The sequence below is a fragment of the Pseudomonas synxantha genome (genome assembly GCF_900105675.1).
In the GTDB taxonomy this organism is placed as follows: domain Bacteria; phylum Pseudomonadota; class Gammaproteobacteria; order Pseudomonadales; family Pseudomonadaceae; genus Aquipseudomonas; species Aquipseudomonas synxantha.
Genome location: NZ_LT629786.1, coordinates 4,560,997 through 4,617,024 on the forward strand (window position 1 = coordinate 4,560,997; position 56,028 = coordinate 4,617,024).

The 56,028-nt window shown below is 60.2% G+C and carries 54 protein-coding genes, 3 tRNA genes and 1 pseudogene (1 of these 58 only partly in view); 19 read left to right on the top strand and 39 right to left on the bottom strand.

Annotation, left to right across the window (positions count from 1 at the left end; all coding sequences use genetic code 11):
• Both BLU48_RS21130 and BLU48_RS21135 read left to right on the top strand, forming a co-directional pair.
• On the top strand, positions 1-327 hold the end of the coding sequence (locus tag BLU48_RS21130) for a peptide ABC transporter ATP-binding protein (RefSeq protein WP_043048525.1). 645 nt of this gene lie to the left of the window's left edge; only the last 327 of its 972 coding nucleotides appear in the window; its start codon lies off the left edge, out of view; the stop codon is at positions 325-327.
• A 281-nt stretch (positions 328-608) separates the two neighbouring features.
• The gene (locus BLU48_RS21135; RefSeq protein ID WP_057021586.1) at positions 609-2,867 is read left to right on the top strand and encodes a TonB-dependent siderophore receptor; all 2,259 of its coding nucleotides are present in this window, start codon (positions 609-611) and stop codon (positions 2,865-2,867) included.
• A 73-nt stretch (positions 2,868-2,940) separates the two neighbouring features.
• On the opposite strand, the gene BLU48_RS21140 is transcribed toward BLU48_RS21135, so the two are convergent.
• Positions 2,941-3,195: a hypothetical protein gene (locus tag BLU48_RS21140; protein WP_032877817.1), complete on the bottom strand. Its 255-nt coding sequence runs from the start codon at positions 3,193-3,195 to the stop codon at positions 2,941-2,943.
• A 165-nt stretch (positions 3,196-3,360) separates the two neighbouring features.
• Positions 3,361-4,944: a peptide chain release factor 3 gene (locus BLU48_RS21145; RefSeq protein ID WP_056845524.1), complete on the bottom strand. Its 1,584-nt coding sequence runs from the start codon at positions 4,942-4,944 to the stop codon at positions 3,361-3,363.
• Between the two features lie 333 nt (positions 4,945-5,277).
• Between BLU48_RS21145 and BLU48_RS21150 the strand changes: the two genes are divergently transcribed.
• The 5 genes from BLU48_RS21150 (at position 5,278) to BLU48_RS21170 (ending at position 10,362) form a co-directional block, all read left to right on the top strand.
• Complete coding sequence (locus tag BLU48_RS21150) at positions 5,278-5,994, top strand: ABC transporter permease (RefSeq protein ID WP_057021587.1); 717 nt, start codon at positions 5,278-5,280, stop codon at positions 5,992-5,994.
• Positions 5,995-6,014: 20 nt separating this feature from the next.
• A complete protein-coding gene (locus BLU48_RS21155; RefSeq protein ID WP_057021588.1) occupies positions 6,015-6,908 on the top strand; it encodes a glycine betaine ABC transporter substrate-binding protein in 894 nt (297 codons plus the stop codon).
• A 12-nt stretch (positions 6,909-6,920) separates the two neighbouring features.
• The gene (locus BLU48_RS21160; protein WP_034118069.1) at positions 6,921-7,574 is read left to right on the top strand and encodes an ABC transporter permease; all 654 of its coding nucleotides are present in this window, start codon (positions 6,921-6,923) and stop codon (positions 7,572-7,574) included.
• The gene (locus BLU48_RS21165) at positions 7,571-8,728 is read left to right on the top strand and encodes an osmoprotectant ABC transporter ATP-binding protein OsmV (protein ID WP_043048518.1); all 1,158 of its coding nucleotides are present in this window, start codon (positions 7,571-7,573) and stop codon (positions 8,726-8,728) included. Before BLU48_RS21160 ends, BLU48_RS21165 begins: the two co-directional genes overlap by 4 nt.
• A gap of 470 nt (positions 8,729-9,198) precedes the next feature.
• Positions 9,199-10,362, top strand: coding sequence for a type III PLP-dependent enzyme (locus BLU48_RS21170; protein ID WP_003188470.1), 1,164 nt, complete (start codon positions 9,199-9,201; stop codon positions 10,360-10,362).
• A 63-nt stretch (positions 10,363-10,425) separates the two neighbouring features.
• Here the strand turns inward: BLU48_RS21170 and BLU48_RS21175 are convergent, their stop codons facing one another.
• From BLU48_RS21175 to BLU48_RS21190, 4 genes are all read right to left on the bottom strand, one after another.
• Positions 10,426-10,701 carry a type II toxin-antitoxin system RelE/ParE family toxin gene (locus tag BLU48_RS21175; protein ID WP_082636603.1) on the bottom strand — a complete coding sequence of 92 codons (276 nt, stop codon included), beginning with the start codon at positions 10,699-10,701 and terminating at the stop codon, positions 10,426-10,428.
• Positions 10,701-10,967, bottom strand: coding sequence for a CopG family ribbon-helix-helix protein (locus BLU48_RS21180; RefSeq protein ID WP_032893597.1), 267 nt, complete (start codon positions 10,965-10,967; stop codon positions 10,701-10,703). Before BLU48_RS21180 ends, BLU48_RS21175 begins: the two co-directional genes overlap by 1 nt.
• A 143-nt stretch (positions 10,968-11,110) precedes the next feature.
• Positions 11,111-11,869: a tetratricopeptide repeat protein gene (locus BLU48_RS21185; protein ID WP_057021589.1), complete on the bottom strand. Its 759-nt coding sequence runs from the start codon at positions 11,867-11,869 to the stop codon at positions 11,111-11,113.
• Between the two features lies 1 nt (position 11,870).
• Positions 11,871-12,551, bottom strand: coding sequence for a Fe2+-dependent dioxygenase (locus BLU48_RS21190; RefSeq protein WP_057021590.1), 681 nt, complete (start codon positions 12,549-12,551; stop codon positions 11,871-11,873).
• A 205-nt stretch (positions 12,552-12,756) separates the two neighbouring features.
• Here BLU48_RS21190 and BLU48_RS21195 point away from each other — a divergent pair, with 205 nt between their 5' ends.
• Together BLU48_RS21195 and BLU48_RS21200 are read left to right on the top strand one after the other, a co-directional pair.
• Entirely contained in the window at positions 12,757-15,042 is a 2,286-nt protein-coding gene (locus BLU48_RS21195) for a TonB-dependent receptor (RefSeq protein WP_057021591.1), read from the top strand.
• A 137-nt stretch (positions 15,043-15,179) separates the two neighbouring features.
• Entirely contained in the window at positions 15,180-17,705 is a 2,526-nt protein-coding gene (locus tag BLU48_RS21200) for a PepSY domain-containing protein (protein ID WP_057021592.1), read from the top strand.
• A 134-nt stretch (positions 17,706-17,839) separates the two neighbouring features.
• On the opposite strand, the gene BLU48_RS21205 is transcribed toward BLU48_RS21200, so the two are convergent.
• The 4 genes from BLU48_RS21205 to ptsP form a co-directional block, all read right to left on the bottom strand.
• A complete protein-coding gene (locus BLU48_RS21205) occupies positions 17,840-19,381 on the bottom strand; it encodes an alkaline phosphatase D family protein (RefSeq protein ID WP_057021593.1) in 1,542 nt (513 codons plus the stop codon).
• A gap of 130 nt (positions 19,382-19,511) precedes the next feature.
• Positions 19,512-21,230 (bottom strand): PTS fructose-like transporter subunit IIB, encoded by a 1,719-nt coding sequence (locus BLU48_RS21210; protein ID WP_057021594.1) that lies wholly within the window; start codon positions 21,228-21,230, stop codon positions 19,512-19,514.
• An 11-nt stretch (positions 21,231-21,241) separates the two neighbouring features.
• Positions 21,242-22,162 carry a 1-phosphofructokinase gene (pfkB, locus tag BLU48_RS21215; protein ID WP_057021595.1) on the bottom strand — a complete coding sequence of 307 codons (921 nt, stop codon included), beginning with the start codon at positions 22,160-22,162 and terminating at the stop codon, positions 21,242-21,244.
• Positions 22,163-25,021, bottom strand: coding sequence for a phosphoenolpyruvate--protein phosphotransferase (gene ptsP, locus BLU48_RS21220; protein ID WP_057021596.1), 2,859 nt, complete (start codon positions 25,019-25,021; stop codon positions 22,163-22,165).
• Positions 25,022-25,314: 293 nt separating this feature from the next.
• Here ptsP and cra point away from each other — a divergent pair, with 293 nt between their 5' ends.
• Positions 25,315-26,310, top strand: a complete 996-nt coding sequence (cra, locus tag BLU48_RS21225) for a catabolite repressor/activator (protein WP_057021597.1) — start codon at positions 25,315-25,317, stop codon at positions 26,308-26,310.
• Positions 26,311-26,312: 2 nt separating this feature from the next.
• Entirely contained in the window at positions 26,313-27,089 is a 777-nt protein-coding gene (locus tag BLU48_RS21230) for a TatD family hydrolase (RefSeq protein ID WP_057021598.1), read from the top strand.
• Here the strand turns inward: BLU48_RS21230 and BLU48_RS21235 are convergent.
• The 6 genes and pseudogenes from BLU48_RS21235 to BLU48_RS21260 all read right to left on the bottom strand — a co-directional run bounded on the left by BLU48_RS21235 (position 27,036) and on the right by BLU48_RS21260 (position 33,850).
• The gene (locus tag BLU48_RS21235; protein ID WP_057021599.1) at positions 27,036-27,464 is read right to left on the bottom strand and encodes a hypothetical protein; all 429 of its coding nucleotides are present in this window, start codon (positions 27,462-27,464) and stop codon (positions 27,036-27,038) included. The genes BLU48_RS21230 and BLU48_RS21235 overlap by 54 nt on opposite strands.
• A gap of 125 nt (positions 27,465-27,589) precedes the next feature.
• Positions 27,590-28,519, bottom strand: a complete 930-nt coding sequence (locus tag BLU48_RS32720) for a methyl-accepting chemotaxis protein (RefSeq protein WP_371851101.1) — start codon at positions 28,517-28,519, stop codon at positions 27,590-27,592.
• Positions 28,496-29,587, bottom strand: a pseudogene (locus tag BLU48_RS32725) (methyl-accepting chemotaxis protein); the annotation flags it as partial. The pseudogene BLU48_RS32725 and the gene BLU48_RS32720, both read right to left, overlap by 24 nt.
• 651 nt (positions 29,588-30,238) lie before the next feature.
• Positions 30,239-31,075, bottom strand: coding sequence for a regulatory signaling modulator protein AmpE (ampE, locus tag BLU48_RS21250; RefSeq protein WP_057021601.1), 837 nt, complete (start codon positions 31,073-31,075; stop codon positions 30,239-30,241).
• The gene (gene ampD, locus BLU48_RS21255) at positions 31,075-31,635 is read right to left on the bottom strand and encodes a 1,6-anhydro-N-acetylmuramyl-L-alanine amidase AmpD (protein WP_057021602.1); all 561 of its coding nucleotides are present in this window, start codon (positions 31,633-31,635) and stop codon (positions 31,075-31,077) included. Before ampD ends, ampE begins: the two co-directional genes overlap by 1 nt.
• Positions 31,636-31,696: 61 nt before the next feature.
• Positions 31,697-33,850, bottom strand: a complete 2,154-nt coding sequence (locus BLU48_RS21260; protein ID WP_057021603.1) for a DUF1631 domain-containing protein — start codon at positions 33,848-33,850, stop codon at positions 31,697-31,699.
• Between the two features lie 245 nt (positions 33,851-34,095).
• Between BLU48_RS21260 and nadC the strand changes: the two genes are divergently transcribed.
• A complete protein-coding gene (nadC, locus tag BLU48_RS21265) occupies positions 34,096-34,944 on the top strand; it encodes a carboxylating nicotinate-nucleotide diphosphorylase (RefSeq protein WP_057021604.1) in 849 nt (282 codons plus the stop codon).
• A gap of 46 nt (positions 34,945-34,990) precedes the next feature.
• Here the strand turns inward: nadC and BLU48_RS21270 are convergent, their stop codons facing one another.
• From BLU48_RS21270 to BLU48_RS21280, 3 genes are all read right to left on the bottom strand, one after another.
• Positions 34,991-35,296 (bottom strand): DUF6388 family protein, encoded by a 306-nt coding sequence (locus tag BLU48_RS21270; RefSeq protein WP_057021605.1) that lies wholly within the window; start codon positions 35,294-35,296, stop codon positions 34,991-34,993.
• A 147-nt stretch (positions 35,297-35,443) separates the two neighbouring features.
• A tRNA-Thr gene (locus tag BLU48_RS21275) sits at positions 35,444-35,519 on the bottom strand.
• 64 nt (positions 35,520-35,583) lie between these two features.
• A complete protein-coding gene (locus tag BLU48_RS21280; protein ID WP_057013848.1) occupies positions 35,584-35,997 on the bottom strand; it encodes a pilin in 414 nt (137 codons plus the stop codon).
• 201 nt (positions 35,998-36,198) lie between these two features.
• Here BLU48_RS21280 and BLU48_RS21285 point away from each other — a divergent pair, with 201 nt between their 5' ends.
• The 4 genes from BLU48_RS21285 to yacG are packed head-to-tail and all read left to right on the top strand — an operon-like array spanning position 36,199 to position 39,087.
• Entirely contained in the window at positions 36,199-37,407 is a 1,209-nt protein-coding gene (locus tag BLU48_RS21285; protein WP_057021606.1) for a type II secretion system F family protein, read from the top strand.
• Positions 37,404-38,270: a prepilin peptidase gene (locus BLU48_RS21290; protein WP_057021607.1), complete on the top strand. Its 867-nt coding sequence runs from the start codon at positions 37,404-37,406 to the stop codon at positions 38,268-38,270. The genes BLU48_RS21285 and BLU48_RS21290 overlap by 4 nt, the downstream gene beginning before the upstream one ends.
• Positions 38,267-38,890, top strand: coding sequence for a dephospho-CoA kinase (gene coaE / locus BLU48_RS21295; RefSeq protein ID WP_057021608.1), 624 nt, complete (start codon positions 38,267-38,269; stop codon positions 38,888-38,890). Before BLU48_RS21290 ends, coaE begins: the two co-directional genes overlap by 4 nt.
• Positions 38,887-39,087: a DNA gyrase inhibitor YacG gene (gene yacG / locus BLU48_RS21300; RefSeq protein WP_057021609.1), complete on the top strand. Its 201-nt coding sequence runs from the start codon at positions 38,887-38,889 to the stop codon at positions 39,085-39,087. The genes coaE and yacG overlap by 4 nt, the downstream gene beginning before the upstream one ends.
• Here the strand turns inward: yacG and BLU48_RS21305 are convergent.
• Complete coding sequence (locus BLU48_RS21305; RefSeq protein WP_003171680.1) at positions 39,084-39,299, bottom strand: hypothetical protein; 216 nt, start codon at positions 39,297-39,299, stop codon at positions 39,084-39,086. The two genes, yacG and BLU48_RS21305, sit on opposite strands and share 4 nt — an antisense overlap.
• Positions 39,300-39,363: 64 nt before the next feature.
• Complete coding sequence (locus tag BLU48_RS21310) at positions 39,364-40,053, bottom strand: energy-coupling factor ABC transporter permease (RefSeq protein WP_057021610.1); 690 nt, start codon at positions 40,051-40,053, stop codon at positions 39,364-39,366.
• A 171-nt stretch (positions 40,054-40,224) separates the two neighbouring features.
• Here BLU48_RS21310 and BLU48_RS21315 point away from each other — a divergent pair, with 171 nt between their 5' ends.
• The 3 genes from BLU48_RS21315 (at position 40,225) to BLU48_RS21325 (ending at position 42,475) form a co-directional block, all read left to right on the top strand.
• The gene (locus BLU48_RS21315) at positions 40,225-40,854 is read left to right on the top strand and encodes a DUF1780 domain-containing protein (protein ID WP_057021611.1); all 630 of its coding nucleotides are present in this window, start codon (positions 40,225-40,227) and stop codon (positions 40,852-40,854) included.
• 88 nt (positions 40,855-40,942) lie between these two features.
• Positions 40,943-41,116: a DUF3094 family protein gene (locus tag BLU48_RS21320; protein WP_046070858.1), complete on the top strand. Its 174-nt coding sequence runs from the start codon at positions 40,943-40,945 to the stop codon at positions 41,114-41,116.
• Between the two features lie 60 nt (positions 41,117-41,176).
• Positions 41,177-42,475 carry an NAD(P)/FAD-dependent oxidoreductase gene (locus BLU48_RS21325; RefSeq protein ID WP_057021612.1) on the top strand — a complete coding sequence of 433 codons (1,299 nt, stop codon included), beginning with the start codon at positions 41,177-41,179 and terminating at the stop codon, positions 42,473-42,475.
• A gap of 178 nt (positions 42,476-42,653) precedes the next feature.
• Here BLU48_RS21325 and BLU48_RS21330 read toward each other — a convergent pair.
• The 18 genes from BLU48_RS21330 to BLU48_RS21415 all read right to left on the bottom strand — a co-directional run bounded on the left by BLU48_RS21330 (position 42,654) and on the right by BLU48_RS21415 (position 55,953).
• Positions 42,654-42,730, bottom strand: a tRNA-Pro gene (locus BLU48_RS21330).
• Between the two features lie 94 nt (positions 42,731-42,824).
• A tRNA-Lys gene (locus tag BLU48_RS21335) sits at positions 42,825-42,900 on the bottom strand.
• A gap of 123 nt (positions 42,901-43,023) precedes the next feature.
• Positions 43,024-43,671, bottom strand: a complete 648-nt coding sequence (queE, locus tag BLU48_RS21340; protein WP_046069313.1) for a 7-carboxy-7-deazaguanine synthase QueE — start codon at positions 43,669-43,671, stop codon at positions 43,024-43,026.
• A gap of 165 nt (positions 43,672-43,836) precedes the next feature.
• The gene (ybgF, locus tag BLU48_RS21345) at positions 43,837-44,667 is read right to left on the bottom strand and encodes a tol-pal system protein YbgF (protein WP_046069314.1); all 831 of its coding nucleotides are present in this window, start codon (positions 44,665-44,667) and stop codon (positions 43,837-43,839) included.
• Positions 44,668-44,673: 6 nt separating this feature from the next.
• Positions 44,674-45,174, bottom strand: coding sequence for a peptidoglycan-associated lipoprotein Pal (gene pal, locus BLU48_RS21350; RefSeq protein WP_003193861.1), 501 nt, complete (start codon positions 45,172-45,174; stop codon positions 44,674-44,676).
• A 55-nt stretch (positions 45,175-45,229) separates the two neighbouring features.
• Positions 45,230-46,510 (bottom strand): Tol-Pal system beta propeller repeat protein TolB, encoded by a 1,281-nt coding sequence (gene tolB / locus BLU48_RS21355; protein ID WP_034115766.1) that lies wholly within the window; start codon positions 46,508-46,510, stop codon positions 45,230-45,232.
• 17 nt (positions 46,511-46,527) lie between these two features.
• Positions 46,528-47,601 (bottom strand): cell envelope integrity protein TolA, encoded by a 1,074-nt coding sequence (gene tolA / locus BLU48_RS21360; RefSeq protein WP_003193863.1) that lies wholly within the window; start codon positions 47,599-47,601, stop codon positions 46,528-46,530.
• On the bottom strand, positions 47,601-48,053 hold the full coding sequence (tolR, locus tag BLU48_RS21365) for a protein TolR (RefSeq protein WP_161793227.1): 453 nt from the start codon (positions 48,051-48,053) through the stop codon (positions 47,601-47,603). The genes tolA and tolR overlap by 1 nt, the downstream gene beginning before the upstream one ends.
• Positions 48,054-48,076: 23 nt before the next feature.
• On the bottom strand, positions 48,077-48,772 hold the full coding sequence (tolQ, locus tag BLU48_RS21370; protein WP_043049112.1) for a protein TolQ: 696 nt from the start codon (positions 48,770-48,772) through the stop codon (positions 48,077-48,079).
• A gap of 1 nt (position 48,773) precedes the next feature.
• Entirely contained in the window at positions 48,774-49,229 is a 456-nt protein-coding gene (ybgC, locus tag BLU48_RS21375; RefSeq protein WP_057021613.1) for a tol-pal system-associated acyl-CoA thioesterase, read from the bottom strand.
• 139 nt (positions 49,230-49,368) lie between these two features.
• Positions 49,369-50,427: a Holliday junction branch migration DNA helicase RuvB gene (ruvB, locus tag BLU48_RS21380; protein ID WP_057021614.1), complete on the bottom strand. Its 1,059-nt coding sequence runs from the start codon at positions 50,425-50,427 to the stop codon at positions 49,369-49,371.
• Complete coding sequence (ruvA, locus tag BLU48_RS21385) at positions 50,428-51,039, bottom strand: Holliday junction branch migration protein RuvA (RefSeq protein WP_003175802.1); 612 nt, start codon at positions 51,037-51,039, stop codon at positions 50,428-50,430.
• 68 nt (positions 51,040-51,107) lie between these two features.
• The gene (ruvC, locus tag BLU48_RS21390; RefSeq protein WP_032862494.1) at positions 51,108-51,632 is read right to left on the bottom strand and encodes a crossover junction endodeoxyribonuclease RuvC; all 525 of its coding nucleotides are present in this window, start codon (positions 51,630-51,632) and stop codon (positions 51,108-51,110) included.
• Between the two features lie 154 nt (positions 51,633-51,786).
• On the bottom strand, positions 51,787-52,533 hold the full coding sequence (locus BLU48_RS21395) for a YebC/PmpR family DNA-binding transcriptional regulator (RefSeq protein ID WP_043051417.1): 747 nt from the start codon (positions 52,531-52,533) through the stop codon (positions 51,787-51,789).
• Positions 52,534-52,668: 135 nt separating this feature from the next.
• Positions 52,669-54,444, bottom strand: coding sequence for an aspartate--tRNA ligase (gene aspS, locus BLU48_RS21400; protein WP_057021615.1), 1,776 nt, complete (start codon positions 54,442-54,444; stop codon positions 52,669-52,671).
• 108 nt (positions 54,445-54,552) lie between these two features.
• Positions 54,553-54,774, bottom strand: coding sequence for an FmdB family zinc ribbon protein (locus tag BLU48_RS21405; RefSeq protein ID WP_003193872.1), 222 nt, complete (start codon positions 54,772-54,774; stop codon positions 54,553-54,555).
• Positions 54,775-54,944: 170 nt separating this feature from the next.
• Positions 54,945-55,298 carry a ribbon-helix-helix domain-containing protein gene (locus BLU48_RS21410; protein WP_057021616.1) on the bottom strand — a complete coding sequence of 118 codons (354 nt, stop codon included), beginning with the start codon at positions 55,296-55,298 and terminating at the stop codon, positions 54,945-54,947.
• A 181-nt stretch (positions 55,299-55,479) separates the two neighbouring features.
• On the bottom strand, positions 55,480-55,953 hold the full coding sequence (locus tag BLU48_RS21415) for a Dps family protein (protein WP_003193874.1): 474 nt from the start codon (positions 55,951-55,953) through the stop codon (positions 55,480-55,482).
• Between the last annotated feature and the right edge of the window lie 75 nt (positions 55,954-56,028).

The following is a 56,028-nucleotide window of genomic DNA, read 5'->3' on the forward strand; positions in this document are numbered from 1 at the left end:
GTGGTGCAGCACGTTGCTGACGATGTGATGGTGATGTACCTCGGCCGCCCCGTGGAAGTGGGCCCCAAGGAAGACATTTACGCACGCCCCCTGCACCCCTACACCCAGGCGCTGCTGTCGGCCACCCCGACGATTCATCCTGACCCGGACAAGCCGAAGATCAAGATCGTCGGCGAGCTGCCCAACCCGCTGAATCCGCCGCCTGGCTGCGCGTTCCACAAGCGTTGCCCGTATGCGACCGAACGCTGCAGCAGCGAGGAGCCGTTGTTGCGGCCGTTGGATAATCGGCAGGTGGCGTGCCATTACGCGGAGCAGTTTGTGGCCTGAGGCAACACAGCCTCCTAGAGGGGCTGCGGTTTCAATGAGTTCCATCGCTCTTCCCGCCAGATTGCGCATCAGTCTGGCCGGAGGGGCTTTTTTTTGCGTAAAACACTGAGCCAGAGCCTTTTGCAAAATGTATAGATTGTAAATGAAATTTACTTTTGTTTGAGAATCAATACCATTACGGCGCAATGAGAGCGCTGAACATCGTCCGGTAAACCAGGGTTTCTGCACAAGGCGATTCAGGCGCATCTCGCTCAATCGCCCCTCCAAAGGACCTTATGGACATGTCGTCTCAATTCAGGCTCAGCCATCTATCGCTGGCGTTTATCGCTACCCTTTCGTCCCCCGCGCTGTTGGCGGAGAGTGTGGAAAAACAGCGCGATAAAGTGCCGATCGAAGCGACAGACCTGCCTGTAGACGGCCAACCTCAAGCCTTGGTGCTGGAAGAAACGCGAGTACTAGGCAACGCTGCCGAAGAACTCAAGCAAGCCCCTGGCGTATCGATCATCACCGCCGAGGACATCAAGAAGCGCCCACCCACCAACGACCTGTCGGAGATCATCCGCCGCGAGCCAGGCGTCAACCTGACTGGCAACAGCTCCAGCGGCAGCCGCGGTAATAACCGTCAGATCGACCTGCGCGGCATGGGCCCGGAAAACACCCTGATCCTGATCGATGGCAAACCCTCCACCTCACGCAACGCCGTGCGTTATGGCTGGAGCGGTGACCGTGATACCCGTGGCGAAACCAACTGGGTGCCGGCCGAAGAAGTCGAGCGCATTGAAATCCTGCGCGGCCCGGCCGCCGCTCGTTATGGCTCCGGGGCCATGGGCGGGGTGATCAACATCATCACCAAACGCCCGACCGACCAATTGCACGGTTCGCTGACCGCCTACACCGCCTTCCCCGAAAACGATGCCGAAGGCGCGAGCAAACGTACCAACTTCAATCTCAGCGGCCCGCTGACCGACAGTCTCGCGTTCCGCGTCTATGGCGGGCTGAACAAGACCGACGCCGATGACGCCGACATCAACCGCGCAGCCCAAGCGACGCCTGATTCTTTGGTCGCTGGCCGCGAAGGCGTACGCAATAAAGACGTCAATGGCTTGCTGAGCTGGCAATTCACCCCAGAGCAAACCCTCGACCTGGAAGCCAGCTATAGCCGCCAGGGTAATATTTTTGCCGGCGACACCATGCTCAACGGCGGTGGCGCATTCGTTGAAAGCCTGGTGGGCAAGGAAACCAGTGTGATTCAACGCAGCAGCTTCTCTGCAACCCACCGCGGTGAATTTGACTGGGGCTCGACCCTGGCCTCGCTGACCCACGACCTGACCCGCAACGAGCGTCTCAACGAAGGCCTGGCCGGTGCCGGCGAGGGTGCGCCTTCGGCCAGCGCCGGTCGTTTCGAATCACGCTTGCGCAATACCCGGGCCACCGCCGAGGTCAACCTGCCACTGAGCCTGGGCACCGAACAGGTGCTGACCCTGGGCAGCGAATACCTCTACGAATCGATGAACGATCCCGGCTCGTTGCGCCCGCAAAGCTATGACCCAGGCACCGGCGGCGTCCCCGCCATTCCTGGTGTCAGCCGCAACAGCACCAAGACCACCGCATCGAGCTACGCATTGTTTGCCGAGGACAACATCGAACTGGGCAGCAAGACCATCATCACCCCGGGCCTGCGCTACGACGATCATGAAGAATACGGCGGCAACTGGAGCCCCAGCCTCAACGCCTCCCATCAGTTGACCGATGAGCTGAGCCTCAAGGGCGGTATCGCCCGGGCCTACAAGACCCCGAACCTGTACCAGTCCAACCCCAATTATTTGCTATACAGCCGTGGCAACGGTTGCAACGCCAGCGAAGCCAACATGGGCGGTTGCTACCTGGTGGGTAATCGGGACTTGAAACCGGAAATCAGCGTCAATAAAGAAATCGGCCTGGCCTACGACAAGGGCAACTGGCGCACCAGCGCGACGTACTTCCGCAATGACTACAAGAACAAGATCAATGCCAGCAACGAGGCGGCGTTCCGCCTGGGCAATGGTCGCCGTGTACTTGAATGGGAGAACAGCGGACCGGCGTTGGTGCAAGGGGTTGAAGGCAACCTTTTCGTAAGCCTGCGCAGCGATCTGGACTGGAACACCAACCTGACCTACATGATCGACTCCAAGGACAAAGACACCGGCGAGCCGTTGAGCATCATCCCCAAGTACACCATCAACACCACACTGGACTGGCAAGCCACCGACAAGCTGTCCTTCCAGGTCAGCGGCACCTACTACGGCAAGCAGGAATCGCCGACACTCAACTCACGCAGCGCCAACAGCTATGACCGCAGCGCCCAGCAGGATGTCGACCCGTACGGGTTGATGGGCCTGAGCAGTGGTTACGAGTTCAGCAAAAACTTGAGCGTGCGTGTCGGTATCAACAACCTGCTGGACAAGCGCCTGTCACGCAAAGGCAATGCCGAGGATGCCGGTGCCCAGACCTATAACGAGCCGGGCCGGGCTTACTTCGCGTCGGTGACCACCTCGTTCTAAGTCACCGCCGGATGTCTGAAAAGCGCCTTCCGCCAGCTATAGCCTGACGGAAGGCGCGTTCTTTTCAGCAAGACTACGTCTGGCTGTCGCCTTCGTCTGCGTCGTCGCTGTCAGGCTCGTCGGTAGTCGAGTCATCATCACCCTCGCTGCCGCCCTGGCCTTGATCGCCTGGTTCGGCTTCGGACTTGGCCAACTGCAAGTCCGATGCCTGGCCACTCGTCACGACCCCTACGCTCTGCACCGGGTTATGCGCCCAGGCCGTCGACATCCCCAACGACAACAGCACCAGCACCTTCATCAACAGCACTACGCGTTGAAAAATACTCATGGTTGATTCCGTCCAGTCAGTGAATGGGACCCGCACGGCAGTCATTAACTGCCACCAGCGTTTACGCTAGTCGCGATGCCGAATTACCGCCAATCTCCAACCTTTTGGAGATCAAAATGTGGGAGGGGGCTTGCCCCCTCCCACATTCTCTCAACCGCCCAGACCTTAGTGGTGCTCGCGGGTCGCACGGAATTTCACATCCGGCCAACGCTCTTCCATCAGCGCCAGGTTCACCCGCGTCGGTGCCAGGTAGGTCAGGTGACCACCGCCGTCGATCGCCAGGTTTTCCACGGCCTTGTTGGAGAACTCTTCCAACTTCTTCTTATCGCTGCAATCAATCCAGCGCGCCGAATACACGGTGATCGGCTCGTAGGAGCATTCGACCTTGTATTCCTCTTTCAAGCGGCTGGCGACCACATCGAACTGCAGCACACCGACGGCGCCGAGGATGATGTCGTTGCTGCGCTCGGGGAAGAACACCTGGGTGGCGCCTTCTTCGGCCAACTGCTGCAAGCCTTGGCGCAGTTGCTTGGACTTGAGCGGGTCGCGCAGGCGCACGCGGCGGAACAATTCCGGGGCGAAGTGCGGGATGCCGGTAAAGCCCAGGGCTTCGCCTTCGGTGAAGGTGTCGCCGATCTGGATGGTGCCGTGGTTGTGCAGGCCGATGATGTCGCCGGCGTAGGCTTCTTCGAGCTGTTCACGCTCGGAGGAGAAGAACGTCAGGGCGTCGCCGATGCGCACGTCCTTGCCGGTGCGCACGTGACGCATCTTCATGCCTTTTTCGTAGCGGCCGGAGCAGATACGCATGAAGGCGATACGGTCGCGGTGCTTGGGGTCCATGTTCGCCTGGATCTTGAACACGAAGCCGGTGAATTTCTCTTCCACTGGCTCCACGGTGCGCTCGTTGGCGACCCGGGCCAGGGGTTTCGGCGCCCAGTTCACGACAGCGTCAAGCACATGGTCGACGCCGAAGTTGCCCAAGGCAGTTCCGAAGAACACCGGGGTCAGCTGGCCGTCGAGGAACTCCTGCTGGTTGAACTCATGGCAGGCGCCCTGCACCAGCTCCAACTGGTCGACGAAACGGTCGTACTCGTCGCCCAGGTGAGCGCGGGCTTCGTCCGAATCGAGCTTTTCGATGATCTTGGTTTCGGTGCGCTCATGACCGTGGCCGGCGGTGTAGACAATGATGTAGTCATCGGCCAGGTGGTACACGCCCTTGAAGTCGCGGTAGCAACCGATCGGCCAAGTGATCGGCGCGGCCTTGATCTTCAGGACGGCTTCGATCTCATCGAGCAACTCGATCGGGTCGCGGATATCGCGGTCGAGTTTGTTGATAAAGCTCACGATCGGGGTGTCACGCAGGCGGCAGACGTCCATCAGCGCGATGGTGCGCGGCTCAACACCTTTACCGCCGTCGAGAACCATCAGCGCCGAGTCAACTGCCGTGAGGGTGCGGTAGGTATCTTCGGAGAAGTCTTCGTGACCCGGGGTGTCGAGCAGGTTGACCATGTGGTCGCGATACGGGAACTGCATGACCGACGTGGTAATGGAAATACCCCGTTGCTTTTCCATTTCCATCCAGTCGGAGGTCGCATGGCGGTCGGATTTGCGGGATTTCACCGTGCCGGCCACCGCGATTGCCTTGCCCATCAGCAGGAGCTTTTCGGTGATGGTGGTTTTACCGGCATCGGGGTGGGAAATAATGGCGAAAGTGCGGCGTTTCGCGACTTCGGCGGCCTGGTGGGTCATGGGAAATCGCCTGGCAGGTGAGTCAAAAAAGGGCGGCGAGTATAGCGCAAACCCGAGGGTACAGACCACCGTTGAGCCTATTGGGGGTGGCTAAATGCGCCCAAGTGTGGAACCTTTTAAAAGGTAGAGACGTCCACTCCCCTGCTACCGCACTCGGAACAGGGGCTGAAAAATCAGCTAGTTAGCCTGACGAGGCTGCGCTTATGGCTCGAACTCATGCCGCTTTTGACGGCATTGGCGAGCTGCATTTCGCGATCACATTTCGCTGACAGCCAGCAATGGCATGCCACGCGGGAATGTGTTCGTCGACAGAAGAAAAAAAGGAGTCCGCCTGTGGCTATTCGCTATGGCAAAGGGCTTATAGGAGCAGCGGTTGTCGTCGCGCTCCTGGCCCTGCTGGTCCACTGGATCGGCATCAACACGATCGAACTGTACCGCGACGATTTGTTGTTTTACCTGCAAGCTCATCTGATTCTCGTCCTAGTCTCCATGCTGGCAGCCCTGATTGTGGGCATCCCCGCTGGTATCCTGCTCAGCCGACCCAACATGGTCGGGCGTGCAGAACGTTTCATGCAAATCTTCAACATCGGCAACACCGTCCCTCCCCTGGCCGTACTGGCCATCGCCCTCGGCGTCCTCGGCATCGGCAGCGGCCCGGCCATCTTCGCGTTGTTCCTCGCCTCCTTGCTGCCCATCGTGCGCAACACCTACGAAGGCCTGAAGAATGTTCAGGGTTCCCTGAAGGAAGCCGCCACCGGCATCGGCATGACCCCGCGCCAGGTGCTGTTTCGCGTGGAACTGCCCAACGCCGTGCCGATCATCATTGGCGGTGTACGTGTGGCCCTGGCGATCAACGTCGGCACCGCACCACTGGCGTTCCTGATTGGCGCCAACAGCCTGGGCAGCCTGATCTTCCCCGGCATTGCCCTGAACAACCAGCCGCAACTGCTGCTCGGCACTGCATGCACCGCGCTGCTCGCCTTGCTGCTTGATGGCCTGGTGACCATGGCCAGCCGTCTCTGGCTGGAACGCGGGTTACGTCCGTCTTAAGGCTTGGCAAAGGAATTCACATGAAAAAACTAAGCTTGATATTAGGCTGCGTCCTGCTGTTCGCAGGTATTGCGCAAGCCGCAGAAAAACCGCTAATCCGCATAGGCGCACGGGTCTTCACCGAGCAGACCCTGCTGGCCGAAATCACCTCCCAGTACCTGCGCACCAAGGGCTATGACGCCCGCGTCACTGGCGGCCTGGGCAGCAACCTGGCGCGCAGTGCCCAGGAAAGTGGGCAACTGGACCTGATCTGGGAATACACCGGCGTCTCCCTGGTGGCCTACAACCACGTGGACGAGAAACTCGACAGCGAACAGTCCTACGCCCGGGTGAAAGAACTCGACGCGAAAAAAGGCTTGGTCTGGCTCTCGCCGTCGAAATTCAGCAACACCTACGCGCTGGCACTGCCGGAAAACGTGGCCAAGGAATTTCCGCAGATCAACAGCATCAGCGACCTGACCAGGGCCCTGGCCGAGGACACCAAGGAGAACCGCCTGGTGGCCCTCGACACCGAGTTCGCCAACCGCTCCGACGGCATGGGCGGCATGGTCAAGTTGTATGACATGAACCTCACGCGCAAAAACACTCGGCAGATGGACGCTGGCCTGGTCTACACCGCCCTGCGTAATGGCCAGGTGTTTGCCGGTCTGGTCTACACCACCGACGGCCGCCTGAACGCGTTCAAATTGAAGCTGCTGGCCGACGACAAACATTACTTCCCGGACTACACCGCAGCCCCGGTGATCCGTCAGCAATATCTCGACCAGCATCCTCAGTTGGCCGCAGAGCTCAAGCCCTTGGCCGAGCTGTTCGACGACGCAACCATGCGCGCGCTGAATGCGCGGGTCGACGTCGACCACGAAAGCCCGTCCGCTGTCGCCGCCGATTTCCTGCGCCAACATCCGATCAACTAAGAAGGAGAAGACATGGAATTCCTGAACGCCTTTTCCCATCTTGATTGGGCCCAAGTCCTGCACCTGACCTGGCAGCACATCACCCTGGTCGGCATCGCAGTGATCCTGGCTATCGTCGTCGGCGTGCCCCTGGGCGTGCTGATGACCCGCTTCCCGACCCTGGCCGGTCCGTTGCAGGCTAGCGCTACGGTGCTGCTGACCGTGCCGTCCATCGCCCTGTTCGGCCTGCTGTTGCCCTTCTACTCCAAGTTCGGCCAGGGCCTCGGGCCGATGCCAGCGATCACCGCCGTATTCCTCTACTCCCTGCTGCCGATCATGCGTAATACCTACCTGGCCCTCACCGGGGTGGAACCGGGTATTCGCGAAGCCGCACGCGGCATCGGCATGACCTTCGGCCAGCGCCTGCGCATGGTCGAACTGCCGATTGCCGTGCCGGTGATCCTCGCTGGTGTGCGTACCGCCGTCGTGATGAACATCGGTGTGATGACCATCGCCGCCACCATCGGTGCCGGTGGCCTGGGTGTACTTATTCTGGCTTCCATCAGCCGCAGCGATATGTCGATGCTGATTGTCGGCGCCGTGCTGGTCAGTCTCCTGGCCATCTTCGCCGACCTGCTTCTGCAATGGCTGCAACGCTCGCTGACTCCAAAAGGATTGCTCAAATGATCGAACTTCAAAACCTGTCCAAGACTTTTCAAAGCAACGGCAAGACCATTACCGCCGTCAACGATGTAAGCCTGACCGTCAACGAAGGCGAGATTTGTGTATTCCTCGGCCCGTCGGGCTGCGGCAAGAGCACCACGCTGAAGATGATCAACCGCCTGATCAAGCCCTCCTCGGGCAAGATCCTGATCAACGGTGAAGACACCACCGACCTGGACGAAGTGACCCTGCGCCGCAACATCGGCTATGTGATCCAGCAGATCGGCCTGTTCCCCAACATGACCATCGAAGAGAACATTGTGGTGGTGCCCAAGCTGCTCGGCTGGGACAAGCAGAAGTGCCACGACCGCGCCCGCGAATTGATGAGCATGATCAAGCTGGAACCCAAGCAGTACCTGCATCGCTACCCGCGTGAACTGTCCGGCGGCCAGCAGCAGCGCATCGGTGTGATCCGTGCCCTGGCGGCCGATGCGCCGCTGTTGCTGATGGATGAGCCGTTCGGCGCGGTCGACCCGATCAACCGCGAAATGATCCAGAACGAGTTCTTCGAGATGCAGCGCGCGCTGAACAAGACCGTGATCATGGTCAGCCACGACATCGACGAAGCGATCAAGCTGGGTGACAAGATCGCCATCTTCCGCGCCGGCAAGCTGTTGCAGATCGACCATCCGGACACGCTGCTGGCGCACCCGGCCGACGAGTTTGTCAGCAACTTCGTGGGCCAGGACAGCACCCTCAAGCGCCTGCTGTTGGTGAAGGCCGAAGACGCGGCGGACAACGCCCCGTCGGTCAGCCCGGAAACCCCGGTGGCCGATGCCCTGGAACTGATGGACGAGCATGACCGTCGCTACGTGGTGGTCACCTGTGCCGAGAACAAGGCGCTGGGTTATGTACGCCGTCGCGACTTGCACCGTCAGACCGGTACATGTGGCCAGTACCTGCGCGAGTTCAACGCCACCGCCGTGTACGACGAGCATTTGCGCATCCTGCTGTCGCGCATGTATGAGTTCAACCGCTCGTGGTTGCCGGTGATGGATGCGGAGCGGGTGTTCCTGGGTGAAGTGACCCAGGAGTCGATTGCCGAGTACCTGAGCTCTGGCAAGTCCCGTGGCGGCAAGACCAGTATTGTCTCGCCTGCCGAGACTGCATTGGCTTGACCTGACACAACAGGGATAAATGTGGGAGGGGGCTTGCTCCCGATAGCGGTGTATCAGTGACTGAGAAGTGACTGACACACCGCTATCGGGGGCAAGCCCCTCCCACATTTGCACTCTAGCGTGTCAGGGAAATCCCATCGTTTTGCCCAATCCGGGGAACATCAATCCGTCACACCGGTCGGTTACATAAGTAGCTGCACGCGGCCGTACGACGAACGCGTGCAAAAACGCGACATTTTTAGTTGATCCCACGCCCATCAAGCCCTAAAGTTCGCGCCGAACGTCCATGCTGGAAACGATCCATCCGGCTCAAGTACTGACGACGAGACAGCAAGGCCAAGGGAAGCTTATCCCATGGCCTTTTTGCTTTCGGCGACATGCCTTGGGAAGTAGGCGAACCAAAGTGGGGATACGGAGGACGTTCAGTTGTACCCATTGATTAATACAGTTTGCCCCTAGGAGTCCCCAGCATGTCGATCAACGTCGAAGACTATTTCGCGCGCGCCACCTTTGACAAAATGAAGGCGTTCGCCGACAAGCAAGAAACCCCGTTCGTGGTGATCGACACCGCGATGATCAGCCAGGCCTACGATGACCTGCGCGCCGGTTTCGAATTCGCCAAGGTGTATTACGCCGTCAAGGCCAACCCGGCCGTCGAGATCATCGACCTGTTGAAAGACAAGGGTTCGAGCTTCGACATCGCCTCGATCTACGAGCTGGACAAGGTCATGGACCGCGGCGTCAGCGCCGACCGTATCAGCTACGGCAACACCATCAAGAAATCCAAGGACATCCGCTACTTCTATGAGAAGGGCGTGCGCCTGTTCTCCACCGACTCCGAAGCCGACCTGCGCAACATCGCCAAAGCCGCGCCGGGCTCGAAAGTGTATGTGCGCATCCTCACCGAAGGCTCGACCACGGCCGACTGGCCTTTGTCGCGCAAATTCGGCTGCCAGACCGACATGGCCATGGACCTGCTGATCCTCGCCCGCGACCTGGGCCTGGTGCCGTACGGCATCTCGTTCCACGTCGGCTCGCAACAGCGCGACATCAGCGTGTGGGACGCGGCGATCGCCAAGGTCAAGGTGATCTTCGAACGTTTGAAAGAAGAAGATGGCATTGAGCTGAAGCTGATCAACATGGGCGGCGGCTTCCCGGCCAACTACATCACCCGCACCAACAGCCTGGAAACCTACGCCGAAGAAATCATCCGTTTCCTCAAGGAAGATTTCGGCGACGACCTGCCGGAAATCATCCTGGAGCCAGGCCGCTCGTTGATCGCCAACGCCGGCATCCTGGTCAGTGAAGTGGTGCTGGTTGCACGTAAATCGCGCACCGCCGTCGAGCGTTGGGTGTATACCGATGTGGGCAAGTTCTCCGGCCTGATCGAAACAATGGACGAAGCCATCAAGTTCCCGATCTGGACCGAGAAGAAAGGCGAGATGGAAGAAGTGGTGATCGCCGGCCCCACCTGCGACAGCGCCGATATCATGTACGAGAACTACAAGTACGGTTTGCCGTTGAACCTGGCGATTGGTGATCGTTTGTACTGGTTGTCGACCGGTGCCTACACCACCAGCTACAGCGCAGTTGAGTTCAACGGGTTTCCGCCGTTGAAATCGTTTTACGTGTAAGACGGTTATAACTAAAAAGCCCATGACGTTTCATGGGCTTTTTTCTGTCTGTGGTACGCGCCCTCAACGATCTTCGCGAACGTGCCATAACCGTAGAATATAAAGTGTCGACTGTTGAATTTCGTAGCGCATTTCGTAATGGCCGACTAAAAGTCTTCTTACGTCGCGCGGTGAAAACTCTTCAATTCTCTCACCGATGCGCGGATTACCGAGCAGCGCGTCAGGCGCTTGAGACAGTGACTGCACGATGCGGGCGGCAGCTTCGCGGTTTACAACAGAGAGGAAGTCATATAATCGAGCCAGGTCGGATAACGCTTTACTTGTCCACCTCAGCTCCATCAGCGCGGTACCGGTAGCGGCGAATCGGTGCTCAGGCTATCTGCCCAGGCCTGCACTGCCTGGTGATCGATCACGCGCCCCGCATCTACATCTGCCATAGCCTCAAGCGTCAGCCGGCTGCGCTCCTCTTCTTGATCGACCCAATCAGCGAGGGCCTGTTTCACCACCCATCCCCGTGAGCGATCCATTCGCGCGGCCATCTGGTCAACTTTCTGAGCAAGGGCAGTGGGAATATGAGCTGTCATTACTTTGGTTTCGGCACCCATGAAAACTCTCTTTGCGGATAAATGACAAGCAAGCGATTAAAAATGATTCAAGCTTAATCATAGTGACTTAAGCCAGAGCTTCAACCTTTGGTCCTTGCCGTTCATCGACAAACCGGAACACGTGAATGTGTAGAAACGGGGTCCTACAGCGTTTTCTCCAATTGGTCCGCGTGCCCTTGATAAGCCTCGGCCATGGCGCGAATCTGCGGGTCATTGGCCAGCGCCAGCGCCTTGTGTGCCGTTCGCAGGAATTTGAGATTCCCGCCTTCCAGCGCCTTGTGCAGCCACTCCAGCGCAGCGTCGATCTGGCCTCTGTCCGCCAGCACCGCCGCATAGCTGAACTGCCCCCGAAAATCCCCGGCTTCGGCGGAGCGCCGGTACCATTCAAAGGCTGCCTCAAGATCCCTGGGGCAATACTGGCCGCCTTCCAGATAACGCCCCACCAGGTTCATCGACTTGGCGTGGCCCTGCCCTGCGGCCTGGCGATAAAACGTCAGCGCCTGGGCCTGGTCTTGCATAACGCCGCGGCCGGTAGCCAACAGGTTGGCGTAGTTGTACTGGCCCCAATCCAACCCGCCTTCGGCTGCCAGCCGATATTCCCGCGCTGCCGCCGCTTCATCGACGGCGCAGCCCCAACCATGCTCCAGGCAGCGCCCGGCCATATTGCGCGCCATCAATTGCCCGCCCTGCGCCGCAATCTGGAACCAGCGTAGCGCCAGCGCTTCATCGCGTGCGATACCGCGCCCTTCCAGCAGGATCTGCCCCAGCAACGCCTGGGCATCGACCACGCCTGCCTTGGCCGCGATCAGGATCGCCTGGGCGGCGCGCACCGGGGAATCATCGAGCATGGACTGCAATTGCTCGACGTTGAGCACTTCCTGGCGACGCAATAAAAAGCCCATCTCAGACCTCGACCCAGCGGCGCAGCAGGTTGTGGTAGGTGCCGGTGAGCTGGATCAGTGCCGGGTGGTCAGGAACGTCGCGGGTCAGTTGCTGGATCGCGCCGTCCATTTCGAACAGCAGGGTGCGCTGGCTGTCCTCGCGCACCAGGCTTTGGGTCCAGAAGAACGAGGCATAGCGGACGCCACGGGTCACGGCGTTGACCTTGTGCAGGCTGGAGCCGGGGTACAGCACCATGTCGCCGGCGGGCAGCTTGACCCGCTGCAGGCCGAAGGTGTCCTGGATTTCCAGTTCGCCGCCGTCATATTCGTCCGGGTCGCTGAAGAACAGCGTGGACGACAGATCGGTACGCACACGTTCAGGGCTGCCTTTGGGTTGGCGTACGGCGTTGTCGATATGAAAGTCGAAACTGCCGCCAGCGGTGTAGCAGTTGAGCAGCGGCGGGAAGACTTTGTGCGGCAGCGCCGCCGACATGAACAATGGGTTGCCCCACAACCGTTCCAACATGGCCGCGCCGATTTCCTTGGCCAGGGGGTGGCCTTCGGGCAATTGCAGGTTGTGCTTGGCCTTGGCGGACTGATGCCCGGCAGTGATTTTGCCGTCGGCCCATTCGGTCTCCTCCAGGGCCTGGCGAATGCGCAACACCTCCTCACGAGAGAACAGGCCGGGAATGTGCAGCAACATGAGGCAATACCTGCGATCAGAGAGGCGCCAATGGTATTGATTCTTATCTTCGCTGTAAAACCCGGGGACGAACGAGATTGCAAAAACCGTAAGAAAAAAGTGTAAAGAATGTAAATTCGATGCGAATAGCAATATCTCGCAATTGATACAAAGTCTTGTTGGCCCTATATTCCGCGGCCTCACATCCTTGGGGAAGGGACACGTCATGTCGCGCATTCTTATAAAAACACCAGCCAGTTCACCACGCATGCTGGCCTCGGCCATCGGTGTAGCCTTGAGTGCCAGCTCTGCCGCCCACCTGGCGCAGGCGGCGGAAAACACCGAGCAGAAAGGCGAGCGCAACCCTATCTCCCTCGGCGCCACCAACATTACCGGCCAGGATCAGGACAACACCTCCTACCAGGTAGAAAAAGCCTCGTCGCAAAAATACACCGCGCCGCTGGTGGACACGCCGCGTTCGGTCACCGTGGTGCCGCAACAAGTTCTCAAGGACACCGCCGCTACCTCGTTGCAGGATGCCTTGCGCACCGTACCGGGCATTACCTTTGGTGCCGGTGAAGGTGGCAACCCCCAGGGCGACCGTCCGTTTATCCGTGGTTTTGATGCCCAGGGCGACACTTACCTGGATGGCGTGCGCGACACCGGCGGCCAGAGCCGCGAGATCTTCGACATCGAGTCGATCGAAGTCAGCAAAGGCCCGAACTCCTCGTTCGGCGGCCGTGGCTCGGCCGGTGGCAGCCTCAACCTGGTAAGCAAGACCCCACAAGCGCGGGACTTCACCAACGGCGGCTTCACCTACGGTTCCGACCAGACCCGCCGCTACGTGCTCGACGTCAACCGCCAGTTCCTCGATGACAGCGCCGCCTTCCGCCTGAACCTGATGAGCCACGAACAAAACGTTGCCGGCCGCGATGCGGTGAACTACGACCGTTGGGGCGTGGCCCCGTCGCTGACGTTTGGCCTGGGTACGCCGACCCGCGTCAACCTCAGCTACTACCACATGGAAAGCGATGACTTGCCGGATTCGGGCATTCCCTACGGCTATGGTTCGTCGACTGCCACTGCCCACGTGCACGACAAACCCACCGATGGCGGCGACAGCAACAATTTCTACGGTTTGAAAAGCCGCGACTTCCGTAAAACTCGCGCTGATATCAGTACGTTCTCCATCGAGCACGACCTGAACGACAACATGACCTTGAAAAACACCCTGCGTCACGGCAGCACCGGTCAGGACTATGTGCTGACCCAACCGGATGACAGCAAACTCAACGTCAACAAGTTCGGCACCGTATGGCGTCGCGCTAACAGCCGCGTGTCCACGACCACCACGACCACCAACCAGACCGACCTGTTCGGCAGCTTCCAGGCCCTGGGCTTCAAGCACAGTTACTCCACCGGCCTGGAATTCACCGGCGAAGAAACCCGCGTCAGCGGCTATACCGTCAGCCCTAATGCCAACCCGGTGTGCAACCCGGCCAAGGGCGGCGTGGGCGGCCAGTGCACCTCGCTCGGCAACCCGAACCCGGACGACGCCTGGAACGGCAGTGTCGCGCGCAACTACAACGGCACCAACACCAAGGCCACCAGCCGCGCCGCCTATGTGTTCGACACCATCGAGCTGGATCCGAAATGGCTGCTGAATGTCGGCCTGCGTTACGACACGTTCGATACCGAAGCCAACACCAACGCCACTACCGGACGCACCAAGATCAAGGATGACAGCCAGTTCTTCAACTGGCAGGCCGGCCTGGTGTGGAAGCCTTTGGAGAACGGCAGCATCTACGCCTCCTATGCCACCTCGGCCTCACCAGCTGGTGGCCTAGTAGGTGAAGGCGCCGACGGCAACCCACTGTCTGCCGGTGCCGCCACCAGCGACTTGCAGCCTGAAGAAACCGTCAACTATGAACTGGGCACCAAGTGGGACCTGTTCCATGATCGTCTGTCCCTGACCGCAGCCGTGTTCCGCACCGAGAAGAAAAACACCCGCATCCTGGTCGATACCCTCACCTACGAGAACGGCGGCGAGTCCCAGGTCGACGGTGTGGAATTGTCGGCCAGCGGCAAGCTTACCGATCACTGGCAAGTGTTCGCCGGCTACACCTACCTGGACAGCGAGCTGGTCAAATCCGGCCTCAACGGGCGTAACGGGCTAGTGAGTGCCGGCTCCAACAAAGGCAACCAGATGCCCAACACGCCGAAGAACTCCTTCAGCCTGTGGACCACCTACGACATCACGCCCAAGCTGACCGTCGGCGGCGGCGCGTTCTACGTCGATGAGGTTTACGGCGATGCCGGCAACACCGTGTACGTGCCGTCCTACACCCGCTATGACGCCATGGCCAGCTACAAGCTGACCAAGAACGTCGACCTGCAACTGAACGTGCAGAACCTGACCGACAAGACCTACTACGACAAGGCCTACTCGGCGCACTTCGCCAACCAGGCGGCGGGGCGCACCGCGCTGTTGACCACCAGCTTCCACTTCTAAAAGCGGTCAATGCTCCGACCCAAGGCCCCACGCATCGGATGCGTGGGGCTTTTGTGTGTAAAACAGAATTTTTCTCGTTAACCCACGGCATAATGCGCGCCGTGAAATAGATATCCAGATGAGCGAGGCGGCCCGACGTGTTGAAGAAAACCCTGTTCCAGTTGCACTGGTTTTTCGGCATCACTGCCGGGCTGGTGCTGGCCTTGATGGGGGTCACCGGGGCGGCGTACTCGTTCCAGGATGAAATCCTGCGGGCACTCAACCCCACCGTATTGAGCGTACAGAAGCGCGAGGCCGGTGTGCTGCCGCCTGCCGAACTGGTACGCAAGCTGGAGGCCACCGAAGGCAAGAGCGTGGCGATGCTATGGGTGGAAAGCGACAGCGGCAACGCTGCCCGAGTGTCCTTCACCCCGCAGCCGGGGGAGCGTCGTGGCCAGATGCGTTACTTCGACCCCTATACCGGCGACTACATGGGCGACGCCGTCGGCCAGGATGTGTTTGGTTTTATTTTGCAACTGCACCGCTTCCTCGCCGTCGGCGAAACCGGGCGCAACATCACCGGCGCCTGCACTCTGATCCTGGTGTTTTTCTGCCTCTCCGGTTTATATCTGCGCTGGCCGCGCCAGGTAAAAAACTGGCGGGTATGGTTGACCCTGGACTGGCGCAAGAAGGGCCGCAGTTTCAACTGGGACCTGCATTCGGTATTCGGCACCTGGTGTCTGCTGTTTTATCTGTTGGCGGCACTGACCGGACTGTATTGGTCCTACGACTGGTACAACCAGGGCATGACCAAACTGCTCTCCGACGCGCCGCAAAACGAGCGCATGCGCAAGCGCGGCCCGCCACCTGCCGGCCCTGCTCCGGTAGCCAACTATGACGCGATCTGGAGCAGCATCTACAGCAGCGCCGGCCCCGACCTGAGTGCCTACAACATCCGCATGCCAGCCATCGCCGGGCAATCGGCCACCGTGTATTACCTGCTCAAAGACTCGCCCCATGACCGTGCGCTGAACCAGATCAACCTGGACCCGGCCACCGGCGAGGTCACATTCCACGAGCGCTACGCCAGCAAGAGCCTCAAATCGCAATTACTCACCAGCGTCTATGCGCTGCACACCGGCAGCTACTTCGGCCTGGTCGGGCGAATCGTGCTCACCGCCAGCTCATTGCTCATGCCCCTGTTTTTCATCACCGGCTGGCTGCTGTACCTCGACCGCCGCCGCAAGAAGCGCCAGGTACGTAACGCCCGCAATGGCCTGACGACCAATCACAGCAATGCGCCGGCCTGGCTGATCGGTTTTGCCAGCCAGAGCGGCTTTGCCGAACAGCTTGCATGGCAAACGGCTGGCCAGTTGCAAGCCGCGGGCCTGCCGGTGAAGGTGCAGCCCTTGGGCAGCCTCAGCCAAGACGACCTGAGCCAGTCGGAACATGCGTTATTCGTGGTCAGCACTTTCGGCGACGGCGAAGCGCCCGACAACGCGCGGGGTTTTGAGCGCAGCGTGCTCGGTCAGGATTTACCGCTCAAAGGCTTGAACTACTCGGTACTGGCCCTGGGTGATCGCCAATATGAGCACTTCTGCGGCTTTGCCCGGCGCCTGCATTTCTGGCTGACCAACCAGGGTGGCAATGCACTGTTCGCCCCGGTGGAAGTTGACAGCGGCGACACTGAGGCCTTGCTGACCTGGCAACAGCAACTCGGCCAACTCACCGGTCACGCGCCAGCGGCGGCTTGGCAACCCGCCCAATATGAAACCTGGACACTGAGCCAACGCACCCTGCTCAACCCTGGCAGCGTCGGCGCCGACGTCTATCTGCTGGGCCTCACACCGCCCTCGGCGCAAAGCTGGCAGGCCGGTGACCTGGTGGAAATCCTGCCGCGCAACTGCCCCTGGGCCATTGATCACTTCCTCCATGGCCTGGGCCTGGCCGGCAGCGATGGCGTACTGATCGAAGGCCTGGCGCACACTCTCGACCAAGCCTTGGCCACCCGCCAATTGCCGGATAACCGCACGCACTTGGTCGGCCTGCATGCCCAAGCCCTGGTGAACGCACTGGTGCCCCTGGGCATGCGCGAATACTCCATCGCCTCGATCGCCAGCGATGGTGTGCTGGAGCTGATCGTGCGCCAGGAACGCCACGCCGATGGAAGCCTGGGCCTCGGCTCAGGCTGGCTGACGGAACACGCGGCCATCGGTTCGGGCATCAGTCTGCGCCTGCGCCGCAACAGCGGCTTCCACCTGCCGGATGCGCCGGTGCCGCTGATCCTGCTGGGCAACGGCACCGGCCTGGCGGGGTTGCGCAGCTTGCTCAAGGCACGCATCGCCGCTGGCCAGCAGCGCAACTGGCTGCTGTTTGGCGAGCGCCAGATCGCCCATGACTACCTGTGCCAGGACGAACTGCAAGGCTGGCTCGCCAGTGGCGACCTGGCCTTGCTCGACCTGGCGTTTTCCCGGGATCAGGAAGAAAAGATCTACGTACAGGACCGCCTGCGCGAATCGGCCGATGTGCTGCGTAAATGGCTGGCGGACGGCGCGGCGATTTATGTGTGCGGCAGTCTGCAAGGGATGGCGACGGGGGTGGATCAGGCGTTGGTGGATATCCTGGGCACTGCGGCGGTGGAACGCTTGATTGAACAGGGCCGCTATCGCCGGGATGTGTACTGAGATTTTCAGACACTGCAGAACCCATGTGGGAGGGGGCTTGCTCCCGATAGCGGTATAACAGTCATTTCATTAGTTGGCTGATCCACCGCTATCGGGAGCAAGCCCCCTCCCACATTTTTTGACTGCATTCCAGGTCAGGCAGGTTGCAGCTTTTGTTCGAACACTGAGATCCCATCCAGGTCGCGCAAAATCACGGTCAATTCTGCCGTCTGCCCATCAATCTGCACTTCGCCAAAAAACTGGAAGCCGGCGAACGGCGAAGTGTTTTGCGCCGGCGGTGCCTTCTGGAACACCACTTGCGGGCCAAAGGTTTTATCCAGCGGATTAGGCCCGAAACTCCCGGCATTCAACGGGCCCGCGACAAACTCCCAGAACGGCTCAAAATCCTGGAACGCCGCACGGTCCGGGTGATAGTGGTGCGCTGCGCAATAGTGCACATCGGCCGTCAGCCACACATGGTTGCGCACCTGTTGCGCTCTTAAAAAGCCCAGTAACTCAGCGATTTCCAGTTCACGCCCCTGCGCCGGGCCGGAGTCGCCGTTAGCGATGGCTTCCCAACGCGGCACACCGGGGCTTACCTCACCGTCAGGCACGCCCAGGCCGATGGGCATATCGGCGGCAATCACCTTCCACTGCGCTTGCGACCCCTTGAGTTCTCGCTTGAGCCAATCCAACTGTTCGCGACCCAGGAACGGTTTCTCGCCGCCCAGGTTGTCGTCATTCGGCCCACGGTAGCTGCGCATATCCAGCACAAATACATCCAGCAGCGGCCCATAGCTGAGCTTGCGATAAATACGCCCGCCGCCGTCGGCACTCTGGCGCCGCATGGGTGAATATTCCAGCCAGGCCTGGCGTGCGCGACCGACGAGGGTGTTGATATCGCGGGTCTGATAACGCTCGTCCAACTGCTTGCTGGACGACCAGTTATTGATCACCTCGTGATCGTCCCACTGCCAGATCTGCGGCACTTGGGCATTGAAACGACGCACGTTCTCATCCAGCAGGTTGTAGCGGTAATTGCCGCGATACTCATCCAGGGTCTCGGCGACTTTACTCTTGGCTTGGGTGGTGATGTTGCGCCAGATGCGCCCGCCTTCGGTGACCAGTTGCGCAGGCACCGGGCCGTCGGCGTAGATGGTGTCGCCGCTGTGGATAAAGAAGTCTGGCAGGCGCAGGCGCATGGCTTCGTAGATGCGCATACCACCGATGTCCGGGTTGATACCGAAGCCTTGGCCGACGGTGTCGCCGCTCCACACAAAGCGGATGTCGCGGCGCTGTTGCGGCACGCTGCGCAAGTGGCCGAACCAGGGTTCGCTGGCGACACCGGTCTGGGCATCTTCGAAATGCACACGATAGAAAATCGCCTGGTCCACCGGCAAACCGGTGAGTTCCACACGGGCGGTAAAGTCGGTACGGCTGTCGGCCAGGGGCGAGATGAACTTGCGCGGGTTGCTGAACACACTGCGGGTGTCCCACTCCACCACCATCTTCGCCGGGCGGTCGCTGCGGCTCCAGATCATCGCACGGTCGCCGAGCAGGTCGCCGGACTGCACCCCGTTAGTGAGTTGCGGCCGGTCCTTCACCGAAGCGATCACCGCCGGGGCCAGGCCCGGCAACAACAGACCAGCGCCGACGGCTTGCATCACACGGCGGCGGCCGAGATCGAAGTCGCTCATGCAGGTGCCCTCTTGAGTATCAAAAGGGTCACTAAAGCATGCGGGGATGAAGCAGATATGACACCACCCTTACAGCCAAGGAAAATCCAAATGTGGGAGGGGGCAAGCCCCTCCCACATTTTGAATCCCATCAGCCCTTGGCAGCAGCGACCGTCAGTTCCACAGCTTCCGGTCGCTTAAGCAGCGCATACACCAACCCCGTCAACACACTGCCCGCCACAATCGCCAGCAAATACATCAACGCATGGTTCATCGCATTCGGGATCACCAGCACAAACAAGCCGCCGTGGGGCGCGGCGAGTTTGCAGCCAAAGTACATCGACAGCGCACCGGTCAAGGCGCCACCGGCAATGCTGGCCGGGATCACCCGCAGCGGGTCTTTGGCCGCGAACGGGATCGCGCCCTCGGAGATAAAGCACAGGCCCAGGACCATCGCCGCCTTGCCGGCTTCGCGCTCGGTCTGGGCGAATTTGCGTCGGGCGAGCAAGGTCGCGATGCCCATGCCAATCGGCGGCACCATGCCGGCAGCCATGGTCGCGGCCATCGGCGCACCACTCGACGCCGCCAACAGGCCCACGGAAAACGCATACGCCGCCTTGTTGATCGGCCCACCCAAGTCCACGCACATCATGCCGCCGAGCAAAATACCCAGCAGCACCGCGTTGGTGGTGCCCATGGTGCTGAGAAAATCGGTCAGGCCGGACAGCAACCGGGCGACAGGCGGGCCGACCAGGTAGATCATCACCAGACCGGTGAACAAGCTCGCCAGCAACGGGATGATCAGGATCGGCTTGAGCGCCTCCAGGCTCTGGGGCAGTCGCACCGCACGGCTTATCAACTTGACGCAGTATCCCGCGACGAAACCCGCCAGGATGCCGCCGATAAAGCCCGCGCCCAGCGTACCTGCCAGCAAGCCGCCGATCATGCCCGGCGCCAGGCCAGGGCGGTCGGCAATCGAATAGGCAATGTAGCCTGCCAGCAGCGGCACCATCAGCAGGAATGCCTGGTCACCGACGCTTTTCAGCGCTGCCGCCAAAGTGCCCGGCTGTTCGAAGGCATGGATGCCGAACACGAATGACAAGGCGATCAGCAAGCCCCCCGCCACCACCATCGGCAACATGTACGACACGCCGGTGAGCAAGTGTTTGTAGACGCCGGTTTTCTCCGATTTGGCCGGCGCGCCGCTGGCTGCGCTTTCCACTGCGCCTTCGGCCAGGGCCTTGTTGAGGATGGCTTCGGATTGCTTGAGAGCAATACCGGTGCCACAGCGGTAGATCTTCTTGCCGGCAAAACGCTCGGTAGCGACTTCGATATCGGCCGCCAGCAACACCACGTCGGCATTGGCGATGGCCTCCGGGCTCAACGGCGTGCGGGCGCCCACCGAGCCCTGGGTCTCGACCTGCAAGTCATAGCCCAGGCGCTTGGCGGCCTGCTGCAACGCTTCGGCGGCCATGAAGGTGTGGGCCACGCCCGTCGGGCAGGCGGTAATCGCGACGATACGCGGCGCATCTTTCGCCGCCACCGGGGCGCCGTTGGTGACATATACCTGGGCTTCTTCGGCGCCGCGACGCAATACGGCCTCGACATCCGCCAGGGCCTGGGCCGGGGTGGTCTGGAACACGCGCTTGCCGACAAACCGCTGCATGTCCACCGGTGTGCTGCTGACCAACAACACCCATTCAGCGTCATCGAGGGTGGCCTGGGACAACTGGCGCTCCGGGCGCTGCACGTCGACGACTTCGACACTGGTGTGCAAGCCCATGCGCTGGGCGGCGGCGTCCAACAAGCGGGCGCACAGCACACTGGTGACCATGCCGTTGGGGCAGGCGGTAACAATGGCTAACTTCATCACAAACCCTCTTATTGTTCTGTCAGCGTGCGTACATCGACGCCGCTTTCTAGGTGCGCCAACTGCGCGTCATCGCTGATGCCAAAGCCGATCTGCGTTACGGCCATCGCGGCAATCGCCGTGGCGCGGCGCAGGGTCTGTTCGGCTGCTTCGTCGCTGAGCAAGCCGTGAAGCATGCCGGCCAACAGCGAGTCGCCGGCGCCCACGGTGCTGGCCACCGTCACCTTGGGCGGCGTGGCGTGCAGCGCTGCACCTGGGCGGTACCAGGTCACACCCGCAGCGCCGTCGGAGACCACCACATGTTCGACGCCCTGCCGATGCAGTTGGCTGATGGCATCGGTGGCATTATCCAAGGCGTCGGCCAGCTCTTCGGTATTGGGCTTGACCAGCCACGGGCCTGCCTGCAAGCCGGTGCGCAACGCTTCTCCACTGGTGTCCAGGGCGACTTTCAAACCGAGGCCTTTCAACTGCTGCAACAGCCCCCGAAACCACTGCGGGCTGACGCCACGCGGCAAGCTGCCGGCCACCACCACCGCGTCGAATTGCGGGCCGATCATTGCGACCCTATCGAGCAGTGCGTTCTGCGCCTCTTCACTCACCAGCGGCCCCGGCGCATTGATGTCGGTGACACGCCCGTCCTGTTCGGCAATTTTGATATTGCTGCGGGTTTCGCCGGGCACGCGAACGAACGCATCGCCAAACCCACGGCGGCTGATCAGCGCATCGAAAGCCTGGGGGTTCGCCTCACCGAGAAACCCGCCGACGCTGACGTCATGGCCCAGGTCCGCCAGCACTTGCGCCACGTTCACGCCCTTGCCCGCCGCATGGGTGAGCATCGCTTCACTGCGATTGACTGCACCCGGTTCCAGGCGCGCCAGGCGCACCGTGAGGTCCAACGCCGGGTTCAGCGTCAGGGTCAGAATCTTCGCCATTTACACGGCCTCCACAAGGGCACGCACTTCGGCAGGCGAACCAACCAACAGTGCTTGTTGCGCCAGGCCCCGGGCCTCGCTCAGACTGAATTCACGTACACGCGCTTTCACTTCAGGAATGCTGCGGGCCGACACACTCAACTCATCCACCCCAAGGCCGACCAGCACCGGCACGGCCAATGGATCTGCCGCCAACTCGCCGCAGACGCCGACCCATTTGCCGTGGGCATGGGCGGCGCGCACGGTGATGTCGATCAGTTGCAACACCGCCGGGTGCAGGCCGTCGGCCTGGGCCGACAGGGTCGGGTGACCACGGTCGATGGCCAGGGTGTACTGGGTCAGGTCATTGGTGCCGACGCTGAAGAAGTCCACTTCCTTGGCCAGTACCGGCGCCAGCAAGGCGGCTGACGGTACTTCGATCATGATGCCCAACTGCAAATCAGCCACCGGGATTTCCAGGCGCAGGCGCTCGGTCATGTCCCGGGCTGCACGCCATTCATCCACGCTGCCGACCATGGGAAACATGATGCGCAACGGTCGGTTATCCGCCGAACGCAGCAGCGCACGCAGTTGCGCTTCCATGATCTTGGGGCGCTGCAAGGTCAGGCGAATACCGCGTACGCCAAGAAACGGATTTTCCTCTTCGGCGATAGGCCAATACGGCAAAGGCTTATCGCCGCCCACATCAAGGGTGCGCACTACCAGCGGGCGCCCGTCGAGGCCGTCGAGCACGCGACGGTATTCGGCCTCCTGGGTGGCTTCGTCCGGCGCTTGGGGATGGGCCATGAAAATCAGCTCGGTGCGCAGCAGGCCAATGCCTTCGGCGCCCTGCTCCACTGCACTGGCCACCCCGGCGCTTTCGCCGATATTGGCGAACACTTCCACGGCGTGACCGTCACGGGTCAGCGCCGGTTCGTGGCGTTGGGCCGACGCCGCCTGCAAGCGTTGTTCGCGGGTATCGCGCTCGACCACAGCCCGTTGCAAAGTAGCGGCGTCCGGGTCGACATGCAGGCGACCGCGCTGACCGTCGAGCAACAGCGGTGTGCCGGCGTTCAGCAGCAACACTGCAGCGCCTGCGCCGACCAAGGCAGGAATGCCCAGGGCGCGAGCGACGATGGCGCTGTGGGCGGTGGCACCGCCGCGAGCGGTAAGGATACCGGCGACGCGGGCCGGGTCCAGGCGCGCCACGTCCGAAGGGCCGACTTCATCCATCACCAGGATGTAGGGCTCGCTGGGCTCCTGAACGGTTTCGACACCGCACAGTTGCGCCAGTACTCGACGACCTATATCGCGCAGGTCGGCGGCGCGCTCGGCCAGCAAGGCGTCCTGCAACGCTTCCTGCTGCTTGGCGGCGGCTTCGATCACACTCATCCAGGCGGCTTCGGCGCTTTCGCCCTGCTTGAGGCGGGTGTCGACTTCGTCGGTCAGTTCCGGGTCGTCGAGCATTTCCTGGTGGGTGATGAAAATCTCGCGGATGGCCTTGGCCAGGCTGCGTTCGATCAGGCCCTGGATATCCTGGCGCACCTCGCTCAAGGCCGCGTGCAGGCGCTGGCGCTCAATCGCAGCAGACTCACCGCGCAGGGGGTAATCAAACAGCTGTGGAATCTGGATATGGGCCGGGCCGATGGCGATGCCCGGCGCGGCGGCGATGGCCTGGAGCTGGCTACCACTCAGTGGCGCACTGAGTACCGGCTCGACATCGACCTGGGCAGGTTGGGCGCTCACGCTCGGCAATGGCTCGACGTCTTCGCCAAGCCCCTCTTCGATCGCGGCCAACAGCGCGGGCAATGCGTCGCCGGCAATCGTCGGCTCGGCAACGAATTCCAGTACCTGGCCGCGACGCGCACCAAGGCTGAGCAACTTGCTCAGGCTTTTGACCGACACGGCGCCCACCGGGCCATCGATGATACGCACACGGATATCGCCGTCGAAACTCTTCGCCAATTGCGCGAGGATCTTGGCCGGGCGCGCATGCAGGCCATGAGCGTTGGCCAGGGTAATGCGGGCGCTGGGCCAGTCCGCAGGCAATTCGCCGCCCAGCACTTCCAGCACCGCACGGCTGCTGGTGGCACGCCCCAGTTCCTGGCCGCGCCCTTCAATCAACAAGGCACACAGGCGTTCAAGCAGGGCTTGGTGGGCTTCACCGAGGCTCGCCAGGCAGAACAGGCCGTGCAGGGGCTGGCCGAGGTAGCGCATGGGCTTGTCCGGCGTGACAAACGCCAGGCCCGGGCGCTTGACCGTCTGCTCGCTGTGCAACCACCACAAGCCATCGCCCAGGGGCAGCGCGTCAACTTGTTGCAGCACTGCAGCAAAACCATTGCTCACGCAGTCGGCCTGACGCAGCAGGCGTGCGCCGCGCCATACCAGCTCTTCAAAATCGTCGGCAGATACGCCCAGGCTGATCATCTGCGCATCCAGCGCCAGCTCCTGGGGAGCGCCTTGCAACAGCTTCAACAAGGCTTCGGCGCTGCCGGCCCGACGCAGTGCCTGGCCCAAGTCGGTTTCACCGAGGGCGCGGGTCAGCAGTTGCAACAGCCGCAGGTGCTCATCGGATTTAGCCGCGATGCCAATCGCCAGGTAGACCACCTGGCCGTCGCCCCAGTCCACCCCTTCGGGGAACTGCAACAGGCGCACACCGGTGGAAAATACCTGGTCGCGGGTTTCTGGCGTGCCGTGGGGAATGGCGATGCCCTGGCCGAGAAAAGTCGAACCCTGGGCCTCACGGGCTTGCAAGCCACTGAGATAACCCTCGGCAACCAGGCCATCGGCCACCAATTTGTCAGCGAGCAGGTGCAAGGCAGCAGACTTATCCACAGCCACCTGGCCCATGGATATCTGCTCTACGGTGAGCTCAAGCATGCCGTTCTCCTAGTTAGTGCGATGTGCGCACTAGGTATTGTTTTGAATAAATCAGCGCGAGACGTTCAAAAATAACTGACTGAGTGGTCAATTGGCAGTGGTCACTCAGTGGCGAACATCGTAAAAATACGCCTGCTGAAACGTTTAATCTAGAATTTATGGCAGATTACGCGTTAATTGCGCAAGCTAGAAGGGCCACTCGGCGCTTGCTCTGGGACATTGGTCGTGGGCTGGAATCGGTTACGATTGGACAAAATGTCGGGGCACGCTCTAAAAAACAAGGAAATCCCGGTTTGAAACTCAGTGATATCGCACGTCTGGCCGGTGTGTCCGTGACCACCGCCAGCTATGTCATCAATGGCAAGGCCGAACAGCAACGCATCAGCAATGCAACCGTTGAGCGTGTTCGCGCCGTAGTCCAGGCCCATGGCTTTACGCCCAATCCCCAAGCCGCCGGGCTGCGCAGTCGGCACACGCGCACTCTGGGGTTCATCCTGCCCGACCTGGAAAACCCCAGTTACGCACGCATCGCCAAGCTGCTGGAACAAGGTGCACGGGCGCGGGGCTACCAGTTGCTGATTGCCAGTTCCGATGACGAAGCCGCCAGCGAACGCCAACTGCTGCAACTGTTCCGTGCGCGGCGTTGCGATGCGTTGTTCGTCGCCAGTTGCCTGCCAGCCTCGGATGACAGCTATCGCGAGCTGCAAGCCAAGGGGTTGCCGGTGATCGCCATTGACCGGGTCATGGAGCCGAGTCAATTCTGCTCGGTGGTCAGTGATGACCGCCAGGCCTGCCAGCAACTCACCAGCAGCCTGCTGCAACCGCTGCCCAAGCAAATCGCACTGATCGGCGCACGCCCCGAGTTGAGCATCAGCCAGGAGCGTACCGCAGGTTTCCGTGAAGCGCTGCAAGGCTTCACCGGCGAAGTGATCATCGAACAGGGCGAAGCCTTCAGCCGTGACTGCGGCCGACAGTTGATGGAACAACTGCTGCAACGCCTGGGGCATTTGCCCGACGCGCTGGTGACGACATCCTACGTACTGCTGCAAGGCGTGTTCGACGCGCTGCATGACTTCCCCCTCAGGTCGCGCCCCCTGCGCCTGGGCACCTTCGGCGATACCCAATTGCTGGATTTCCTGCCACTGCCGGTCAACGCCATGGCCCAGCAACACCAGTTGATCGCCGAGACCGCCCTGCGCCTGGCCCTGGCCGCCATTGAGGAAGAACAGTACCAACCGGGCGTGCACGCCATTGGCCGGACCTTCAAGCAGCGTATTCACGAGGCCTGAGCGTGGAGCTGATCGACACCCACACCCACCTGGACTTCGCGGACTTCGACCACGATCGCCCGCAAGTCCTCGCCCATAGCCGTCAACTCGGCGTACAGCGCATGGTGGTGTTGGGCGTATACCAGAAAAATTGGCAGCGGCTTTGGGATTTGGTGCAGCAGGACGACGGCTTGTTCGCGGCCTTCGGCTTGCACCCTGTGTATCTCGATGATCATCGCCCTGCCGACCTGCTGGAGTTGGGTGACTGGTTGACGCGCCTGCGCGGCCACCGGCAATTATGCGCCGTGGGAGAAATCGGCCTGGATTACTGGCTTGAGCAACTGGACCGCGAGCGCCAGCAGAGCCTGTTCGAAACGCAACTGAAACTGGCACTGGATTTCCAACTGCCGGCCTTGCTGCATGTACGCCGCAGCCACGCCGCCGTGATTGCCACTCTCAAGCGCATCCGCCTGCCACGGGGCGGGATCATCCATGCGTTCGCCGGCAGCCTCGAGGAGGCCCGCGAGTACATCAAGCTCGGTTTCAAACTTGGCCTGGGCGGCGCCGCCACCTGGCCCCAAGCCCTGCGCATGCACAAGGTACTTGCCCAGTTGCCCCTTGACGCTGTTGTGCTGGAAACCGATTCGCCGGATATGGCCCCGGCCATGTATCCCAACCAGCGCAACAGCCCGCAGCACCTGCCGGACATCTGCGTAGCCCTGGCGCAGCGCATGGCAATCAGCCCTTCATTGCTGGCTGAGACGAGCACACGCAATGCGTGTGAGTTGTTCAACTGGTAGCGGGCTGATGACCTGCAACTCCAAGGTCATCCTCTGTCGATGACGGGCGTAGCGCACGACCAGGAAATGAATCAACACCGTAGCCAGTGAAAGGTTGAACTGCGCAATCATGCTGAGCAGGCCCAACCACTCTGCAACCAGGGCCACCACCAAGGTCGCGCACGTCAGCATGATCATGCTCGGGCGCACCAACGCCCACTGGTCGAGGGCGCGAAACTGACGCAACTGCTTGAGGCAACACAGCTGCAAGCCGCAGTGGCAATACGTACAGTCAAAAGGTATATCAATGGCAATGGCGTTCAATTGCCAAGGCTTGAGTTCAAACGTCATGTCGCACTGGGCGCAATGCCCCTTGATACCGATTGCAGCGGCCATCGTCGTGTCTCCTCGTGACCGTGACGGATGAAATAAATTTTCACCTAACCACGCTGCGATAAAACACAGTCCGACAAATCAGGATATGCGCCACGCAATCCAAAGCTCAATCCCACAGAAAATTCCTACACTCGAAACGCACCGATCAATTGCTTCAACTCAATGACCTGTGCCGACAATTGCCGGCTGGCCGCTTCGGTCTGTTGGGCGCCTTGCGCCGCATGCTCGCCAGCGCGATTGATTTCGACAATATTCTGGTCGATGTCTTGGGCGACCGCCGTTTGCTGCTCTACGGCAGCGGCAATCTGCTGGTTCTGGTCAACGATCATCCCCACGGCGCCGAGGATATTCTCCAGGGCTTGCTGGACTTTTTCCGACTGCCCCACCGTGCCACTCGCCATTTCATGGCTGCTGCCCATGGCCTTCACCGCCGCGCCGACGCCACTGTGCAAGCGGCTGATCATTTGCTCGATTTCTTCGGTGGAGTGCTGGGTGCGTCGGGCCAGGGTGCGCACCTCGTCGGCCACCACGGCAAAACCTCGGCCCTGTTCACCGGCGCGGGCGGCTTCGATGGCCGCGTTGAGCGCCAACAAGTTGGTCTGCTCGGCAATGCTCTTGATCACTTCCAGAACCCTGCTGATGTCCTGGCTGTCGGCGGCCAACTGGTTGATTACCCGCACCGACTCATCAAGCTCCGTAGCCAGGCGTGCGATACCGCCTTGCTGTGATTGCACCAGCGCTCGCCCACTGACCGTTTCATCATTGACGCTCTGGGCGCTGTTGACTGCCGCCGCCGCGCTACGCGCCACCTCCTGGGCAGTGGCCGACATTTGGTTCATCGCCGTCGCAACTTGTTCGATCTGGCTGCGCTGGCCAGACACCGCCTGGTTACTCTGTGCCGAAACCGCCTGAACCTGTCCGGCCTGCAGCTCGACCTGGCTGACCGTATGCCCGACGCGCTCGATCAAGTCGTGGATCTTGGCCACCGTGCCATTGAACACCTGGCCCAAGTCCCCGAGCTCATCGCGGCTTTGGGCTACGAAGGTAACCGTCATGTCACCTGCCGCCACTTTGTCCATCATTGCCCCCAGGCGACGCAAGGTGGTACGAGTGGAAACGAAGAAGCCTGCATATAAGTAAAAAATCAGCGCAAATACCGCCGCCAGGGCCGCGACCAGCAGCACCATGTGCAGTCGGTTTTGTGCCAGGCGTTGCTCCAGTTGCTGCCCGATGAACGCCAAGGTGGCGTCATCCAGTTGATATGTCTTGGTCATCAGTTGGCTGACGCTGTCGTAAAACCCCTGCCACGCTGTGTCGAGGGTCTCGGCCATCACCACCTGTTCTTCGAACAATTCGCTGCCTTGCTTGAGGCTGGCCTGGCTGGCTTGCGCCAGGGTGTCGAGGGTAGCGTGTGCGGCACGGCTGGCGCCCAGCGCGTCCTGCAGTTTCAAGCCATATTCGCCCTGGAGTTTTTCCAACTGCTGCAGCAGTTCGTCAAAGCGTGTGCTGGAAGCAGAATTGATAAAGCCCTGGCCCAGGGAATACGCGCCCATCGCACGCCCCTCCCCCAGGGCCTGGGTGACTTGCGGGGTGACGGTGGTGACCAGGTCGGAGAGCTGGCGTAGATCACTTTGCGCGTCACGACTCAAGCCGGCTTGACTGGCAATAATCTGGCTGAGCATCTGGGCCTGGTTAAGCAATTTGCCGATCAGCGCCGTTTTGTTGAGCAACGAACTTTCCTGTTGCTGCGCCTTGAACGCGGCGATCAACTCGTCGCGCTTGCTTTCAAAAACGGTGACGTGCTCGGGCTGGGTCGCTACGGCGCTCAAGCCTTGCAAACGGTCCAGCACACTCTGCTCCAAGGCGCTGATCCTTGCCTCAAGGTCAGCGGCCTTGCCGGACTGGCCAAGCGTGGCGTTGATCTGCACCTGGTTGTTGAGGGTTTCCAGGTCGCGACGCAACACCAGGCTGCTGCCAAGCAGGTCAAGGCTCTGAAGTTCAATGCGAGTGCCCTGGAATTCGCGCCAGGAATCACGCACCAGATAGTAGTTGGTCGCCAGCATCGGCAGCAGGAATAGCACACTGATCAGGCTGAACTTCATGCCGAAGCTCAGGCGGTTCATCAGCGCTACGGCGGGATAGAGCAAGCTCTTCACAGGTGACCTCCCCTTCTTTTATTTTTATTGAGGCGCAGGGCGGCGGCAGAAAGCCACTATTTGGCGCTCTGTCTGTATAGCTCAATTTGAAGGGGAGTTTTGTAACGTAAGGTTAACGGCGTGTGCGGAGACCCAATGTGGGAGGGGGCTTGCCCCGATAGCCATGGGTATCGACACAACTCTAAAGTAGCGACCGCCAGTAACCACGATGCGAAGCGAGCCGCTCTTGATCTTGATCTTAGGCGCCCCGTTAAACCACGCTGGCCGGAATTCGACAGGGATTTGGGGGGTAAACCGGCAGGGATGCCGGTTTAGCCGCCCCGCGCCATGGATGGCGCGTGGCGGCGCCCCCCCAAATCCATGGCGGATTACGGGCACACCGAGCCTGGGCGAGGTGCCGAGTGGTGGGGCAAGAGCGTTTGGTTACTTTTGCGCTTTTCAAAAGTGACCCGCTGTAAAAGCGGAACCAATAGCCGCCGTTACCGCAGCAATGGATATGTACACGGTCTGATCCAACATCCTGGTCGGCTGTCAGGCCGCCATCGGGGGCAAGCCCCCTCCCACATTTTGATCGCGCTGCATCAGTTAGATCGGGAGCAAGCCCCCCTCCCGCAATGTTTAGGGCAACACGGTCCAGATGGCAAAGCCGGCATACCACAGCACCGCTGCACGCAGCAGCAGCTCCCACAGCCGATCCAGGCTGTTGATGCCATCGGCACCCACCACCGGCGGCGGAATTTCGGCAGCGGCCAGTCCGACTTTTTCCATCAGTTGTGCAGCGCTGATGTCCCAGCTCAGCACTTCGTGGAGCATCACACGGCTGACCCCGACGAAATTGCCCACCAAGGCAAAACTCGCCGCCAGCAGGCGTACCGGCAACCAGTCAAACGCGTGGCGCAGCTGCGTGGCGCGCTCGGCCACCAAGGGGTTCTGGCTATGTTCGCTGGCCAGGGCTAACAGGCGATAGGCCAAGGCGGCTACCGGACCTAGCAGGAAATACCAGAAGATCACCGCGAAAAAGCTTTGATACGCCTGCCACAGCAAGTAGCCCTGGACGCGCTCCAGCAATTGCTCGCCACTGTCCGCGCCAAGATTCAGATCGCGCTCGGCCACGTGTTCGGCAGCTTGCAGGTCACCGCGCCGCCAGGCGTCACGAAACGGTCCCAGCCCTGCCAACAGATCACCACGGCCCAGGCTATAGATCACCACCAGCAAGTGCACCGGCAATGCCAGCAGGCCATAGGCCACCGGCTCCAGCACCAGCAGCAACAGCGCCAGCAACGCCACGGGCAGCAGCACCATGATCAGCAGGATCAGCCAGGGGCGCTTGCCCATGCGCGGACTCGACTCCAGCCTGGCCAGCTCACGCAGCCATCCTCCGTCGCGCTGCAGCCGCAGGCGCAAGGCCGAGAACTTCTCAATCCAGACCGCCAACACCAACACCAGGAAACTCATTATTCGTGTCCTCCATCCTGCAGGGCGCTACGAAAGCGCGTCCAATCAAAAGCGGGGCCCGGGTCGGTCTTGCGCCCCGGGGCAATGTCGCTGTGACCACAAATACGTTGTTGGGTAATCTTCGGGTAGGCCGTCAGCAGCTGGCGTGTCAGGTCGATCAGAGACCTGTACTGGTCATCGGTATACGGCAGTTCGTCCGTACCCTCCAGCTCGATCCCAAGGGCAAAATCGTTGCACACTTCGCGGCCCTCGAAACTGGAAATACCTGCATGCCAGGCTCGGTCCCGACAGGAAACAAATTGCGTCACAATGCCGTCACGCTCAATCAGAAAATGCGCAGACACACGTAGGTGCGCGATACCCTCAAAGTAGGGATGTTCCGAGACGTCCAGATGATTCTGGAAAAACTCCTGCACCTTGCCAGTCGCGAACTGCGCTGGGGGCAAGCTGATGTTGTGCACCACCAACAGCGAGATTTCGCCTTCAGGGCGCTCGTTGAAGTTGGGCGAAGGGCAGTGACGGATGCCCTGGCACCAGCCGCTGGCGGGGTCCAACTGCATACAGGCTCCTTGAATGAGACTAAGTGTTACCAGTATGCCGCGTTCCGCCCCGCGGTTGCGATCACTTGCCGCGATTGAGTTGACGCAGGTTACCCATCACCGCAGCCAGCGCACGTTCGAACAGCAAGCCATTATCCAACGTGCGCAGCGCGCCACGCTTGAAGGCCAGGGCTAATTGCCCGGCGGTTTGCTCCAGGACCCTGAGCCCCGTACGACTGACAAAAACATAGGTATTGGCAGGGGGCATGATTGCCGTCAATTTGCAGCGCAGGATGGGGACGTCGTTTTGCTGCAGTTCGATCCAGGTGCCTATACGCAACTGCTGGACCTTGAGCAAATCGGAATCATCATCGGGCAGAGACTCTTGGGGTGGCGGCAAACTCGAGCTGAAGACGAAAGGTTCGCGGACTTCGACCAGCACATCGACGCCCTCGCCCCCTGACGACTGTACATGCATGGCCTGCAACTGCTGGAAAAACTCACGGGTGCTGAACGAATCGAACGCCGCGCTGGCCAGACCGTCACGCAGCGCCTTGAGCAACCCAGGTAATTGCTCGAGCAAACGCCGACCTGCTTCGGTGTCTTCCTGCAGGCCAACGCTCCAGATCAGCTCATCCATGGTGCGCAGCGCCGTTTGCCATGGCAGGGATTGTTCGCCGTGCTTGAGCGTGGTCAACAACAGTACCTGGCTCCAGGCCTGCTGCAGGAACCGAAGCAAAAACTGCGGCAAGGTTTTACCCATAATCCGTCGATTGATCACCTGCGCCACCCGCTGGCGAGCAGCCTCGGTATGCAGGCGCTCTTGCTCGGCTTCATGGGTGTGCCGCTCCAGCAACTCACTACGCCTGCGCTCATCGGCGGTAAACGCGCTGAACTGCGCCAGTAGCTGGGAAAAAATTGCCGTGTCTTCGACAAACTCATTCAGTAGCCGCTGTACGACCTGCTCGATACGCAGGTAGAGGTAGTCGCGCGGGTTATCCCCAGGCGGGTTCCATCCCATGACGGCGCTCGCGATTTCATTGAGCAAGCGGCGCACCGGATGGTTCGCACAGCTGAACAGGCTTTTGTCCAGCACCGCGACTTTCAGCATCGGAATCTGCAAGCGGGCAATCAAACCCTTGAAAGCATCCGGCACGCTGCGGTCATCGAGAATGAACTCAAACAGCAAGGCGACCAGATTGATTACATCTTCGTCAGCCTCTTCCAGCACCCGCGACCTGCCACTCTTGACGCTGACCCGAGTCAGTAGCTGCTCAAGCTGATTGCGCAGGTCAAAATCGTCCTCGGCGTCGGGCTCCGGGACGTACTGCTGCAAATGCGACAGCAGGCGCAGCAGGTCACGGGGGGCGATGGGTTGCGGCTCGGTACTGGCCTCGAGGGTCGGCGCTACGCTGCCACGCACGGCCACCAGCCATTTCTGCAAGGCACTGAAGGCCTCTTGTCCGCTTGGCTCGAACGGCGGCTCGGCGATCGACTGGTTGGCGTGATGCTGATCACGGGCCGCAGGCGCGCCGGGACGACGGGACGGAACGGCCTTGAGTTCGGGCAGTACCCCAGTGGCGATCAGCAGCTGATTGGCCTCGGCGTACAGCAGGTCAGCGTCGCTGAGCACATATTTTTCAAACAGCTTGAGCATGATCAGCTTGACCCGGATCTCCACCCCCAGGCTGCGCCCGGCCTGCAGGAAGAACTCGCAAAGCAGGGCCGGCCCCAGTGGGTTCTCATGGTCATCCAGGCGCCGGCCAAGCAATTCACTGAATCGCGCACTCAACTGCCCCAGTGCCAACCCATCGCGATGTCGTACCCGACTGAGCATCGCTTCCAGGGCCACGGCTTTTTCCGCCTCATCCGCGCTTGTACCGGACGCGCCTTCGTAAGACATCACCGGCACCAAGTGCATGTCGCCGCGCCCGGCCAGGCACAGATCGGCAAAGGCGGCAAACAGCTGCTCCATGAATACGCGCTCGAAGTTCTTGCGCTTGAGGCGCAGGTCGCGCATGGCCTCGAAGAAAATATGATGGTCGACGGTGCTACGGGCTTTGTCAGCCATTTCGAACAGGGTGTCGTCGGCGTTATCGAACAACTCCTGCAAACCCTGTTGCAACTGTTGCGCAGCCTTGTCACGCACCTGCAGCACCACCACCGGCAGGCGCGCGAGCGGCGATGGCGTGGCCTGTGCCCTGTTGAAAGGCACCACCTTTCCGTCATTGTGCATCCTGGCCTCCTGAAACGGCGGTGTTGAGAGGGGGAAAGAACGGGGGCAGGCCCGGGAGGCACTGCAAACACCCGGCTACCACCAGGACGTCAAAGCTATGACGCCAATCGCAAGGCGCGAGATTATCTTGCAAATGAGGGTAGTTGCGCCAGCAAACTATGCCTTTGCGCGGTAATTGAGTGGCGAGCCTGGGTTCAAACGCGCGCAGCCCCTATAATCGAGGCACTTTGTTTGTGGAGCCTGTTATGCCGAACCTCCGTCTCGCCGACCTCACCGCCGAAATTGAAGCCAACGTGCGCCGCGCACTCCTGGAAGACATCGGCAGTGGCGACATCACCGCGCAGTTGATCCCGGTCGAACGGCTGGCCAAGGCGACGATCATTACCCGCGAGGCGGCCGTTATCGCCGGTACGGCGTGGGTAGATGCGGTGTTTCGCCAACTGGACCCGCGGGTAGCCGTGCATTGGCAGGTGGCCGACGGTGAACGGGTCAACCCCAACCAGGCGCTGTTCCACCTTGAAGGCCCGGCACGCTCGCTGCTCAGCGGTGAACGCTGTGCGCTGAATTTCCTGCAGATGCTGTCAGGCGTCGCCACCCGTGCGCAGTTCCTGGCGGACTTTGTTGCCAGTACCCAGGTCAAGCTGCTGGACACCCGCAAGACATTGCCGGGCCTGCGCCTGGCGCAGAAGTACGCAGTCACCTGCGGTAGTTGCCATAATCACCGCATCGGGCTGTATGACGCGTTCCTGATCAAGGAAAACCACATTGCCGCCTGTGGAGGTATTACCCAGGCCATCACGGCCGCCCACAAGATCGCCCCGGGCAAGCCGGTGGAAATCGAAGTGGAAAGCCTGGAAGAATTGCGCGAAGCCCTCGCGGCGGGTGCCGATATCATCATGCTGGATGAACTGAGCCTGGACGACATGCGCGAAGCCGTGCGCCTGACCGCCGGCAAGGCCAAGCTGGAAGCCAGCGGCGGGATCAACGAAACCACGCTGCTGCCTATCGCTGAAACCGGTGTGGACTACATCTCCATTGGCGCGATGACCAAGGATCTGAAGGCTGTGGATCTGTCGATGCGTCTGAGTATCTAAAGTGCCTTGACTGTAGGAGCGAGCAAGCTCGCTCCTACAGGCTGCTTTAAACTACAAGATTATTCATCTCGCAATACTCGTCCCACTCGACACCCAGCACTTCGGCCGCCTCTTTGTGCAAGGCCAGCCGTGCGGCTTCAAACGCCTCAGGCGTCGAGGTGTACTTGAGGGTCAGTTCCCAAGGCTGGTAGCCCTGGCTCTCGGCCTCGTCCTCAAATGCCCACTGGATCTGGTCACGCTGATCGTCAGCGCTCAGTTCCTTGATCTCTTCTTTAAGCTGCGGCGACTCCTCGAGATATTTTTCGAGAGCTGCTTGGTGCCGAACTTCCTGGGTCATCTCAGTCGTGGTCATGTCGTTCTCTTAGATCGAGGAATGGGGATGCATCTGGGTCATCAAGGTTGCGCAGATACAAAAGAGCGGGCACGAATGCCGGCTCGTCTGGCCTTCAGAACCATTCTGGGATCATCTGAAAACATTGCCTTTGAAGCGGTGGTGCCTTGGTGCCCGAGACAGGAATCGAACCTGCGACCTTCGCGTTACGAGTGCGCTGCTCTACCGGCTGAGCTACACGGGCGGTGGGCTAAAGCTAGCACTGCATCGGGCATGCAGCAACTGGCTCGCTTACCGCCCGGCGGCCGTCACGCTCCGTTGGCGGAGCAACCCTTGGCAACGTACTGCGCGTCAGCCGTAGTGGCACAAGTCCAGCCACTGGTGGCGCTGCGGATCAAGGTGATGGTCTTGCCCAGCACAGGGGCCGGCGCATCGAGAATTTCACAACTGATGGAGCCGGCGCCCGAAGCCACATCACCCGCCACGGTGATCGTGCAGTTGGCCGTCGGGCTGGTGCCACCAATCAACTCCAGAGTGGGCACAGTGCCCTGGTTGATCGTGTCTTCGTAGCCAGCCTTCAACGCACTGATTTCAGCCAGCCCCGCCGTGAACTTGGCTTTGGCCTGGTGCTTGGTGTACATGGGCAAACCGATGGTGGCCAAAATGCCGATGATTGCCACGACGATCAACAACTCGATCAAGGTAAAGCCTTTTTGACGCATCTCTTTCACTCTCCAGAATAGAACCATGACAAGGCGCGTCCTGCGCCCCGTAGTGTGCAACGGCGCCAGTGTACTCATGCCCACGCCGCCAATCGCGTACAGGACGCACATTCTGACATTTTATTCCTGAACGCCAGCCTGCCCGGATACGCTCCCTGGCTAAGCTATAAATTCTTCACGAGCTGCCTACGCGGACCCGACATGAATGACACTTCAACGATCTACGCCTGGGAAGGCATCAACCGCAAGGGACGCAGGGTGTCCGGGCAAATTGCTGGCCATGACCTTGCGCTGATCAAGGCACAACTGCGCCGGAAAGGGATCTGCCCCGAGCGTGTGCGCAAGAAGCCTACATCACGGCCGATCTTTGCCCCACGAATATTGCCTGCGGATATCGCCCTGCTCACCCGCCAGTTGGCCACATTGCTCAAGGCCGGCATCCCGCTGCTACAAGCTTTCGATATCATCAGCGAGGGCGTCGAGAACCGGCAGGTGTGTGACCTGGTCAAAGCCTTGAAACAGCAGATCGCCAGCGGCAACAGCTTGGCCGATGCGCTGCGCCAACACCCGCGTTATTTCGACGATCTGTACTGCAACCTGGTCGCCGCCGGGGAACAGGCAGGTGCCCTGGAAACCCTACTGGAGCGCGTGGCGATTCATCTGGAAAAAAGCCAACGGCTCAAAGCCAGGATCAAAAAGGCCATGACCTACCCTGTCACGGTATTGGTGGTCGCCACACTGGTCAGCGTGGTGCTACTGACGCACGTCGTGCCGCAATTCCAGAAATTGTTCACCGGCGTCGGCGGCCAGTTGCCCGGGTTTACCTTGGCGGTCATTGCCCTGTCCGAATTCCTGCAACAGGCGTGGTGGATGCTGGCGCTGGGCTTGGGTGCGTCGCTGGCAGGGCTTCGCCAGGCTTACCATGCTTACCCAGGTTTTCGCCATCGGGTGCAAGCGGGTTTGTTGAAAATGCCCCTGGCAGGCAAACTGCTGCACAACTCTGCCGTCGCTCGTTACGCCCGCACGCTTTCGACCACGTTTGCAGCGGGCGTGCCCCTCGTGCAGGCATTGGGCTCGGTGGCCGGCGCCGTCGGCAATGGACCATTCAAACAGGCAATTGAACGTATGCGCCACGATGTATCCACAGGCATGCAATTGAACCAGGCCATGGCCAGCAATGGCCTGTTTCCAGGCATGGCGATCCAGATGACGGCCATCGGTGAAGAATCCGGCACGCTGGACCGAATGTTGGAGAAAGTCGCGAACCACTACGAGGCGGACGTGGACACCTTGGTCGATAACCTCACCAGCCTGATGGAACCGCTGATCATGGTGGTACTGGGGGGCATTGTCGGGGCGTTGGTGATCGCCCTCTACCTGCCGGTCTTTCAATTGGGCACGGCATTTTGATCCTGCTGCTGACCGAACGGCCCTGGTTTTTTGTTGCCATGGCACTGGTGCTGGGCCTGATCGTTGGCAGTTTCCTCAATGTGCTGGCGTGGCGACTGCCAAAAATGCTCGAGCGCGAATGGCGTGCCCAGGCCCATGAGATCCTCGGCTTGCCTGCAGCATCCGCCGGGCCGGCCTATAACCTGATGCGCCCGAATTCCTGCTGCACCCGTTGCGAACAGCCAATTCGGCCCTGGGAAAATATTCCACTGCTCAGCTACCTGTTGCTCAGGGGGCGTTGTACACATTGCCGTGAGCCCATCAGCCTTCGTTATCCATTAACCGAGCTGGCCTGCGCGTTGATCACGGCCACTGTTGCCTGGCACTTCGGTTTTGGCTGGCAAGCCGGCGCGGTGTTGTTGCTGAGCTGGGGCTTGCTGGGCATGAGCCTGATTGATCTAGACCATCAATTGTTACCGGATGCGCTGGTGCTGCCGCTGCTATGGCTGGGACTCATCCTCAACAGCGCCGACCTGCTGGCGACCTTGCCCGATGCGCTGTGGGGCGCGGTCATTGGCTACATGAGCCTGTGGAGCGTGTTCTGGCTGTTCAAGCTGGTCACCGGTAAAGATGGCATGGGCCATGGCGACTTCAAGTTATTGGCATTGCTGGGAGCCTGGGGCGGCTGGCAGATACTGCCGATGACATTGCTGATGGCCTCACTGTTGGGCTTGATTGCCGGGCTGATTCTATTGCGTTTGCGCAAGGCCCCGGTGTCAGCACCGATGCCATTTGGTCCCTGCCTGGCAATTGCCGGCTGGATTGCATTGCTCTGGGGTGGTCAAATAACCGACTTCTATTTGCAGTCTGTCGGTTTCAGATGACCACTTCTGTCGCAACACCCTGGATTCTTGGCCTCACGGGCGGCATTGGCAGCGGCAAAAGCGCTGCGGCCGACCACTTTATCAAGCTGGGCGTCGACCTGGTGGATGCCGATCATGCTGCCCGCTGGGTCGTCGAGCCTGGGCGGCCGGCACTGGCGTGTATTGCCCAGCATTTCGGCAGCGGCGTGCTGCACCCCGACGGTCAGCTGAACCGCGCCGCGCTGCGTAAACTGATCTTTGAAGTCCCTGAAGAACGCCTGTGGCTGGAAGCCCTGCTGCACCCGTTGATCGCCGAGGAAATTCGCAGTCACTTGGCGCGCGCCCGTTCGCCTTACGCGATCCTGGTGTCACCGCTGCTGATCGAGTCAGGCCAATACAGCATGACCCAGCGCATCCTGGTGATCGACGTGCCGCAATCGCTGCAGATTCAGCGTACCCTGCAGCGCGATGGCATCAGCGAACAACAGGTGCAGGCGATTCTGAAGGCCCAGTCCAGCCGCGAAGACCGCCTGAACCATGCCGATGATGTACTGGTCAATGACCAGGACCTTGCCTGGCTGCATGGCGAGGTCGAGCGACTGCACCACTTTTACCTTACTTTGCGTGGAGGCCGATCATGAGCCAACCCTTGACCGTCGATTGCCCAACCTGCGGTGCCCCCGTGGAATGGAAAACGGAAAACCTCAACCGGCCGTTCTGCTCGGACCGTTGCAAACTCATCGACCTGGGCGCCTGGGCCGCCGAGGAACACAAGATCCCCGTGGCCCCGGATGCCGAAGACGAGCTGTTTTCCGAAGACCTGCCACAACGCCACTAAGGCCGCATAAAGGCATATTCCTGCTGGTCGTCGAGGTTTTCTGCGAGGTATTGCAGCTCGTCGGCCAGGTCTTCGAAACTGCGTACGCCCTTGCTTTGCTGCACTACCGCACTGAGCATGGCGCGCAAGGTCAAGCCTGGGTCAAAACCGATTTCCTGCGCCGCATCCTGGCTTCTGCGCAACTCCTGCCGTGCCCACTCATACACACTCATGATCCCTGCTCCTGAAAATTTTGCAGAGCATGGACCTGCGCCGTTGCCCGGCATTTGACCTGGATCAACGCCGTGAATCGTCGTCCTTCCAAGGCGCCGAGAGGTAGCGGGTACGGTTGAAGGTCTCCAGCCATTCCGGGCAGAACACCACCAATGCGCTGATGACCATGCCGTTGATAAAGGCTTCGGGAAAGATGATCAACCACAGGTAGCCCACAAAGTCCTCCAGCCATTGCGGCATCGCAAAGCGGCCGTCAAACCACAATAAACCCAGCCCGGCCAACAGGCACAGCAAGGCCGACAGCGCTGCGGCAAAAAAACCGGAACAGAAGATATACACGAAGGGGTTTCGCGGTTGCGCCCGCTCGACCAGCAGCGCACAGCTTTCGGTGACCAGCACCGGCAACCCGATCAGGAGCAGGCCATTGATACCGAGCGCTGCCAGGTCCTGGCGCCCCAGCAGCATGAGGCCGAGCTGAGCGGCAAACCCACCGACGATTGCCAGCGGCCAATCCAGCAGCAAGGTGACGGCGGTCATGCCGATAAAGTGATAGGACACTCCGGTATCGAAATCCCGCCGCACCAGCCACAGCATGAACAGCGCGAACACCGTGCCGAACAGCAAATGCTGGCGTCGTCGGTCGGCGAACAACTCGACCCACGGCGAGCGCAGCACCGCCCATATCACCACGGGCGCATACAACAGCCAGCCGATGCCGAGGGTCGATGGCGCCAGAACAGCTGCACTGATCACGGATGCACTACCTCTACAAAAAGCCTCACCACGAACCTCAGGGCTTACTGCCGAGTGCGCAGTCTACACCTGCGCTTTAACTTTGGTCTGGGTCAAAGCGAGATTCAAATCTGGGAGGGGCGGCACAAGCAAGACTTCCTGTGGTCATCATTTGAACGCTAAGCTGCGAATATGGATGACTCAGATTATTTGCGCCTGCTCACCGTAGCAGCCGAACAAGCCAACGCGTTCCTGTCCAATGCCCGCAAATGGGAGCGTGAGCGTTGGGTTTGCCAGCGACTGTTGCAAGGCTTGAACGTGCCCTACCGCGTCGAAGAGTTTCACGCCGCAGGCCAGGAGCCGCCGGATGTGTTGTTTCGCGACGCCAGCTTCGAGGTGTTTTTCGTGCTGGACGAAGGCCGCCGCCTGAACGACGAGTGGCGCGACGAATTGCTGCGCAGGCGCAGCGCGTTCTCCTTGAGCCAGCTGGTGCGGCGCGAAGCCAAGCCACGGCGCATCCCGGCCCATGAGTTCCTGCTGCGCCTGGCGCCGACACTGCGTAAAAAAGCCCACAACTACAAAGAGCGCGGCATGGACCTGGGAGAGTTGGATCTCGTCGCCTTTGCCAGCCTCAAACGCGAAGTGCTGGACCTCAACAGCCACTTCCCGCCCCCCACCGAGTATTTGCGCCAAGGCTGGCGCTCGCTGTCGTTGGTGGGCCCAACCTTCGCCCGGGTGCTGTTCGCCCACCCGGATGCACCGGATTTCTTGCGCAACAACCTGGGGCGCAGCATAGTATTCGACGTTGGCATCAGCCTGTGACACAGGCACCGGCTACGCTTATGGCGATAGCGCCGACCCCTGGCTGTAACGTGGCGCCCTTTTGCAACGTCTACCTGACGAGGCCTTTATGACCAGCCGCCTGAACCCCGATGACCAACAGCATGTCGAAGAGTACCTGCAACTCTCCCAGAACAGAGTCGAGCGCAAGCCTTTCCGGCCGTGGCTGCTCCTCTGCGTGGTGCTGGTAGTGGTGATCGGGCTCGGTGTGCTGAGCCGCCTATTGAGTTACCTGACGCTATGAGCTGCCTGGCGCTCGCGAGGGTAACTGCTCCGATTTCTTTTAGCCTTGCGAGATATCCCCATGACCCATCGTATTATTATCGTCGGCGGCGGCGCCGGCGGCCTGGAGTTGGCTACCCGCCTGGGTAAGACCCTGGGCAAGCGCGGCAAGGCCAGCATCACGCTGGTGGACACCAACCTGACCCACATCTGGAAGCCCCTGCTGCACGAAGTAGCTGCCGGCTCGCTGAACTCTTCTGAAGATGAACTCAACTATGTTGCCCAAGCGAAATGGAACCACTTCGAGTTCCAGCTGGGGCGCATGAGCGGGCTTGACCGCGAACAGAAGAAAATCCAGCTGGCTGCCACTCTCGACGAAGAAGGTCGCGAACTGGTGCCTGCACGCGTACTGGGCTATGACAGCCTGGTGATTGCTGTGGGCAGCACCACCAACGACTTCGGCACCGAGGGTGCGGCGCAACATTGCCTGTTCCTCGACACCCGCAAGCAGGCCGAGCGTTTTCACCAGCAACTGCTCAACCACTACCTGCGCGCCCATGCCGGGCAGACCGATGCCATTGAACAAATCAGCGTTGCCATCGTTGGCGCTGGCGCCACCGGCGTCGAGCTGGCCGCCGAGCTGCATAACGCCGCCCATGAGCTGGCCGCCTATGGCCTGGACCGTATCAAGCCAGAAAACATGCACATCACCCTGATCGAAGCCGGCCCGCGGGTATTGCCTGCGCTGCCGGAACGCATCGGCGGGCCGGTGCATAAAACCCTGGAGAAACTTGGGGTGACCGTGCTGACCAACTCGGCGGTCAGTGAAGTGACTGCCGACGCCCTGATCACCAGCAGCGGGCAAGTGATTCCCGCCAGCCTCAAGGTATGGGCGGCCGGGATTCGTGCACCGGGTTTCCTCAAGGACATCGATGGCCTGGAAACCAACCGCATCAATCAGCTGCAGGTGCTGCAAACCCTGCAAACCACCCGCGACGAAAACATCTTCGCCTTTGGTGATTGCGCTGCCTGCCCGCAACCGGGCACCGACCGCAATGTACCGCCACGGGCCCAGGCTGCACATCAGCAAGCTTCGCTGTTGGCTAAATCGCTGAAATTGCGCATTGAAGGCAAGGAACTGCCAACCTATAAGTACACCGACTACGGTTCGTTGATTTCGCTGTCGCGCTTCTCAGCGGTGGGCAACCTGATGGGCAACCTGACCGGCAGTGTGATGCTGGAAGGTTGGCTGGCGCGGATGTTCTATGTGTCGCTGTACCGCATGCACCAGATGGCGCTGTATGGGTTCTTCCGTACGGCGATGCTGATGTTGGGGAGCAAGATTGGCCGAGGCACCGAACCGCGCCTCAAACTCCACTAACAACGCATAACTCCCGTGGGAGGGGGCTTGCTCCCGATAGCAGTGTGTCAGTTAATGAATACTTAGCTGACCCACCGCTATCGGGAGCAAGCCCCCTCCCACATTTGCTTTGCGGTGAGCTCAGGATTCGCGCGCGCAAAAAAAATCCCCGTATCTTTCGATACGAGGATTTTTAATATGGTCGGGGTAAGGGGATTCGAACTCCTGACATCCTGCTCCCAAAGCAGGCGCGCTACCGGACTGCGCTATACCCCGGTAAAAAAAAGGCGACCTTTCAGTCGCCTTCTTCGATCAGCGCTTTTGGCCTCTGATCTTAAGATTCGATTCCAGCCTGGACTGGTCTCAAAAATGGTGGGTCGTGTGGGATTCGAACCTACGACCAATTGGTTAAAAGCCAACTGCTCTACCAACTGAGCTAACGACCCGCTGTGTGGTGGCGCGTATAATACTGATTTCTAAGGATTATTCAACACCTTATTTGAAATAAATCAGAAAAAACGCATTTGAACTGTAATTCGGTCGGTAGAACGCCTCTCGCAGCCGCGTGATCAGCGCCCTGGCTCGTCATTCCACAGGTATTTATGCAACTGCAGTTGCAGGCGCACCGGCAGGTTGTCCGCCACGACCCAATCAGCCAGGTCGCGAGCGTTGAGGTCGTGGTGGCTGGGCGAGAACAGCACCTCGCCCGCACGTCGATCCAGGCCGTATTGGATCAGCTTGGAGCTGGCCCAGTCATAATCGTCACGGGAACAGATCACGAATTTGACCTGATCATTGGCCGTCAGCAGGTCCATGTTTGCGTACAGGTTGCGATGCGCTTCCTTGGAGCCTGGCGTCTTGAGGTCGACCACCCGGCTTACACGCGGATCGACAGCGGAAATGTCCAGGGCGCCACTGGTTTCCAGTGAGACCTCGTAACCGGCGTCACACAACTGCTTGAGCAAGGGAATGGCATTGGGTTGCGCCAGCGGCTCACCGCCCGTCACACAGACGTAGCGCGGCCGGTAGCTGGCAACCTGTTCCAGGATGTCGTCGAGGGTGCGCACGGTGCCGCCACTGAAGGCGTAGGCGCTGTCACAGTATTGGCAACGCAATGGGCAGCCGGTCAACCGCACAAATACAGTGGGCAGGCCGGCAGTACGCGTTTCACCCTGCAACGAGTAAAAGACTTCGGTAATACGTAATGTGTCTTGCATAGTCGCCACGGGCGTAACAGCTAAACAGGCTGTCCGCCTCCGTCAGGCACTTCAAGGGATTGCGCCAACGCGCCAATCCCAGGAAGCGTATTTCATAAAAGGGCGTGGATTCTAACGAAAAAACCCGCGCCAGGCGCGGGTTTCTTCTCAACGGGAAAGATGCGCTTACAAGCGCTGCAGATCCCGCTGGGCCAACTGGGCGGCGGACGTCCCCGGATATTGGGCAACCACCTGTTGCAGAATGCCTTTGACCTTGTCGGTATGACCCAGGCGGCGTTCTACGTCAGCAAGCTTGTACAGCGAATCCGGCACCTTGGCGTGCTTGGGGTACAACTGGCTGACCTTGGCGAAAGCCTGGCCTGCCCCCTGCAAATCGCCCTTTGCCAGGTTGACCTCGCCCAACCAGTACTGGGCGTTGCCCGCGTACTGGCTGTTGGGGTACTTGCGCAGGAATGCGGTAAAGGCCTGGCTGGCCTTATCGAAATCCTTGGCTTTGATCAGGTCGAAGGCTGCATCGTAATACAGCTTTTCCTTCGCTGGATCACCCGGTTCGCTGCTGGCGGCAGGGGCAGCCGCGGCGGCCCCAGCTGCTGCGCCACCGGCGGCAGCGCTTGGCGCGCCACCGGTAGAAGAATTATCAGGAGTAGCGGCAGGTGCAACACCGGCTCCAATACGACGATCAAGATCCTGGTATCGCTCCAGGCCTTCCTGCTTGAGCTGGTTCACCTGATTCTGCAGCACTTCAATGGCGCCTTGTTGCTGCGACAATTGATCCTGCATGCGTTGCAGTTGGTTGAACAGCTCGCCCTGTGCCGAGGGAGCGGACGTAGCCGCTCCCCCAGCATAGGCGCCGTTCGTGCCATAACCCGCTGGCGGATAACTGCTCCCGCTATTGTTATAGCCTGAGTTGCTATCCGTTACAGGAACCGCAGCCCACACCGCAAGCGGTGCGAGGCTGAGAGCCAATACAGTTAGAGCACGACGGCACGTTCGCATGACGAATTACTTACGCAGTTCGACGCGACGGTTCTGAGCCCACGACTGTTCGTCGTTGCCAGTTGCAACTGGACGCTCTTTACCGTAGGAAACCAGTTCCAGTTGGCCTGGAGCAACACCTTGCAGTACCAGGTAGCGCTGAACGGCTTTCGCACGACGCTCGCCCAGTGCCATGTTGTACTCACGAGTACCACGGGCGTCAGTGTTACCTTCCAGAACAACGCGAGCGCCGTTAGCTTTCAGGTCCTTGGCGTGAACGTCCAGAGCGCGCATGGCTTCTGGCTTCAGGTCCGAACTGTCGTATTCGAAGTAGAAGGTGGTGATAGCGCGCAGAGCAGCTTCTTCGCTCAGGGAGCCGTCAACTGCACCAGTGTTAGCGCCGTAACCAGCGTTTGGATCAACAGCAGCGCCTTCACCGGCATTGTCGCCGCCTTTAGAGGAGCAACCAACGGCTACGGACAGAGCCAGAGCCAGAGCAGCAAACTTACCAAACTTCAGCATTTCCATCGTGAAACTCCTAATGAACCCCAGTGTGTTAAGCAAATCTTTTTGTAGCGCCGCGTCAGTTCAGGTAAGGGGACCAGGATGGTTCTCTGACTTCGCCTTGTGCGGTAGGAAGCGGGAGCCTTACGCGTCCGTTAATGGACACGAGCATCAAGACTCCCCGGCCCTGCTGGCGGGTGGCGTAGATTACCATGGTGCCGTTGGGCGCAACAGTGGCTGACTCATCAAGGTTGGTATCTGTAAGGATTTTCACGGTTCCGCGCTGCAAATCCTGGGCCGCAACCCGGAAATTAGTGAAACCATCCTGACGGTGAATCATCACCAACGTCTTTTCATCGGCCGAAAGCTTAGGGTTGGCGTTGTAGTTACCGATAAAGGTCACACGCTCAGCACCCCCACCGTTCACGTTTGCCTTGTAGACCTGAGGCTTGCCGCCGCGGTCGGAGGTGAAATAGATGGTGGAACCATCTTTACCCCAGAACGGTTCGGTGTTGATACCCGGGCCGCTGGTCACGCGACTCAGTTGGCGCGAGGCCATGTTCATCACGTAGATATCCGGGTTGCCGTCCTTGGACAGTACGAAAGCCAGGCGCGAACCATCCGGCGACCAGGCCGGTGCACCATTAAGGCCTTCAAAGTTGGTGATCTGCTCCCGGCGACCCGTATCAATGTGCTGCACGAAGATACGCGGACGGCGCTGTTCGAACGATACATAGGCGATACGCTTGCCGTCCGGCGCAAAGCGCGGCGACAGGATAGGCTCACGGGACTGCAGCAAGGTCACTGCACGTGCGCCGTCGTAGTCCGAACGTTGCAAGGTGTAGCGGGTGTTGTCCACCGAGAAACGCTCAGCCGTCACATACAGCAGGCGTGTCGAGAAAGCGCCCTTGATACCGGTAAGCTTTTCAAACGACTGGTCCGAGATGTAGTGGGCCATGTCGCGCAGTTGCTCTGCGGTACCCGATACGCTGCCGGTCAGGACCTGCTGCTCGGTAGCCACGTTGAACAAGGTGTACTGGATCTGCAGGCGACCGCCGGCCGGCGTGATGTTGCCGACCATCAGGTACTGCGCGCCCACGGCTTTCCAGTCACGGAACACGACTTCGCTGGCCTGGTTGGGCTGGCTGATCATGTTGCCTTTGGGAATCGGCGCGTAGTAACCGGAGTTACGCAGGTCGTCGCTGACGATCTGGGCCATGTCGTCCGGCAGCACGCTGCCGCCCTGCCAACCGAAGGGTACGACTGCGATCGGGGTGGCCCGATCGCTGCCGCTGGTTACCAGGATGTTCTTTTCATCCGCCGCCGCTATCCCTGCCATACAGCAAATAACGACAAGCATTCCTCGAAGAAGGTTTCTCACAAGGCTAGATCCTCAGGTGTGAATGTCATCTTGAATGAACGATAGGGAGCGAAGTCACTTGGTTTCATTCCCTGCATCTCGGTCAACCGGCCAATATTCTTGACCGCGGCAACCGCCGAACTGTCGAACGAACCGTCACCACTGGACTTGGCCACGCTGACCGAAGTCACCGTACCGTCCGGCAACATGCCGATCTGCAGCACTACTGTCATGCCTTTGCGTGCCGAAGGTGGACGTGTCCAGCCTTCCGCTGCCCGCGCCCGAATCAGGTCGTCGAAACTGCCCGCGACTTCATCACCACGCTCATCGGCCAAGGCTTGCTGACGCTGCGGCGTGTCGGAAAGCAAATCTGCCAGGGCCTGGGCCTTTTTCTCTTCGGCGGATTTGCGTGCTGCTTCCTGGGCCTTCTTCTTGGAGGCGTCGGCGGCAGCTTTCTTCTTCGCTTCGTCGGCGACTTTCTTTTTCGCCTCGTCTGCTTCAGCTTTTTTCTTGGCGTCTTCGGCGGCTTTCTTCTTCGCGTCTTCGACTATCTTTTTCTTGGCTTCTTCAGCGGCCTTTTTCTTGGCCTCTTCTTCGGCAGCCTTCTTGGCTTCTTCTTCAGATTTCTTCTTGGCTATATCAGCCAGTTGTTTCTCTTCGGCCTTTTTCGCTTCGGCAGCTTTCTCGGCTTTCTTGGCTTCATCAGCCTTTTTCGCCTCGTCAGCTTTCTTGGCTTCGTCAGCCTTTTTCGATTCCTCGGCCTTTTGAGCCGCCTCTTCTTTCTTTTGTTCCGCAGCAGCCTTCACCGCTTCCTGCTCGACCTTCTTCTGTTCCATCTGCTCGACTTCAGTCTGGCGCGCAGCCGACTTCTGGGCCTCACCCGCAATCTTCTGATTGGTCTGGGTGGTGGCCTGGCTTTTCGATTTCAGCTGATACAGGGTCGCCTGCACGATCGGCTTGGCTGGCGGCAGGTCGGGAGTCATGGCAAAGCTGACGAACAGCATGCCGAACACCAGCACGTGCAGGGCAATTGCCCACACGCCAGGCCAGAAGTAGCTTTCCGAGGCGGACGGCTCTCGCTGTTGCTGCATCAGGGCGCCTCGGTAATCAAGCCAACGTTACCGACGCCGGCCTTCTGCAGCCCGCCCATGGCGCCCATGACGGAACCGTAGTCGACCGATTTGTCGCCGCGGATGAACACCTGGGTGTGCTTGCCGCCTTCGTTGCCGGAGCGAATGATCTTGGTCACCGCATCGGTCATCGCCGGCAAGGTCAGGGCCTTGTCCTGCTGCTTCTGGGTGTCGACTTCGCTGCCAAGGTTCCAGTAGTAGGTCTTGTCAGCCTTGATCGAAATGGTCAGGACCTGAGTGTTGTTGTCCTGCGGCAAGGCTTCACTGGAAACCTTGGGCAGATCAACCTTCACGCCCTGGTTGAGCATCGGCGCGGTCACCATGAAGATCACCAGCAGCACCAGCATCACGTCGATGTAGGGCACTACGTTCATCTCGGCGACCGGCTTGCGCTTTTTGCGAGCTCGAGCGATTAAAGCCATTGGGAATTACCTGCTTATTCTTCGCTGGTGTGCACTTTACGGTGCAGGATCGCCTGGAATTCATCGGCGAAGGTGTAGTAACGGCCGATCAAGGTTTCGCTGGTTGCAGCAAAACGGTTGTAGGCGATTACTGCGGGGATCGCGGCGAACAGGCCGATCGCGGTGGCGATCAGGGCTTCGGCAATACCCGGGGCCACGGTGGCCAGCGTTGCTTGCTGGGCCTGGGCCAGGCCGCGGAAGGAGTTCATGATCCCCCACACGGTACCGAACAGGCCGATGTACGGGCTGACGGAACCTACGGTGGCAAGGTACGGCAGGCCTTGCTCGAGCTTTTCTTCCTCACGGGAGATGGCCACGCGCATGGCGCGGGCGACACCTTCCATCACGGCTTCCGGGTCAACCCCAGGCTGCTGGCGCAGGCGCGAGAATTCCTTGAAGCCGGCGCGGAAGATCTGCTCGACGCCCGAATCCGGGTCCGGGTTGCTGCCGGCCTGGCGATACAGCTTGGACAGGTCGATGCCCGACCAGAAGCGCTCTTCAAAGCTCTCCAGGGCACGTCGACCGGCGCGCAGCATGTTGCTGCGCTGAAAAATCATGACCCAAGAGGTAACCGATGCGGCTACCAGGGTCAGCATGACCAGTTGAACCACGACACTGGCATTGCTGACCAGGCTCCACATGGAGGAATGGTCGACGACGGTAGGTTCCACGCTAAATCTCCTGCTTTGATTGTTGACCCGCGCCGCTCACGGCAGCAAAGGCCGCACGTAGAGTTTCGGGAATGGCCCGAGGTTTCAAGCTGTTGGTGCGCACACACGCCACCAGGAACTGCCCCTCGCAGAGCAGCGTTGCATCCGTGGCCCGCCTGACCTGCTGTTTGAAGCGCAGGCTGACACGGTTCAATTCGATGACTTCAGCGCTGACCAGCAACTCATCGTCCAGTCGCGCCGGTGCGTGGTAACGCGCCTCGCTGGAATGCACGACGAATAACAGGTCCTCCCCTGCAAGCTGGGATTGGGCAAAGCCCAGCTCCCGTAGCCGCTCGGTGCGAGCCCGCTCCATGAACTTGAGGTAGTTGACGTAATACACGATGCCGCCGGCATCGGTGTCCTCGTAATAAACGCGACAGCGATGTGCGAACGACTGATCCCCGTTTTGCGCGCGCATACTCTAGTGCTTACTCCTCAGGTTGCCAATTGGCTGGACAACTGTTTTTTCAATACCTGAAAACATTTCCACTGCCTGAATGACGACACCAGACACTGGGACAGCACAAACTTCAGATAAATCGTCTGGCGTGACCTTTTTAATCGTCCCCTGCATCGAGGAATTCGTCTACAGCAGGCATCTCCCCCAATCGTGACGGAATATTTAACCCGAAGTGCAGGTAAGCGTGGCGCGTGACCACCCTGCCCCTCGGTGTACGCATGATGTAGCCCTGCTGGATCAGGTATGGCTCCAGCACATCCTCGATAGTATGGCGCTCTTCACTGATGGCCGCGGCCAGGCTGTCCACGCCGACCGGGCCACCGTCGAATTTCTCGATCATGGTCAAGAGCAGGCGCCGGTCCTGGTGATCGAAGCCATGTTCATCCACGTCCAGCAGGTTCAATGCCAGGTCCGCCACCGCCTTGGTGATATGACCCTTGGCACGCACCTCGGCAAAGTCGCGCACCCGGCGCAGCAAGCGGTTGGCAATCCGTGGCGTACCGCGGGCGCGGCGGGCGATTTCAAAGGCACCCTCCGGGTCCAGGGGCAAGCCCAGGATGCTCGCCGAACGGCTGACGATGGTCGCAAGGTCGGCAATGCTATAGAACTCTAGACGCTGAACAATGCCGAAACGGTCTCGCAGCGGGTTGGTCAGCATGCCCGCGCGGGTGGTCGCCCCGACCAGGGTGAACGGTGGCAGGTCGAGCTTGATCGAACGGGCCGCCGGGCCTTCGCCGATCATGATGTCGAGCTGGAAGTCCTCCATCGCCGGGTACAGCACCTCCTCGACAATCGGCGACAACCGATGGATCTCATCGATAAACAGCACATCGTGGGGTTCAAGATTGGTCAGCAGCGCCGCCAGGTCGCCAGGCCGCTCCAGCACCGGGCCGGAGGTGGACTTGATCGACACGCCCATTTCCTGGGCGATGATATTGGCCAGGGTGGTCTTGCCCAACCCCGGCGGGCCGAAGATCAAGGTGTGGTCCAGGGACTCACTGCGACCCCGCGCAGCCTGGATGAACAGCTCCATCTGCTCGCGCACGGTAGGCTGGCCGATATACTCGGCCAGGCTCAGGGGGCGGATGGCCCGGTCCTGGACTTCTTCACGGTCACGCGGGCCGGTGGCCGCGATCAGACGATCAGCTTCAATCACTTAAATCATTCCCTTCAGGGCTCGGCGGATCATGTCTTCGCTGCTCAGGTTCTTGTCCTTGATGGCCGATACCGCCTTGCTCGCCTCCTGGGGCTTGTAGCCCAGGGAGATCAGCGCACTGACCGCATCGCTTTCGGCGCTGGCGACCTGGCCTGCCGGCATATCCGGCTGGTTCGGTACCAGAGCGAACATGCTCGGCACCACCTCCCAGGCCTTGAAGCGATCCTTGAGCTCCACCAACAGGCGCTCGGCGGTCTTCTTGCCCACGCCCGGCACCTTGGTCAGGGCCGAGGTGTCCTGGGCGGAAACGGCACGTACCAGTTCATCCACTTCCAGGCTCGACATTAACGCCAGCGCCAGTTTCGGCCCCACACCATTGAGACGGATCAGTTCGCGGAAGAAATCGCGGTCGCGCTTGCCGATGAAACCATAGAGCAGTTGCGCGTCTTCACGCACCACTAAATGCGTGTGCAAGGTTATCGGCTCGCCGACCGACGGCAGGCGATACAAGGTGGTCATGGGCACTTCCAGCTCATAACCCAATCCATTCACATCCAGAATCAGGTGCGGCGGCTGTTTCTCAGCCAGGGTGCCGCGCAAGCGTCCAATCACGGTTCAGATCCTTAAGGCTTGAGGGTCAGGTCAGGGCCTGACCGCAAATAACGAATGCGCTGATGCTATCAGAGACGTAGCCGCCCGCCACGACTACGTGCAGTGCCCAAGCCGTGAGGCAACAGGCTGGAGCGGGTGTGCGCATGGCAAATGGCGATGGCCAGGGCATCGGAGGCGTCGATCTGCGGCTTTGACGTGAGCTTGAGCATGTGCATGACCATCATCTGCACCTGCTCCTTGTTCGCTGCACCAGTGCCAACGACGGCCTGCTTGACCTGGGTCGCGGTGTATTCGGCGATCTCCATGCCCTCCTCGGCCCCCGCCACGATAGCAGCGCCGCGGGCCTGGCCGAGCTTCAACGCAGAGTCGGCGTTCTTGGCCATGAACACCTTTTCGATGCCCATGGTAACCGGGCCGTAAGTCTGGATGACTTCACGTACGCCGCGATAGACGATCTGCAGCCGTTCAGCCAACTCACCGGCGCCGGTACGGATGCAACCCGAGGCCACATAGATACAGCCGCGCGGGGTGTGCTGCACCACGCCAAAACCGGTGATGCGCGAACCGGGGTCGATACCTAGGATTAAAGTCATAACGCCTGCGGAATAAATAATACTTTTTTCGATACAGCGAGAATCCAATGTGGGAGGGGGCTTGCTCCCGATGGCGGTGGGTCAGTTACTTATAAATCGACTGAACTACCGCCATCGGGAGCAAGCCCCCTCCCACACTGGATCACATCGTTCTTCAGCCTAGCTGTTCAGCCACCGATTCCGGGATGTCGGCATTCGAGTAGACATTCTGCACATCATCCAGGTCTTCAAGCATATCCAGCATCTTCAACACCTTCTGCGCACCCTCCAGGTCCAGTTCAGCACTGGTGGTCGGCAGCATCACGATTTCTGCATCGGTGCCGTTGAAACCAGCGGCTTCCAGGGCATTACGCACGGCGTAGAAGCTGGCGAACGAGGTAAACACGTCGATGGAACCGTCTTCGTTGGTAACCACGTCGTCGGCGTCCGCTTCCATTGCGGCCTCCATCAGTGCGTCTTCATCGGTGCCGGGGGCGAAGGTGATCTGCCCTTTGCGTTCGAACAGGTACGCGACCGAACCATCCGTGCCGAGGTTACCACCGCACTTGCTGAACGCATGGCGTACGGCTGCGGCGGTCCGGTTGCGGTTGTCGGTCATGCACTCGACCATCACCGCCACGCCGCCCGGGCCGTAGCCTTCATAGGTCAGCTCGACCATGTCGTCGGTATCGGCCGCACCAGCACCACGGGCCACGGCGCGGTCAATGATGTCGCGGCTCATGTTCGCGCCCAGCGCCTTGTCCAGCGCCAGGCGCAGGCGCGGGTTGGAACCCGGGTCACCGCCACCCTGGCGGGCAGCGACGGTCAGTTCGCGAATCCACTTGGTGAAGATCTTGCCTTTCTTGGCATCCTGACGCTCTTTGCGGTGCTTGATGTTCGCCCACTTGGAATGGCCAGCCATAACACAACTCCGAATTCTCTAGAAACCTTATCAATCCCGCCCCAGGCAGGATTTCCTTCTTTTAAACGCAAAGGCGCATCCGAAGATGCGCCTTTTTGACTGCGTACAACCTTATCGCGCTTTCACGCCGCAGCCTTACTCAGCCTTCGGCGTCTCGCGCAGGCGGATATGCAGCTCGCGCAGTGCCTTGGCATCCACCACACCCGGAGCCTGGGTCATGACGTCCGCAGCGCTCTGGGTTTTCGGGAAGGCAATCACTTCACGGATCGACTGGGCGCCGGTCATCAGCATGACCAGACGGTCCAGGCCGAAGGCCAAGCCACCGTGGGGCGGTGCACCGTACTTCAGGGCGTCGAGCAGGAAGCCGAACTTCTCTTCCTGTTCCGCTTCGTTGATGCCCAGCAGGCGGAACACCGCTTGCTGCATCTCTTTGCGGTGGATACGGATCGAACCGCCACCCAGCTCGGTACCGTTCAACACCATGTCGTAGGCACGGGACAGCGCGCCTGCCGGGTTGGCTTCCAGCTCCTGCGGGGAGCACTTTGGCGCGGTGAACGGGTGGTGCAAGGCGCTGAAGCTGCCGTCGTCGTTCTCTTCGAACATCGGGAAGTCGACGACCCACATCGGTGCCCATTCGCAGGTCAGCAGGTTCAGGTCGTGACCGAGCTTGATGCGCAGCGCGCCCAGGGCTTCGCTGACGATCTTGGCCTTGTCGGCGCCGAAGAACACGATGTCGCCATCGACCGCACCGACGCGATCGAGGATCGTGTTCAGGTTGGCTTCAGGGATGTTTTTCACGATCGGCGACTGCAGGCCTTCAACGCCGTTGGCGCGCTCGTTGACCTTGATGTACGCCAGGCCCTTGGCACCGTAGATGCCGACGAACTTGGTGTAGTCGTCGATCTGCTTGCGCGGCATGCTCGCGCCGCCAGGCACGCGCAGGGCGGCGATGCGGCATTTGGGGTCGTTGGCCGGGCCGCTGAACACCTTGAAGTCGACGTCCTTGAGCTGGTCGGCCACGTCCACCAGTTCCAGCGGGTTACGCAGGTCTGGCTTGTCGGAACCGTAGCGGCGCATGGCCTCTTCGAAGGTCATGTGCGGGAATTCGCCGAACTCCAGGTCCAGCACTTCCTTGAACAGGTTGCGGATCATCTGCTCGGTCAGGCCCATGATCTCTTTTTCATCGAGGAAGCTGGTCTCGATGTCGATCTGGGTGAATTCAGGCTGGCGATCGGCGCGCAGGTCTTCGTCACGGAAGCATTTGGCGATCTGGTAGTAACGGTCGAAGCCGGCGACCATCAGCAGCTGCTTGAACAACTGCGGCGATTGCGGCAAGGCAAAGAAGCTGCCAGCGTGGGTACGGCTAGGCACCAGGTAGTCACGTGCGCCTTCCGGGGTAGCCCGGGTGAGGATCGGCGTCTCGACGTCGAGGAAGCCGTTCTCATCCAGGAAACGGCGGATGCTGGTGGTCATGCGCGAACGCAGGCGCAGCTTCTCGGCCATTTCCGGACGACGCAGGTCCAGGAAGCGGTAGCGCAGGCGGGTTTCTTCGCCCACGTCGGAGTATTCGTTGAGCGGGAACGGCGGGGTTTCCGACTCGTTCAGCACTTCCAGCTCATAGCCCAGCACCTCGATGCCGCCAGAAGCCATGTTCTTGTTCACGGCACCGGCCGGACGCAGGCGTACCTTGCCGGTGATCTTCACCACGTATTCGCTGCGCACACGGTCGGCGGCGGCGAAGCTCTCGGCGCGGTCCGGGTCAAACACCACTTGGGCCAGACCATCACGATCACGGATATCGAGGAAGATTACCCCGCCGTGGTCGCGGCGACGGTGAACCCATCCGCAAAGGGTGATTTCCTGACCTTCCAGGGTCTCGTTCAGTTGGCCGCAATAGTGGCTGCGCATCATGGTCGTGGTTTCACTTCTCGTAATTCGAATTTCGGTGGCAGGCTTGCCTCGTCACCGTACATTAAAGCAGGGGACGGATAATGCAGGAGCCTGCGCGTAGAGTTCAACTCAGTCTGCTTTGTCGCCGCCCGCCAGGTTCTTCTTGGCGCCGGTCTTGAAATCGGTCTCGTACCAGCCGCTGCCGCTCAGGCGGAAGCCCGGCATGGACAACATCTTCTTCAACTCAGGTGCCTGGCAGGCAGGGCAATCGACCAGCGGCGCTGCGCTGATCTTCTGAATGGCTTCCAACTGGTGACCACAGGAAGCGCATTGATAGTCGTACATGGGCATGGGGATGTCTCGGCGATCAGAACGTTACAGCGCCACGCCCTGCCCTTTGCATAAAGCCCGGCATGCGCAGCAAAGCGCGGGATTATATCTGGTAAATCGAGGCAGCGCAGCCGGCTTTCTGCCCCAGGCCCGGCCCGCGAGGTTGAAGGGCCGGCCCCGAAGCCAGCGGACTATTGCACAAGCGTGTCCGCAGACGCGGCGGCGGCGCGGCCTTTGAGTACATGAACCACGCACACCACCCTCACCAACCCACTGAAGTTCTTCACTCCTCCATAGCGCAAATGCACTTCCCGATCGACATAGGACAACAAGGCACTGACTGAGCAGGTATTGATCCTGGCGATCTCCGTCAGAATATTCCAATAGATCTGCTCAAGCCGCAGGCAGGTAGAAAACCCGTTGAGCCTGACCGAACGGGACAATGGCTTGGCCATCCCCATATCAAACCCCTTGTCAAAGGGGTCGACCTTTATCTTGTGAAAACCACAGGTTTCCATCACTCCCTTACCTACTCCACGTGACATACACCTGACACTCCATTGCCAAACAGCAGCCAATGGGCTTCTCCCATTGGGCGATGGGCCTATAAAACCGCAGGACGCGCGGGGCAGCCAGAAGACGGGGAGTTGTTAGTCGTAGGACAACGCCAGGAAGCGCAGGGAAACAGGCAGGCAGCGCCCAGAAGGCGCCGCCCGGGTTCGACACTTACTGGTTTTCAAGCAGGGAACGCAGCATCCACGCGGTTTTCTCGTGGACCTGCATACGCTGGGTCAGCAGGTCCGCCGTCGGCTCATCACTGACCTTGTCGAGCAATGGGAAGATGCCACGGGCGGTACGCGTGACCGCTTCCTGGCCTGCCACCAGTTGCTTGATCATCTCTTCGGCGCTCGGCACGCCCTCTTCTTCCTTGATCGAAGACAGGCGGGCGTAGATCGAATAGGCGCCAGGTGCCGGGAAACCCAGGGCCCGGATGCGCTCGGCGATGGAGTCCACTGCCAGCGCCAGTTCGTTGTACTGCTCCTCGAACATCAGGTGCAGCGTACGAAACATGGGGCCCGTGACGTTCCAGTGGAAGTTATGGGTCTTCAGATAAAGAACATAGGTATCGGACAGCAGCCGCGAGAGTCCGTCGACGATGGATTTACGGTCTTCTTCACTGATACCAATATCGATTGCCATGTTTTTCCCCTTCAATTGACGAGCATTCATTGATCAGGTGCAGGATCACTGTAGCAAGAGAGCGGGCGTCGTGCA

Excerpts from the sequence above, each read along its gene's own strand:
- BLU48_RS21135 (WP_057021586.1), top strand. The coding sequence starts at position 609 with ATGTCGTCTCAATTCAGGCTCAGCCATCTATCGCTGGCGTTTATCGCT.
- BLU48_RS21140 (WP_032877817.1), bottom strand. The coding sequence starts at position 3,195 with ATGAGTATTTTTCAACGCGTAGTGCTGTTGATGAAGGTGCTGGTGCTG.
- BLU48_RS21145 (WP_056845524.1), bottom strand. The coding sequence starts at position 4,944 with ATGACCCACCAGGCCGCCGAAGTCGCGAAACGCCGCACTTTCGCCATT.
- BLU48_RS21155 (WP_057021588.1), top strand. The coding sequence starts at position 6,015 with ATGAAAAAACTAAGCTTGATATTAGGCTGCGTCCTGCTGTTCGCAGGT.
- BLU48_RS21160 (WP_034118069.1), top strand. The coding sequence starts at position 6,921 with ATGGAATTCCTGAACGCCTTTTCCCATCTTGATTGGGCCCAAGTCCTG.
- BLU48_RS21165 (WP_043048518.1), top strand. The coding sequence starts at position 7,571 with ATGATCGAACTTCAAAACCTGTCCAAGACTTTTCAAAGCAACGGCAAG.
- BLU48_RS21170 (WP_003188470.1), top strand. The coding sequence starts at position 9,199 with ATGTCGATCAACGTCGAAGACTATTTCGCGCGCGCCACCTTTGACAAA.
- BLU48_RS21175 (WP_082636603.1), bottom strand. The coding sequence starts at position 10,701 with ATGGAGCTGAGGTGGACAAGTAAAGCGTTATCCGACCTGGCTCGATTA.
- BLU48_RS21180 (WP_032893597.1), bottom strand. The coding sequence starts at position 10,967 with ATGGGTGCCGAAACCAAAGTAATGACAGCTCATATTCCCACTGCCCTT.
- BLU48_RS21185 (WP_057021589.1), bottom strand. The coding sequence starts at position 11,869 with ATGGGCTTTTTATTGCGTCGCCAGGAAGTGCTCAACGTCGAGCAATTG.
- BLU48_RS21190 (WP_057021590.1), bottom strand. The coding sequence starts at position 12,551 with ATGTTGCTGCACATTCCCGGCCTGTTCTCTCGTGAGGAGGTGTTGCGC.
- BLU48_RS21195 (WP_057021591.1), top strand. The coding sequence starts at position 12,757 with ATGTCGCGCATTCTTATAAAAACACCAGCCAGTTCACCACGCATGCTG.
- BLU48_RS21205 (WP_057021593.1), bottom strand. The coding sequence starts at position 19,381 with ATGAGCGACTTCGATCTCGGCCGCCGCCGTGTGATGCAAGCCGTCGGC.
- BLU48_RS21210 (WP_057021594.1), bottom strand. The coding sequence starts at position 21,230 with ATGAAGTTAGCCATTGTTACCGCCTGCCCCAACGGCATGGTCACCAGT.
- pfkB (WP_057021595.1), bottom strand. The coding sequence starts at position 22,162 with ATGGCGAAGATTCTGACCCTGACGCTGAACCCGGCGTTGGACCTCACG.
- ptsP (WP_057021596.1), bottom strand. The coding sequence starts at position 25,021 with ATGCTTGAGCTCACCGTAGAGCAGATATCCATGGGCCAGGTGGCTGTG.
- BLU48_RS21235 (WP_057021599.1), bottom strand. The coding sequence starts at position 27,464 with ATGGCCGCTGCAATCGGTATCAAGGGGCATTGCGCCCAGTGCGACATG.
- BLU48_RS32720 (WP_371851101.1), bottom strand. The coding sequence starts at position 28,519 with ATGACGGTTACCTTCGTAGCCCAAAGCCGCGATGAGCTCGGGGACTTG.
- ampE (WP_057021601.1), bottom strand. The coding sequence starts at position 31,075 with ATGAGTTTCCTGGTGTTGGTGTTGGCGGTCTGGATTGAGAAGTTCTCG.
- ampD (WP_057021602.1), bottom strand. The coding sequence starts at position 31,635 with ATGCAGTTGGACCCCGCCAGCGGCTGGTGCCAGGGCATCCGTCACTGC.
- BLU48_RS21260 (WP_057021603.1), bottom strand. The coding sequence starts at position 33,850 with ATGCACAATGACGGAAAGGTGGTGCCTTTCAACAGGGCACAGGCCACG.
- nadC (WP_057021604.1), top strand. The coding sequence starts at position 34,096 with ATGCCGAACCTCCGTCTCGCCGACCTCACCGCCGAAATTGAAGCCAAC.
- BLU48_RS21270 (WP_057021605.1), bottom strand. The coding sequence starts at position 35,296 with ATGACCACGACTGAGATGACCCAGGAAGTTCGGCACCAAGCAGCTCTC.
- BLU48_RS21280 (WP_057013848.1), bottom strand. The coding sequence starts at position 35,997 with ATGCGTCAAAAAGGCTTTACCTTGATCGAGTTGTTGATCGTCGTGGCA.
- BLU48_RS21285 (WP_057021606.1), top strand. The coding sequence starts at position 36,199 with ATGAATGACACTTCAACGATCTACGCCTGGGAAGGCATCAACCGCAAG.
- coaE (WP_057021608.1), top strand. The coding sequence starts at position 38,267 with ATGACCACTTCTGTCGCAACACCCTGGATTCTTGGCCTCACGGGCGGC.
- yacG (WP_057021609.1), top strand. The coding sequence starts at position 38,887 with ATGAGCCAACCCTTGACCGTCGATTGCCCAACCTGCGGTGCCCCCGTG.
- BLU48_RS21305 (WP_003171680.1), bottom strand. The coding sequence starts at position 39,299 with ATGAGTGTGTATGAGTGGGCACGGCAGGAGTTGCGCAGAAGCCAGGAT.
- BLU48_RS21315 (WP_057021611.1), top strand. The coding sequence starts at position 40,225 with ATGGATGACTCAGATTATTTGCGCCTGCTCACCGTAGCAGCCGAACAA.
- BLU48_RS21320 (WP_046070858.1), top strand. The coding sequence starts at position 40,943 with ATGACCAGCCGCCTGAACCCCGATGACCAACAGCATGTCGAAGAGTAC.
- BLU48_RS21325 (WP_057021612.1), top strand. The coding sequence starts at position 41,177 with ATGACCCATCGTATTATTATCGTCGGCGGCGGCGCCGGCGGCCTGGAG.
- queE (WP_046069313.1), bottom strand. The coding sequence starts at position 43,671 with ATGCAAGACACATTACGTATTACCGAAGTCTTTTACTCGTTGCAGGGT.
- ybgF (WP_046069314.1), bottom strand. The coding sequence starts at position 44,667 with ATGCGAACGTGCCGTCGTGCTCTAACTGTATTGGCTCTCAGCCTCGCA.
- pal (WP_003193861.1), bottom strand. The coding sequence starts at position 45,174 with ATGGAAATGCTGAAGTTTGGTAAGTTTGCTGCTCTGGCTCTGGCTCTG.
- tolB (WP_034115766.1), bottom strand. The coding sequence starts at position 46,510 with ATGCTTGTCGTTATTTGCTGTATGGCAGGGATAGCGGCGGCGGATGAA.
- tolA (WP_003193863.1), bottom strand. The coding sequence starts at position 47,601 with ATGCAGCAACAGCGAGAGCCGTCCGCCTCGGAAAGCTACTTCTGGCCT.
- ybgC (WP_057021613.1), bottom strand. The coding sequence starts at position 49,229 with ATGCGCGCGCAAAACGGGGATCAGTCGTTCGCACATCGCTGTCGCGTT.
- ruvC (WP_032862494.1), bottom strand. The coding sequence starts at position 51,632 with ATGACTTTAATCCTAGGTATCGACCCCGGTTCGCGCATCACCGGTTTT.
- BLU48_RS21395 (WP_043051417.1), bottom strand. The coding sequence starts at position 52,533 with ATGGCTGGCCATTCCAAGTGGGCGAACATCAAGCACCGCAAAGAGCGT.
- aspS (WP_057021615.1), bottom strand. The coding sequence starts at position 54,444 with ATGATGCGCAGCCACTATTGCGGCCAACTGAACGAGACCCTGGAAGGT.
- BLU48_RS21405 (WP_003193872.1), bottom strand. The coding sequence starts at position 54,774 with ATGCCCATGTACGACTATCAATGCGCTTCCTGTGGTCACCAGTTGGAA.
- BLU48_RS21410 (WP_057021616.1), bottom strand. The coding sequence starts at position 55,298 with ATGTCACGTGGAGTAGGTAAGGGAGTGATGGAAACCTGTGGTTTTCAC.
- BLU48_RS21415 (WP_003193874.1), bottom strand. The coding sequence starts at position 55,953 with ATGGCAATCGATATTGGTATCAGTGAAGAAGACCGTAAATCCATCGTC.